Raw genomic sequence first — 56,170 nt, 5'->3', positions numbered from 1 at the left:
TAACCTTCACGGTGGCGGCGGGCGAGACCCTCGCCATCGTCGGCGAATCGGGTTCCGGCAAGTCGGTCACCGGCATGACCATCATGCGGCTCGTCGAACGCGGCGGCGCCCGCATCGCCGGCGGGCACGTGCGCCTGGCCCGCGCCGGCGCGGAGCCGATCGACCTCACCGCCCTGCCCGAACGCGCCATGAACCGCGTGCGCGGCGGCGACGTCGCCATGGTGTTCCAGGACCCGATGTCCAGCCTGAACCCGGTGTTCCCGATCGGCGACCAGATCGGCGAGTCGCTGCGCATCCATCGCGGGTTGTCGCGCGGCGCGGCGCGCCAGGCGGCCATCGAACTGCTCGCGCAGATGGGCATCGCCGATCCGGCCAAGCGGGTCGACGCCTATCCGCACCAGCTGTCCGGCGGCATGCGGCAACGCGTGATGATGGCCATCGCGCTGGCCTGCGACCCCGTGCTGCTGATCGCCGACGAACCGACCACAGCCCTCGACGTGACCGTGCAGGCGCAGATCGTGCAGTTGCTGCGCGATCTGCAGCGGGCCCGGGACATGGCGATGATCTTCATCACGCACGACCTGCACCTGGTCGGCGACATCGCCGATCGCGTGGCCGTCATGTACGCGGGCCAGGTCGTCGAGGAAGGCCCGGTTGCCGAAGTGCTGCAGCGGCCTGCGCATCCCTACACGCGCGCGCTGCTGTCCTGCATTCCGCGCGGCGGCAGCGGCCGCGCCACGCGCATGCAGCCCATTCCCGGCAGCATGCCGAGCGCATTGCATCCGCCGGTGGGCTGCCGCTTCCAGAGCCGGTGTCCCTATGCGCAGGAGCGCTGTAGCGAGGCACCGATCGCGCTCGATCCGGTCGACGTCGGGCGCGCGGCCCGTTGCGTCCGCTGGCGGGAGATCCTGCAATGAGCGCACGTCCCCTGCCGGTGGAGGCAGTGACGCCCGACATCACGCGACCGCTCGTGCGTGCCACCGGCATGCGCAAGCACTTCGAGGGCGGCGGCCACGTCGTGCGCGCGGTGCAGGACGTATCCTTCGAACTCGCGCCGGGCGAAGTGCTGGGCTTGGTCGGCGAGTCGGGCTCGGGCAAGTCGACGCTGGGCCGCCTTGTGCTGCGCCTGCTCGAAGCGACCGCGGGTCGCACCGAGGTCGACGGCACCGACATCCACGCGCTGCGCGCGGCGGAACTGCGGCGCTTTCGCCGCAAGATGCAGATGGTGTTCCAGGATCCGTTCGCGAGCCTGAACCCGCGCATGACGGTGGGCGCCGCGCTGGCGGAGTCGCTGCTGCTGCACGGCGTGTGCGCGCGTGGCGAGGTGCGCGAGCGCTCCGCCGCGCTGCTCGCCAGGGTGGGCTTGCCGCGCGACATGCTGGATCGCTATCCTAAGGCCTTCTCCGGCGGCCAGCGGCAGCGCATCGCGATCGCGCGCGCGCTGGCGCCCGAGCCCCGCTTCATCGTCGCCGACGAGCCCGTCTCGGCGCTGGACGTCTCCGTGCAGGCGGAGATCGTCAACCTGCTGCAGGACCTGCAGCGCGACCTCGGCTTGGCCATGCTGTTCATCAGCCACGACCTGTCGGTGGTGGAGTCGGTGGCCGACCGCGTCATGGTGCTCTACCTAGGGCGCACGATGGAAATGGCGCCCACCGAGTCGCTCTATCGCCGCCCCGCGCACCCGTACACGGCGGCCTTGCTGCAGGCCGCACCGGGCGGGCGGCGCCAGCGCACGCTGGTGCTGCGCGGCGAGATCCCGAGTCCGGCAGCCCCGCCCTCCGGTTGCGTGTTCCGCACCCGCTGTCCCTTCGCCGTCGATGCGTGCGCGCGCGAAGTCCCCGAACTGCGGCCCGTGGGCCCCGGTCATTTCAAGGCGTGCATCCGCGATGACCTGCCCCTCTGAGAACGCGGGCGGCAAGCCGGTGCTGCAGCCGGGCGACCGCGTGGTGGTGGCGGGCGGCCGCGGCTTCGTCGGCTCGCACATCGTGCGTGCGCTGGTGGCTTTCGGCTGCGAGGTCGACGTGCTCGGCCCAAAGATGGACTCGGACCTGCTGGCCGATGTGGCCGGCCAGGTGGGCAGCATCGACGTCGGCATCGACGATGCCGCTGCCGTGCGCGCAGCGCTGGCGCGTGTCGCGCCGCATGCGGTGGTCTCGTGCGCGGCGTACGCCGGCAGCGGCGAAGGCTTGATGCGCGCCGGCGAAAGCGATGCAGATCGCGCCTTCGGCATCAACGTCGATGGCCTGCGTCACCTGCTGGCGGCATCCCGTGAAGCCGGCGTGCGCCAGGTCGTGTGGACCAGTTCGACGGTCGTCTACGGCGATGCCGGCTCCTATGCGCAAGAGCGGGTCGACGAGAGCGCGGCCAAGTGCCCCCTGACCGTCTATGGCCTCACCAAGCACCTGGCGGAGGAAGTCGCGGAGTTCGCGGTGCGCCGCGACGGGGTGGCGGTCACCGCGCTGCGGCTGCCGCTGATCCTCGGCCCGGGCCTCTGGTACCGCGGCGCCGCGGCGCAATTGATGGACCTGATCCGCGCGGCGCGTCCCGGCGCGCGCCACGGCTTCGGCTTCCACAACGAAGCTGTGGACCTGATGCACGTGCGGGACGTGGCTGCCGCCGTCCTGTGCACGCTGCGCCACCCGCGCCGGCTGGCCGCCACCTACAACATCAACGGCTTCACCGCCCACCCGCAGGAGATCGCCGAGCGCCTGCAGCAAATGGTGCCGGGCTTCGCGGTGGACTTCCGCGCTCAGCCGCCCGCGCTGCTCTTCCCGCTGGTGGACGACCGCCGATTCCGCCGGGACACCGGTTTCTCTCCCTCCCTGGACCTGTCGCGCCTCCTCGCTGAAATGCTGGAAGGCGGCGGTCCCCACACCCCATGATCCAACAACGACTCGCCCAGCTCGGGCTCACGCTGCCCGAGCCCGCCAAGCCTTCCTTCAACTACGTGCCGGTCACCACGCATGACGGCGTGGCCTACGTCAGCGGCCAGCTGCCCAAGGTCGACAGGGAGGTGCGCGTATTCGGCAAGGTCGGGGCGCAGGTGTCGCTCGAACAGGCCCGTGGAGAAGCGCGCATCTGCGTGCTGCAGGCCCTGGCCTGCCTCGGGGCCGAACTGGGCGACCTGGGTCGCATCACGCGCGTGCTCAAGGTCAACGGCTTCGTGGCTTCGGCGCCCGGCTTCAACGAGCAGCCGAAGGTGATCGATGCCGCCTCCGATTTGCTGGTGGAGATCCTCGGCCCCGCGGGCCGACATGCGCGGTCCGCAGTCGGGGTGGCCGAACTGCCCCGCGATGCGGCGGTGGAGATCGAATTCGTGGTGGCTTTTGCCGCATGAACCAGGGCGGCTCGGACCGCCCGCTAACAAGGAGACTGAAATGAAGTTGGAACTGCGTCGCCCCACTGCGTGGCGGCAGATCACCGGCGCGCTGTGCGCCAGCGTGGCCGTGACTTGCGCTTCCCTCGCCCATGCGGCGCCCGCCCTGTACGGGCCGACGGCAGCTGGCGCGGTCAAGGGCGGCATCCTTTCCTTCGGTTCGCTGGTCGAGCCGCCGGGACTCGACCCATTCCACCAGGCCGCCGATGCCCGCATCAAATTTACCGTGCTGGTGTACCAAGGCCTGTTCTATGAAGGCCCGGACGGCACGGCGGAGCCCCTGCTGGCGGACAGCTACCAGGTGTCCAATGGCGGCCTCGTGTACACGATCAAGCTGAAGCGCGGCATCAAGTTCCACAACGGCGCGACGATGACCGCCAAGGACGTCGCCTACAGCTATAACTACCTGCGCGATCCGAAGAACGGCTCCCCGGGCGCCGGCGACCTCTCGCCAGTCACCAATGTAGAAGCGGTCGACGACAACACTGTGCGCTTCACGCTCTCGCGCGTGAGCGCCGCGCTGCCGATGACGCTGGGCAACAAGTACGGCGGCGTCGTCCCGGCTGGCTACTTTGACAGGCCTGGCGCGGCGCAGGCCCTGAACAGCACGAGTGTCGGCACCGGCCCCTTCAAGGTGGCCGACTTCCGCCCGAACAGCAATCTGGTGCTGGTGCGCAACCCGGACTACTGGGAAAAGGACACTCCTTACCTGGATCGCATCAACGTACTGTTCGTGCCGAACGCGGCCAGCCTGATCGTGGCGCTGAAAAACAAGCGCATCGACATGGCGACGCTGAACCGCCCGACCGACATCGAGCAGGTCGAGAAGACGCCGGGGCTGACCGTGGAGCGCTGGCCTTCGTTGGCCAAGACGATGCTGGACCTCGGCAACGAAACCAAGCCTCTGGACGACCCGCGCGTGCGGCAGGCCATCGCGCTGGCCGTGGACCGCCAGGAGATCATGCAGGCGGCCATCGGCAAGTACGGCCGGGTGATCTACACGATGGTCGGCGCAATGCAGCAGCGCTGGGGAGCCGATCCCGCGACGCTGCCGAACACGAAGCCCGACATCGAGAAGGCCAAGAAGCTGCTGCAAGAAGCCGGCTACGGTAACGGCTTCAGCCTCACGCTCAAGACCATCAACAAGTACGACTGGATGGATCCGGCGGCCGTCACGCTGAAACAGCAGCTCGCCCGCATCGGCGTGAACCTCACGATCCAGCGGCAGGACCTCGGCGTGTGGATCAACGAGTTCCGCTCGAAGACCATGGGCTTCACTTTCAATGACGACGCGACGCAGCCCGATCCGGACCTGATGTTCTACCGTCACTACCACAAGGCCCCTGAGGGCGCCGACTTCCGCAACTGGAAGGACGACGAGGCCAGCGCGGCCCTAGACAAGGCGCGCGCGGAGCTCGACCCCGCCAAGCGCAAGGCGGACTACATGGAGTTCCAGAAGCGTTTCGCGCAGAGCGTGCCGACGATCTTCTTGTTCAGCCCCGACATCGTGACGGTGCGCAACGCGTCGGTGCAGAACTACCAGCAGCATCCGACCGGCTGGTACTTCGGCCTCGCGCGCACCTACCTGAAGAAGTAAGGACGCCATGAGCCGGTACCTGCTGCGACGGGCGGGCGCATCGCTGCTGACGGCGGTGCTCGCCTCGATGCTGGTCTTCCTGATCGTGCGCGCCGTGCCGGGCGACGTCGTGGCCCAGATGCTGGGCCAGAGCGGCGATCCGGCCGCGGCCCAGTCGCTGCGCGCCTTCTTCGGGCTGGACCAGCCCCTGTGGCAGCAGTACCTGGCCTGGATCGGCCATGCCGTGACCGGCGACCTGGGCGCGAGCTGGGTGCGCGGGCAACCAGTCGCTGGCATGGTGGGTAGCGCATTCCTGGTGACTGCGGAGATCGGGGTGCTGACGCTGTTGCTGGCCACGGCGATCGGCATTCCGCTGGGCATCGTGGCCGGCATCCACGAAGGCGGGGTCGTCGACGTGATCGTGCAAGGCCTCAACCTCCTCGGTCTCGCGGCGCCGGTGTTCTGGGTCGGGCTGATGCTGCTCGTGGCCGTGTCCTCGGCGACCGGCTGGTCGCCGCCCATGATTTATGCGACGCCGGGCGAGTCGCTCGGCGACAACCTGCAGATGCTGGCGCTGCCGGTAGTGGCGCTCGTCGTGTTGCAGGCGGCGGCCTGCAGCCAGTTCGTGCGGCAGAACGTGGTGTCCGCCTTCCGCCAAGACTATGTGCGCACGGCGCTGGCCAAGGGCCTGCCGGTGCGGCTGGTCTTCTTCAAGCACATCCTGCGCAACATCCTGATTCCGCTAGTCACCTTCATGGGACTGATCTTCATCCAGATCCTGGGCGGCGTGGTGATCGTGGAATCGCTGTTCGCGATCCCCGGCATCGGCCGCCTGCTGCTGACGGCCATCGAGACGCGCGACTATCCCGTGCTGCAGGGCGCGCTGCTGGTCGTAATGATGTGCGCGCTGCTGGTGAACCTGGCCATCGACCTGCTGTACCGCGTGATTGACCCTCGCGTGCGGTTGTCCTGAGGAAATGGAATTGAACACGCAAGCCTCCCTGCCCCGCGTCGCAGCCTCGCGCGGATGGGCCCACTCGGCGCTGCGGCTGGTGCACCGCGAGCCAGGACTCGCGTGCGGCGCCCTCGTGATGTTCGTGCTGCTGGCCATCGCGCTGCTGCCGACGCTGTTCACGAGCCAGTCGCCCTTCGCGATCGACATGAACCACGCGCTGCAGGCGCCCTCCGCCGCCCACCTGTTCGGCACCGACGACACCGGCCGCGACGTGTATGCGCGCGTGATCCACGGCACCCGGATCACACTTTCGATCTGCGCGGGCTCGCTGCTGCTGGCGGGCATCGTCGGCGGCCTCGCGGGCGCGCTCTCGGGCTTTGCGGGCGGCTGGCTGGATCAAGTGCTTGGCCGGCTGGTGGACGTGATCCTTAGCTTCCCACCCATTATCCTGGGCATGATCGTGGCCGGCGTGCTCGGCCCCGCCACGCGCAACCTGGTGCTGGCGCTCAGCGTCGTGTACCTGCCGGTATTCTTCCGCATCGCGCGCTCCGGCGTGCTCGGTGAGAACAGCAAGACATACGTGGAGGCGGCGCGTTCCGTCGGCCTCACCGAGGCCGCGATCCTGTGGCGCCACGTGCTGCGCAACATCCTGCCGCTGCTCTTCGTGCAGTACGTGATCCTGTTCCCGCTGGTGCTGCAGATCCAGGCCGCGCTCGGCTTCCTCGGGCTCGGCGTGCAGCCGCCTTCCCCGGACTGGGGCGCGATCTTGCAGCAGGGGAAGGACAGCATCATGCTGGCGCCCTGGCTCTCGCTTTATCCCGGGCTGGCGATTCTGCTGGCCGCATTTTCCCTGCTGCTGGTCGGCCGCGGCCTGCAGCGATTGATGGACCGCCGCTAGGGCGAGTGAACGACCCACTCGCCTCGTGGTAAGCAGGCAAGGAATGAAGTAAATGATTCGAGAAACGGGCTCCCCGGCCCGCACCACCGCTCCCTGGGCAACGCTCACGCCCGACCAGCACGAGTACCAGTACAACCCGCAGAAGGCCTTTCCCGGCTTTGCCCGCTACGGCAAGGAGCGGGCAGGCCAGAACGAGCAGGTGCGGCGCGACCTGAAGCCAGTCGAAGTGCGGTATGGGGAGCATGCCCTGCGCACGCTGGACGTGTATCGGGCGCCCGGCACAGCCAACCCCGTGCACATCTTCCTGCATGGCGGCTACTGGCGCACGCAAGACAAGCAGAACTTCGCATTCATTGCTGGCGCGCTGGTGCCCGTGGGCATCACCACGGTCATCGTCAACTACGAACTCTGCCCGCAATCCACACTCGACGGCGTGGTGGACTCGGCGCTGTCCGCTTTCGAATGGACCTGCCGAAACATCGCCAACCATGGCGGCGATCCGCGCCGCATCAGCTTGTCCGGCCACTCGGCCGGCGCGCACTTGGCGGCCGAGATCCTGGCGACCGACTGGTCGGCGCGCGGCGTGGACGCCTCGGCCATCACGGGTACCACGCTCATCAGCGGCATCTTCGATCCCACACCGGCCATGAAGACCACGGTGAACGAGCAGTTGCGCCTGACGCCGGAGCTGGCCAGCCGGCACGACGTCGAGCGGCGGCCGCTGAAGGTGCAGTGCCCCGTTGCCATCATCGCGGGCAGCCTCGAACCCGAACAGTGGGTGGACCAGTCGCTGCGGTACTACCACCACCTGCGCCGCCACGGGATGTGCCCGGAGCTGCACGTGCTGGAAGGCCACGACCATTTCGGTATCCTCACCGACTACCTGGAAGCGCACAGCCCGACGCTGCGCGCGATCACCAGCCACACGCTGCAGCCGCAAGACTGAACGCAAGGAGTCGCGCCATGGAATGGCTCATCCCCTACAAGCTCGACGAGGAGACACCGTCCGCCGCGGCAAAGGTAGCGCCCTCAACTTTCGCCGGCTGCACGAGGTTCGCGCGCGAGGTGTTCCAGCACTCGCGGATCTTCTCGTCGCCAATTGGATGGCGGGTGGGCAACGCGCTGCGAGAATCGATGGTCGTCAACCACATAATGGACTGGGTGGCGCAGAGATTGGGCGGGGCGGTCACCGGGGTGTAAGGAACCGCCGTTCGGGACGGGCCCGCCGCCGCGGTCACCACACGGCGAGATGAAGTGCGTCTGCAGCAGGCCGTTGGTGCTCAGGCCGCAGATGAAGAAGGTGCCCGACAGCACCCAGAAGGTGCGGTTGCGCACCGCCTCGGCGAGCACCTTGAACGGGTCCATGAAGCCGAGGGCCGGCGCAGCGGCCAGCGAAAGCTCGTCGGCCACGAACGGGTCGTCGGTGGCGATTGTCGCTGGAAAGAAGCGCTGGCCCACGAAGCCGTGGGCGTCGCTCGTGAGCGGCACAAGCGACGCTGAAAGAAGGGCGCAGCCGGACGCAATGCCCGCGAGACGGCGCGTGCCGACTGGTTCTGCCATTGGGGGAACCTTGTTGTTGGGGTGTCCGGTTGCGGGCTCACCGCATTTTCGCAGACCATGGGGGAACGTTCGAATGATGCAGGGCGCCGTCACTCCCCGATGCTCGAGGCGCCACGAGAACGGCCGACGACGACCTGTAATCTCGCGCCCCGCTCGCTGCCTCATCCAGCCGCGCTCTGGGGCTCATCAGGACGTACAGCGCACGTCACGGGCGGCTCCGCAAGCAGGGAAGTAAACCGGCTGTGTGACCTCTCGCGAAGCACGCATCAGTGGGTCCGCTGCGCGCATGACAAGGGCGGGTCACCGGGGCGGGGTCGCGAGCACCTGCCGGTACTCGAAACGCATACCCAGCCCGTTGTCACGAGGCCGCAGTGCTGCCCGGCCACCCAGCCGTTTGGCAATCGCCGCCACGATCGCGAGCCCCAGACCGCTACCGGCCTCGCTCGTTCCGGGAATGCGGTAGAAGGCCTCGAACACATGAGCGGCGAGTGATGCGGGGATCCCCGGGCCGCCATCATCGACCGTCACAACGGCCTGGTTTCCCTCGCGGTACACGGAGACGGTGACCATGCACTCGGGTGGGCTGTACTTCACGGCATTCTCGACGGCGTTGCGAATCAAGGTGTGCAACAGCAGATGCGTGCCGGACACCCACGCTTGCCCGTCGTCGCGGTCCATTCCCAGGTCGATGCCCTTGGCCCCGGCTGACAGCACGAGCTCGGCGATGACCTCGTGCGCCACCTGCCCCAGGGACACCGACGAGAGCCCTTCGTTGTCTGCTTCCGATCGCGCCATCGCCAACAGCTGCTCCAGCAAGCGACGCATGCGATCGATCCCGCTTCGCAACTGCTCCAGGCGTTCCCGCCCCTCTTCCGATACCACCGGATCGAGATTGATGGCCTGCAAGTGAAGCGCCGCCATGGGTGAGCGCAGCTCGTGGGCGGCATTGGCAACGAAGCGCCGCTGCTGCTCCAGACTCTCCGTCAGCTCGTTCAGCAGCCGCTGGATGGAGTCGAGGAACGGCGCGATTTCGACCGGCACGTCGGCTTGCGGCAACCTGGCAGCGGCCACCATGGGGTTGCTGTCTACATGGCGAGCCAGGGCAGCCACAGGATGGAGGGTCCTGCGCACGACCTCGCGCACCAGCAGCACCAGCACGGGGATCAGCAGGAGCAGCGGGGTGAGGGTTCGGATGGCACTGTGCTGGGCGATTTCATCGCGCTCCTGGGTCCGCTGGGCGATGGCGATGCGCTGGGATCCTGCCGAAGTGACCAGCACTCGCCAACCTTGCCCTTGCCACGATAGTGTGTGCAGGCCCGGCGGCAAACCGGCGGCGGCCGTCGCCATGCCCGTGGGCGGTGCGACACCGGGGGCGCCCAGGGGCAGCACCAGGACATCGTTCTCCGGTTCGGACCCGGCCAATTGCGCCGGCTCGCGGGGAATGGCCATCTGGCCCGTGGCGATCATGTCCGCCGTGTCCTGCAGGCTGCCGTCGAGGATTTCGTTGGCGTCGTGCAGTGCCCAGACAAAGGACAAAGCAGCAGCCACGGCGCCCGTCAGCAAGATGGCCGTGACGAGGCCCACGATCAGGCGCCATTGAAGCGAGCGTTGGGCGCGAGCGTGCGTCACGCGCGCGTGTCCACCATGTAGCCCACGCCTCGCACGGTGCGGATCACGCCGGAGCCAAGCTTGCGCCTGAGGCCATACACGAGGACCTCCACCGTGTTGCTGTCAGCCTCCTGGCCCCAGCCATAGATCTTCTGCTCCAGATCGCCCTTCGGCACGATGGCTCCTGGCCGCCGGACCAGGGCCTCCAGCAAGGCAAACTCGCGGCCCGACAAGCGGACGCACGTGCCCTGGTAGTCCGCCTCGTGCGTCGCCGGATCCAGGGAGAGCGCCCCGCATACCAGCAGCGGCGCACCCGATCCGCTCTTTCGCCTCACGACTGCACGCATGCGGGCGAGCAGCTCCTTGGGATCAAAGGGCTTGACGAGGTAGTCGTCCGCGCCCAGATCCAGCAGGTCCACGCGCGAGTCGATCGTGTCCTGGGCGGTCAGCACGACCACAGGAAGGGCCGCGTCCTTGCGCCGCAACTGGCGCAGGACCTCGTCTCCGTCCAGGCCGCCGAGTCCCAGATCCAGCAGCAGCACGTCGTAGGAGTTGTCGCGAAGGGCGGACAAGCCCTCTTCGCCGGTCGTCACCCAATCGACCGCATGCGCAGCGTCGACCAGGGCCTGGGTAGTCGCCCGGCCGATCATCGGATCGTCTTCGACGAGGAGGACACGCATTGCAACTCTCGCTATGAAGCGGTCTACGGTACCGCAGTCGGCTGAGGCGAACATGAGGAAGGTCCGGGCCAGGAGATCTCCTTCGCATCGGCCGACATTTTCCGTCGCCGGCCGCCCCGGTCCAGCCCTGGCCAAGCCTGCATCCGCGGTCCGCGACAGGGCCGTGATGTCCGCCCCCCACAGCCGCGGCACGTCCTCAGTTTCATCTCAGGATGCCCGCGCAAGATGCGGACAACACGACGCCACCGGGCGCCGCGCCATCACAGGAGTATCTGATGAACAAAGCCGTCCTGGCCCTTGCGGCCCTGTCTTCCCTCGCCCTCACCCAGGCATTCGCCGGCGAGCCGTCCGAGGCCGCGCTGATAAGCCACGCAAAGGTCAGCAAGGCTGCCGCTACCCAGACGGCGCTCTCCAGGGTGCCAGGTGCCCAGGTCAAGAGCGCTGAAATCGAGCGTGAGCACGGCCGTCTCGTCTGGTCCTTCGACCTCGCGCACACCGGCAAGGCCGGGATCACGGAGATCCAGGTCAGCGCGATCACCGGCAAGATCGTCTCGGAGCAGCACGAGAGCGGCGCGCACGAAGCCGCCGAGGCCGCTGCCGAAGCACGGGGCAAGTGAGCTGCTGCCCAAGGCCTGATCGACCGTGTTCGCGTGGAACATCGAGCTCTTCGAGCGCATCAACGCCAGTGCCACCACGCCGCACTGGATGGTCCTCGTTGCGATCGCGATCGCCCAATGGGTGATCTGGCTCGCGCCCGCTTGGCTCGCGCTGTCCTGGTTTCGCTCGGATGCGCTGGGGCGGCGCGACCTGCTGGAGGTGCTTGCGGTCATCCTGCTGGCACTGGCATTCGGCCAGCTGATCGTGATGGCGTGGCCGCAGCCGCGGCCGTTCATGGTGCACCTCGGGTCCCAGTTCCTGGCCCACGTGGCCGACCCGGGATTCCCGAGCGACCACGTCACTGTATTTTGGTCCGCCGCTTGCGCAGCCCTGGCCACGCGCCGGTTCGCGCGCATGGCAGCACTTTGGTTCGCGCTCGGACTGTTGGTGGGATGGAGCCGGGTCTTTCTCGGTGTCCATTTTCCGCTCGATGTACTGGGCGCGCTCCCGGTAGCAGCTCTGGCAGCGCTGTGCGTGCGCGGTCTGCGCCGGCCCATGCAGCCGATCTACACAGGTCTGGTGAGCCTGTGGGCCCGAATTGCCGGAGCCTGGCAGAAGACATGACGCAGCCGGAGCTGCATCAAACCCCTGCGATTGCCTTGCCCCGCACTGTTCCCCCGGTGCATTCGCAGACCACTGATGCCCGGGCACCTGCCGTATCACACCGTCGTGACCCGACCCGTACCGTCTTTGAGGGAGTAATACACCGATGAATTACCAAACAGCGCACCCGTCGCACAGCCGCTCGGATCTACAGGACGCCGTGAGCAAGGTGCCCGCGGTCACCCTGGGCTTCTGGATCGTCAAGATCGCGGCGACCACCTTGGGCGAGACCGGCGGGGACTGGGTCACCATGTCGCTGAAACTCGGCTACCTGATCGGATGCGCGATCTTCGCGGTGATCTTCCTCGTGCTCGTGGCTGCCCAGGTCAGAGCCAAGCACTTTCATCCCGTACTGTACTGGGCGACCATTGTCGGAACCACCACGCTGGGCACCACCATCGCCGACTTTGCGGACCGCACGATGGGCCTCGGGTATCCAGGAGGGGTCGCGCTGATTGCGACGCTGCTCGCCGTGAGCCTCGGTACCTGGTATTGGTCAGAGCGCACCGTTTCGGTCGAGAGCATCACGACGCCCAAGGTCGAATGGTTCTACTGGGTCACGATCCTGTTTTCACAGACGCTCGGAACGGCGCTGGGCGACTGGTCGGCCGACAAGGACCTCGGCGGACTTGGGCTCGGGTTCGAGTACGCGGCCCTGATCTTCGGCGCGGGGCTGGCGATCGTGGCCGCGCTCTACTTCTGGACCCGGATTTCGCGCACGGCGCTGTTCTGGGCAGCGTTCGTGCTGACCCGACCGCTGGGTGCGACGCTGGGAGACCTGCTGGACAAGCCCGCTTCTCAAGGCGGCCTGCACCTCAGCCGCCTTTATGCGTCGGCCGTGCTGCTGATCTTCATGGCCATATGCGTGCGGATGATCCCGCAGCGGCCCGCCGCCAAGGGCGCGCCGGCGTGAGTTCGCCCAACTCGGTCCGCAACGCCTGGCGGCCTCGCACTGGCATTCGGAAGGGAAGGGATTGACCCCACACGGGCGCAGCCGCGCGCCCCCTGGCGACCGCGCTTGCGCGCAAGCTCGCCGCCGATCAAGCCGACATATGCCCGTACAGAATCCGCGATCCACGTGCCGCGCTGCACTGAGCTCTGGCAAGAGCATCCTCCTGACTCTTCTGACGTGCTGTTGCGCGATCGCCCATGCGGGGCCGCCGTTCGTGACCGATGACCCGGTACCGGTGGATCGCCACCACACCGAGGTGAACCTGGCATTGCAGGGCACGCGGGCCGATGCCGGCCGCACAGGAACACTGTCGGCCGATGTGAACTACGGCTGTGCCCGGGAACTGCAATGCCACATCGCCCTCCCGCTTGCCTTCGCCAGCTCGCCTGGGGCGGGTTGGCAGGCAGGTGTTGGCGACATCGAGCTCGGTGCGAAGTACCGGTTCTTCAACCGGCAGGAAGATGGTTGGATGGCGGCCATCTACCCCACGGTGTTCTTGCCCAGCGGGGCTGCCTCCCGCGGTCTGGGGAATGGACATGCGCAAGTCCTGCTGCCGCTGTGGGTGCAAAAGGCATCCGGGCCGTGGACCTGGGATGCCGGTGCCGGCTACCTCGTCAATCGCGCCGCCGACGCCCGCAACAGCTGGTACCTGGGCGTGCTCGCGCAGCGCTCCTTCGGCGAAGGTCTCAGCCTGGGTGCGGAACTCTTTCATCGCACGCCGCTGGCACAGGACGCGCCATCCACCAGCGGGTTCAATCTCGGCGCCACCGTCAAACTGTCCGACACCCGAAACCTGCTCGTGTCGGTCGGCCGTGGGTTTCAGGACGTCGCGGCCAACCGGTTCTCTTTCTACGCTGCCTACCAACTGGAGCTGTAGCCGAATCGGCATGCACTCCTCTCGCACGAATGTACTTCCTGATCAAACGCGTTCTCCCGGTCGTCCTCCTTGCCAACTCCGTGCTGGCGCACGCGGCGGCACCATCCCTCGACTCCGTCGCGCTGCCTGGCCCGGTGCGATGGGACTATGTTTCCGTCGACCCGCAAGGCCAGCGTGTGTACGTCGCACACAGTGACCGAGTCGAGGTCATCGATGCGCGCACCAGGAAGCCAGTGCTCCAGCTCGCGCCCACCCCGGGAGTGCACGGATCAGTCCCTGCGCCCGAAGTCGGTCGCATTTTCACGAGCAACGGTGCCACCGACGAGGTGGGGGTGTTCGACATGCAGACGGGCCGGCTCATTCGCACCGTCAAGGTCGGCCAGCATCCGGATGCCATCGTCTACGACGCGGCGACCCGGCGGGTGTTCGCGTTCAATGGCCGCTCCAACGACGTCACCGCCATTGACGCAAACACCCTGCAAGTTCTCGCCGCGTCCATTCCTGCGGGCGGCAGCCCCGAATATGCAGTGAGCAACGGCAAGGGGGTCGTCTACTTCAACATCGAGGACAAGAGCGAACTGGCCGTCCTGGACGCACGCTCGCTGACGGTCCGGCGCCGTTTCAGCCTGGCGCCTTGCGAGGAGCCCAGCGGGCTGGCGATGGACCCGAGCGAGCGCCTGTACTCCGTCTGCAGAAACAAGCTGATGGTCGTCAGCGATCCCTCGACTGGGCGGGTGCTCGGGCAAGCGCCCATCGGAGCTGGTGCCGACGGGGTGGCCTGGATGGACGGCAAGGCGTTCAGTGCCAACGGACGCGACGGCACCATCAGCGTGGTGGCCGAGTCCAGCCCAGGTGAGTTCAGAACCGTGCAGACCCTGCAGACCGAGCGAGGTGCTCGGACCGTGGCCGCCGATCCGCTCTTGCACGAACTCTTTTCGGCAACGGCGGATTACCGGCCCGAGAACCCCCAGTCCGGCCAGGCGCCGCATCGGCCGGAGGCGATTCCCGGGACGTTCCGAGTGCTGGTCGTGCGGCCAGCGAACACACGCTGAAACCGGCCGCGCCGCGCCGCTCAGCCCCTCAGCGCGTGGCCACTAGCGCCAGCCAGACGCGACGCTGCACTCGCCGCCGGACGCCCCCTCAACGAGGGGCTAGGTCGCTGCGCTAGGGGGTACGGCCCCGATCGAAATTCATGCTCCCGGTACTGGCAGGCACTCCATGACCTGCACGGCTTCACCGGGGAGGATGGAGAAATGGGGGTGGTTTTCGAACAGCTTGGCAGCGGCCTCATGCGATTCGGCGGTCACCACGACATAGCCACAAATGTCGTTTTGTGCACTCGTTGTCCCGTCACCTGAAACGCGCTTTGTTTTGCCGATCGGACCGCCCGCAACCACGATCTGCTTTTTGTGGGACTCCATCCAGGCATGCCACGCCTTCACGCCGGCTTGCGATCGCTCGTTTCGAGCGGATTCGCTCAGCGCATTCCAGCCCGATTTCTCGGTCGCTTGCGCGTTGCCTGTGAAAACAGCAAGAAAGTTCTTCATGAGGTGTTCCTGATCTTGGATGCAGGCCTTGCACTCGACATCGAGATGCCCGCCCACCTTCAGACGAACGAAGCTGTTCGAATTCGACGGCGTTATTTCATGAGGCGTAACGTGGTGTATCGGTCGAGTCTGCCGAACACGCTTGGCATCGGCGGAGCGCTCGCCGCGCTGCTTGCGTCGGTTCAGGCAGCTGGCCGGTTCTCCGCCTTCAGGTAGGGACGTCCGAACAGGCGCGCCATGCCCAGCGAGTGCCAGGTCTGGATCGCGGCGGCCTCCGGCTCCCTCGCCGCCCAGGTGTTGGCCAGCGCCAGGTACAGCGTCGGCGCATCGAAGGCTTCGTTCAGGAGGTACAGCAGCGGCACGTACTCCTCATAGCAGAAGATCACCGCGGCCCGCTCACCGGCGCCGAGGTCCAGCACGTTGGCCGCGCGCCAGTCGGCCACGAAGGTGTCGCTATCACGCCAGGGTTTCCACAGCGACAGCGGTGCGGGCTGGCGGGCAACGGCAATGGCCCGGCGGCCATCCGGGTAGAAGGCGACGGCGGCATTGAGCAGGCGGTTGCCCGCCATCGGCAGGTCCATGCCGATCACCAGCGTGCGGCCGGCATCTCGCGCCGGCCGCAGCAGCTCGATCTCCAGCACGGGCGCCAGGGCCGGCTCGTAGCGTCCGAGGATGCTCTCGGGCCAGACCAGCACGCGGGCCGGCGATGCGCTGCTGATGCGGCCGATGCGCTGCAGGCGTTGCAGGACGTCATCGGTGCCGGCCAGCGCTCCCCACGCCGTGCCTTGGGTTGCTATCGATCCGAAGCGGAATGGATGCCCTTGTGCATGCAGCAGCAGGCCGGTCCCCACCAGGGTGACAAGGACCATGGCGAGCAAGACCCGGCGCAGCGCCTGCGGCGCAGCAGCGACCGATGCGAGAGCCAGCGCGGGCACCAGGGACGCCAAGGCGACGCCGGGCCAGCCGGATCCGGGCACTGCGAAGCCGGCGGCGATGATGGGATGGCCCGGGACCACCGGACCGGCCAGCAGCGCCAGCCACCAGGCCAGCGTGATCGCCGCCATCCGGTCGCGCAGCCGCGCCGCGCCGCTCCAGCCGCAGGCCCAGACGGCGCCGGTGGCCAGCACGCAGACGCCGACGGCGGCGATGCCGACGCGATCCAGCGGTGCTCGAACCAGGCGGCGATGAAGCCGCCGGCGTGGCGCAGCAAGGCCGCTGCATAGCCGGCGGCGCCGCAGAAGGCCTGCGCCCGGGACGAGGCACAGCTGACCAGCAGGGGCAGCAGCAGTGCCGGCAGCGGCGCCCTCCCCTCGCCCCAGGCCGCCAGCCCGAGCGCCGCGCCCAGCGCAAACCAGTGCGCGGTCCGCCAGCGCGCCAGCCGCAGGGCGGCCCGGCGCGCTGTCGGGAGACGGGAAGGCCACCGCGCTGGTCCGCTGAACATGCTGGCCTCCTGCGCGCCGCGCTGCTGCCGTGGAGGCTCCCAAGGCTTGGCGTGTTGCAGGCGGCCGCCGTTCCCGGTAGAACAGGGAACGAGGAAAAAAGATGTACCCCCGTTTTTCGCCTGCCCTCTTGCTGAAGATCCTGTTGGCGGCGCTGGCCGCGCTGCTGCTATGGCTGTGGCTGACCTCGCTGTGGCCCCAGCTGCGCTCGCGCTGGCTGCTGGCCGCCGGCGTGGCCCTCGGCGCGACCCTGCTCGCTGGGGCCGGCATCGTGCGTCGCTCGCACGGGCGCGATCAGGAGCTGGACCTGTCGGCGTCCGAACTCACGACCCTCACCTTTCCGCCGGAGGGGCGCCTGCAGCGTTCGCAGCGGCGCTGAATGCTGCGTTGGCAGCGCCTGAGCGCGGCCGGCGCCGAGGCCTCTGGCACCCTGATGCCGAAGCGAAATGAAGGGACGCGCTGCGCGGGCACCGGCCTGATCGCCATACGCTCGCGCATGTGGAGCAGCATCCATTCCTTCCTGCAAGAGGCTGGCATTGCCGTATTTGATCCTGGCGAAGCAGGACTGAGTCGGGAACGGCGCCTAAGCGTCTGATCTGAACGGTCTGGCCTCGGCGTTTGTCCTTGTGTGCTGCTGGCAGCCACGACCTTTTGGACGACTCCTGGACAGCGCTGCGGAACGCACCGGAAGCGCAGCTGGGGCGCCTGGACCAGTGCGGGCCAGGGCAGCCGCGTCGCACACGGATGTGCAGGCGACCAGTGCCGCAGCGGCGCGTTGGTTGCCCAAGACGCGGCCCAGACGGCCGACCGCGGAGGAAGGAAACCCGGCCGATTCCAGATCCTGGCGATCGCGGTCCCTCGGACACGATCCCACTGCACGGACTGGACTTCCATGCGGACAGCTCAGCGCGCAGCAGCTGTCTCGCATTTGCAGCCTCAGCCTGATCGACTTGCACGGCGAGCAGAAGCGAACCGTGCGCGGGCGCAGGAGGCCACAAGCCGATATATGCGAACGAATGTTTGAAGCAAATGGAACGGCTTGAAAGTGTTACTTCACTGTCGCGCGTGGATCTGACGAGGGGCTGACCGGATAAGGGGTCTCCCGAATGAAGGTACCCATCGACGCGCGTACGTTCGGAACGGCCTGCGCAACGACAGGCTTTGTTTCATCCCCAGGAGAAATGCATGCTAAAGAAAACAGGGTGGATATCTATCTTGGCCGCGGCGCTGCTGGCCGGCTGCGGCGGCGGCGGCGACGGCAACGGCAACGGCAATGGCGGCGCGCTGGCGCCCCAACTTCTCCCCGTGAAAAACGCAAGCGCCACTACGAACCTGAATTTCGACATTTCGGCGGTGCTGGGCAACCGCTACTACTTCACCGATCGCACCAACGCCTCGGTCGACGTGTTCGACACCAAGACCGGTGCGCAAGTTGCGCAGATCAAGGGAACCGGTGCGTTGGCGTTTGCAGGCCAGGGCTCGAGCAATGCCACGTCCGGCCCGGACGGGCTCAACGCGGTCGGTAACCTGCTCTATGCGGGTGACGTCAACTCTGTAAAGGTCATTGATCCATCAACGAACACGATCATCAAGAACATCGTGGTGGGAACCGAGAACGTGCGCGCCGATGAAGCGTGCGTCGATGCTCCCCACAGCCTCTACTTCATCGCCACGCCCGAGGCAGCCACGCCTTACATCACCGTTATCAACACTGTCACACAGGCGGTTGTAGGGACGATCACGTTCACGGACCCGGCGGGAGCGCCCTCAGCAGGCCTGGAGCAGTGCCAGTACGACACCGCGTCCGACACGTTCTACGTGAACAATGACGGCACCACGGCGAACCCGCATGGAGAGTTGATCAAGATTCCCGGCGCTTCGATTCGTGGCATCGCTGCCGGCGGCACTGCCAACTACACGGCGTTGGCGGGCGCTGTCGGGTATCCGCTGGGCAACTGTGATCCGACCGGGCTCGCGCTCGGCCCGGGCACCGACATCGCCGTCAACTGTCGCGAGTCCACTCCCGATGCGCTGCTGGAGCTGCTGATCCTCAACCGCACCAACGGCACTGTGCTGGCGAACCTCAACGCGGGCGGCGGCGACCAGCTCTGGTACGCACCGGAGCGCAATCGCTACTACAACGCGGCGTCGCGCTGGACGGCCAGCGGCAAGTCTTCCGGCCCCAGCTGCACGAGCGCGTCGCCGTGTCTGCCGCGCCTGATCTCGATCGATGCGGGGACGCGCAGGTTCGCCGGCATGGCCGACACCGGCAACAACGCGCACTCGGTCGCGTCCGACCCGGTCACGTCGAACATCTTCCTTCCGATCTCGTCGGACAAGGCTCCAGGGGGTTGCCCCACCTGCTCGCGGGGCTCGGCTGGACTGCTGATGTTCACGCCGCCGCTGGACGCGCTGTGACCATGACCCAGGGTTGATGCATTTGGTGGGCGGCCCGCCGAGGACCGCCTGCCGCATCCTGCGCCGCGCTCGAACGCATTCAAGGCCTTGATGCCGTGATTCGCGCAGTCAAGCTGCTGCCGAAGATCTTTGCATCGAGCTCATTCGGCGATAGCTGCCGCATGCAACACTCAACGCAACGAGAAGCTCTCAGGAATGGGGCGCTGGCCGGATCGAGATCACCGATTTTGTCGCCATTCAGCGCCGGCCAGCGCCGAGGGTGTCCCTTCCATCCGCAGTCGAGCAGCTCCGATGCAGCGGGCGCTCCACGGCGTAGTCGCTGCCATTTTGCGCTCCCCCTGGCTGCTCGCCGCCGGCGCGGCGCTCGGCGCGACCCTGCTTGCTGCGTCGGCGCGCTGCTTCGCTCCCTCGGGCGCGATCGGGACGTGGACCTGTGGGCGTCCGAACTCACGACCCTCACCTCTCCGCCGCAGGGGCGCCTGCAGCGTTCACAGCGGCGCTGAGGGGCGGCGTCGCAAGGCCGTAAGCGGGCTGCGCCTCAGGCCCCACAGGCCGGTTGCAAGACATCGGACGCAGCTTGCGCATGGCGTCGACGATTTCCGAAGAGCTGCGCAGCACCGTCCAGGAATCGTCGAGCGCGTCGTGCAGCCAGCGGGTCTGGGAAAAGTACTGCGCACGGCTTAGCAGGATCGAGTCGAGGGGCGTGTCGTCCGGGCGGATCCGCACGACCAGGATCCAGTCGAAGTGCTCCTTGTAGACCCTCCTGATCTCCCATTGCTGCAGGTCGTCGCGCGATCGCTGCCAGATCACCTGCAGGCGCAGCACCGTGTCTCCGTTGATCAGGAGGGTCTGCCCCCGGCGGTCGGGGCGCGTGTGCTGCTGGCAGTCCACGCCAGCCTGTCGCAGGAAGGCATGGGCTGCGTTGCAGATGCGCGCTCCCACCGAGGCACTGCGCTGGGCAGCGGCCTGGTCGATGCCTTCCGCGCCGCAGGGGTAGACAGCACCGGCCGCGGCCCAGGCGGCACGTATCGAGCCGAAGTTCTTGAGGTAGGTGGAGCGGCATGGGCAGCCATGCACCTCGAGCTGAAGCGCCCGTAGCTTCGGGGCCTCGACGAGGGCGGCACGCAGCCGGTCCACGAGCGCCTCGCGCGAGAAGATCACGTGCCGTCGACGGTTCAACTTCGCCTGCACGGCGTCAAAGAGCTCGCGCGGCACCAGCGGCTCCATGATCCCGGGCATCCGCGTGAACCGCGGATCGCCCTCGGCGCGGCGCTTCTTGTTCTTCGCGCGGCCCCAGAGAAAGTTGCCGAGCACGGATTCCGATCGCAGGAACGAATAGAGCATCCACTCGGTGATGCAGCGCCCATCCGCCGTGCGGATGCCCTCGCGTTCGATGCGCCGGGCCAGTGCCACGACGGACGGCTCGGTGGTGGCGTACAGCTGGAAGATGCGCCGGACCGCGGCGCGCTCCGGCTGCGGTCCCAGCACCCACTTCACGTGCTCGCGCGGGCCGGACTTGTGCTCGTCGCTGCGCAGCCGACGCTGCGACCCGTCCATCTTCGAGACGGCGACCCGCGCGAACCCGACGCAAGGCATGGTCCCGAGCTGGAAGCCGCGCTGCATCGCGGCGGCGTGCCCGGCCGTGGTCTTGACGGCCAGTTCCCGGCTGAACTCCGCAGCCATGGCCCGTTTCATGCCCTTGAAGAGGGTCGCCAGCGGCGAGTCGGGGCTGCCGAAGGGCTCCTGCACGTAGTGGACCTGGCAGCCATGCAACCTGCAGTGGTACTCGTAATACGCGCTGGCGTCGGTGTCCTGGAACCGGCCCCACCGCGAGACGTCGTAGACCAGGACCATGGAGAAGGTCCGATCGGGCTTGGTCACGTCCAGCAGCAAGCGCCTCATGGCGGGGCGCTTCTCCAGGGTCAGGCCACTCTTGCCGGCATCGAGATAGGTCTGGACGACGGCGATTCCGTGTTGGCCCGCGTATGCGGCGATGGCGCCCTGCTGCATCTCCGGGGAAAGGTCCTGGCTGTCGGTGGACATGCGGATGTACTGGACGGCGCGTGGGGGGCCGGAGGTGTTCATGAAGGCTCCAGGCGGTGCGCCCCATCGTGGACCTGCGCAGAGCGCGGAGCAACCGGTGCCCTTGGACGCGTCGGCCGCATTCTCCCGCTGAGGTTGCACGTCTGCGCACGGCAGCTCAAAGCTGCGGAATACTCGCGCGCTGGGGGCGGAGCTGAAACCGCAAGCTGCACAAGCTTTCGCGGACGGCGGAAGCAACGCGGCTTCCCGATCAACGTGCGCATGGACGAGACCTGTTCCTGAGCCACGGCTGGCTGATGCAATAGCGACTTCTCAGCGGGCAGCTACGAGATCGGCCGAGAGCACAGCAGGCCCGGGTTCCGAAGCGGCCGCCGGCACGATCGGGCTGCGTCCGCGTGACCCGGCGCGGCGACTGACTCGCCTCGACTTCGGCTGAGGCCGACAGCGACTAAGCGCGGGCCAGCGCCGCTCGCAGCTTCAGCAGAGTTCCGTGCAGCACGGCGTGCTCCTGGGGCTCGAGGAGGTCCAGCACACGGGCTTGAGCTCTACGCGGCTTGTGCCAGAGTGAGCTCCGCCGCAGTTCGGCGCAGTGTTGCCACCTTGACAAGCACCCCCCGCCGTCACCGTGAGCCTTCTTGTGAGAGGGCTGCACTGCAGCTCCATGCGCTGCCGAGCTCAGTGCTGTGGCGGCAGCGTATACGGTCTCCACCGCGTGCGCCAAGGTGGTCGCGAGCTCCTCCCGGCGCTCTAGGCGGACACAAACCGCCGTGCCTGTGGCTTCGGCGATCTTCTGGAACCAGCCGATGACCTGCCGCTTGCGCAGCAACCTGAGCTGCTTGTCTGGCGGCGCCCGCAACGACTGCAGACGTAACCGCATAGACGTTCGCGGAGATGATCAGACGTTGACCATTGCTGAACGCACTCAGCCGACGTGCCAGACCACCGCAGCGGCGACTAGGCAATAGATGCCGAACAGGTACCAGCGCCCTTGGTCCAGCCAGCGCGAAAGCCAGCGAAGAGCCAGCAGGCCGGCCAGGAAACTCAGGACCATCCCGGCAAGGCCGGGAGCCAGCAATTCTGCGACGCCGTGCTGCGCGATCACGGCATGGCTCTTGAAAAGACGCCAGCCCTCACGCAGCACCACCGCGGGCGTGAGAGCCACGGCCAGCGCGAAACTGAATTCCTCGGCGCGTAGGCGGGCCACGCCAAGCATCATGCCCGCGGAGATCGTGGCGCCCGAGCGCGAAAAGCCCCGGAACGGCAGGCACAAGCCCTGCACGGCACCGATCCAGCCGGCTGCCCCCAGCCCGATGTCGCGCACGGGCCGGTCGGGCGCGCGCGAGGACAGCAGGATCAACAGCCCCGCGGCCACCAGGCCTGCGGTCATCACACGCGCATCGCCGAACAGCTGCTCGATCTCGTAGTCGGGCCGGCCCCCGGCCACCATGTGCTTGATCAACTGCAGCAGGACCAGCCCCACCACGCCAGTCACACCCGTGGCGAAGACGACCCGGACGAGGCTCTCGCGCAGCTGCCGGGCCGAGGTGAAGAACGCGCGCCGCCACGCATTCCAGAAATAGACGATGACCGCGAACATGGTCCCGGTGTGGAGCATCACCAGCAGGAAGGTCATCTCGGGCGACGTGGCGTCCAGGCCCATCAGCTTTTCGGCGACGATCACATGCGCGGAGCTGGAGACGGGCAGAAGTTCGGCCGCGCCCTGCACCACTGCGAGGACGAGGATCTGGAGGATATGCATGGCGCGATGGGGAAGGAAGGCTTGGAAGCCTCGGATTATCGGCGTCGCACTCTGCACCGGCCGCGGGCTTGCGGTCAGGATGGACCGAGCACTCCCGCCCTGCCCCGCGCGCACCGGGTGCCCGTTGAAAGCTGGATGAAACCGAAGGAACGGATGATGTGGAGAATGTGTATAGGTCAATGCGGCCTCCAAGGGCCCGCGCCATGTTGTTCACTATTCGTACCTGCGTGTTGGCAATGAGCGCTTGTGTGGCCTTCGTCATGTGGGCCTCTGACTTCGTGACCATGCAGGGTGAAAGAACGGTCTACACGGTGCAGTGCCAGGACGGGACCTGGATCGGGCAGTCGTGCTCGGGCCGGCTGGCAGCTGGCGCGCGATACCGTTTCCGCGCCCTGCGTGCACATGGGGAAGTCCTGTTCTGGACCGTCGGCGAGCGGGAGCGTTCCGGTCGGTTCACCGGCTGCGAGATCGCGGACGGACGCAACTGGCACTGCGCTGCATCCACCGATGCCTCGGGAACCATCGCCAGCGAAATGCGACACGGCACGGCAGTGCCCGGCGGAAACCGCGCAACGAAGCCGTTCCACGCGGTCGCGAAATGGCGCTGGTTTCTGCTGCGCTGGGGAGTGCCGGCCGGGCACTCTGCGAATAACTGAACGCTGCTTGCGACCCCGCAAATCGGATGGTGCAAATCCACGCGGAACGGCTGGCCACTGGGTGATTCCGGAAAATTCGGGGCGACCTCCGACTCGAGCAACGTTCGGTGCACATTCAGCCAGTCATGGATGGTCGTGACCCAGGGGGTTGCCGGCGATAGGAGCCGACCCTGCGAGTGAGTTCGGCACGCGGCGTACTCAAGGAGCCTCCCCGGGAAGTTCCCGAAGGACGCCGCGATTTACGTAACTCGCGCCGCCGAAGCGCGAGTGAATGTCATGTCGATCGTCTCCTACAGCATTCGGGGGCGGCCGTTGTAAGGTGCGAGCGTCCATGAACACAGAACGGGCGAGAGTGAGTCAACACGATAGATTCGCAACCGACCGGAACACAAGGCCGGGTGGCGAAGAGTTCCGCGTCGAGAGCAGCAAACCGGCCTGGGGCCCGACTTGGCCACAGCCCGGGACCAAACAAGCCACGTTCGCCGATCGTTCTCTGGCTGTCGCTGTCGCGGCCAAGGCAAGAACAAAGGGGGCCATCCAGGTGGTTCACGTCAAGTCTGGCGAAGTCGTGTTCCGCAAGGACAATTGCGGTGAGCGGCCGGGTTCTTGATCGTGAGGACGCCGCGAACAGACAGCACCGCTCGCGTCCCGTTTCATAAACACAATCCGCCGGTGACCTGCGCGAGCGCGCGATGGCGCCAGGGGGAAACTCCTGCGCGGACTGCCCCGAAGGCACCTGCCTCCTTCGGGTTTCACGCATTGCCGCGCCAAAGGGGACTCGGCACCATCCGCGTACCTGGAAAGGGGCTCGCATGCTGGGATTTGATCGTCGCGCCGCGCGCTATGCGTGGACAGTTGCCTTGGTGGCGGCCGCCGTGCTCGTGGTCTACGAGATTCGCAAGACGCTCTTCGTCTTCCTGTTGGCGGTCTTTTTCGCGTACATGGTGTATCCGGCCGTGCAACGCTTGGCGCGCCTAACGCCCAGGCGGTTCTCTTACAGCGCATCCACAGGAGCCATCTTTGCGCTCATCCTGGCGCTGGTCGTGATCGGAATCGCACTGATCGGCCCACCGATCGCGGAGCAAGCCGCGACCCTTGCCAACAAGCTTCCAGCCTTGCTGGGAGATCCGCACCTGCTCAATCGAGTTCCGCTGCCCGAGTGGTTGGTGCCGTTTCGCGAGCGCCTGTCCGCCCTGATCCAGGAGCAGTTCAAATCGGGCGCCTCGGCTGCCTTGCCGATTGCCAAGAAGGTCGGTGAGGTCGCCCTCGGAGTCGCCGGAAACTCGATCTTCCTCGTCTTGATTCCTATCCTCGCATTCCTCTTCGTCAAGGATGCGAGGGCGATGCGCACCGCGTTCCTGGCCTGGGTCCAACAGTACGGTCATGGGCGCATGTGGAGCGGAATCGTCGACGGACTGGACGTCGTGCTGGGCGGCTATATCCGATCTCTCCTGATCCTGTCGGCGGCGACGCTTGTGGCCTACTCCGTGGCCTTCTCGATTGCCGGTGTGCCGTACGCGATGTTGCTCGCGGCCCTGGCAGCCGGTCTCGAATTCATACCGGCGATCGGCCCGCTGACGGCCGCGGCGGTTTGCCTGATCGTCGCGGGCCTGTCGGGCTACGAGCACCTGCTGCTCCTGCTCGCCCTCATTGCCGGCTACCGCGTTTTCCAGGACTACGTGCTCAATCCATATTTGATGAGTGGTGGGGTCGAACTCGCGCCGTTGCTGGTGCTGTTTGGATTGCTGGCGGGCGAGGAAATCGGCGGGGTCGCCGGCATCTTTCTGTCGGCGCCGACGCTGGCGGCAGCCAAGATCATCGCGACTCAGATTGCGATAGAGGCGGGTCGCCCGGATCGGGACCCGGCTAGCGGTTGACTGCGCATCGGGCAGCGCCGCGCCGGCTGCCGGCGAGCTTTGGGCGGCCCCTTGAGGGAGCCGGCGCGATCCGCGCCCTCATCCGCGCGTTCAACTGATCGCCTACGCCCGTGCGTGCGCAGGCGAGTTGGCGGCAGTCGCTCAAGACCACCTGAGCCTGCTGTTTGCGCAGCAGCCCACGTTCGTCGGCCGGGGCACGGAGTTCGTCTTCCTTTACAACGACGGCTACATCGCGATGCCTGCAGAGCAAGCACCTGCGCGCGGGCCGTGCTACCCCAGGTCAGAACTACTTCAGCGCCCTTTACGGTCCGGATGGGGAGAGAAACCGAAGCTGCAGGAACGCTGGGAACGCAGTATCTCCCGCCTCACGGAGCCAGGAGCCAGGAGCCAGGAGCCAGGAGCCAGGAGCCAGGAGCCAGGAGCCAGGAGCCAGGAGCCAGGAGACAGGAGCCCACTACCTTTTCAGCCCGAACCCGAAGTAACACGTCCGTCGACTTGGATTCCGGGTGACGGCGCAACTGGAACTGGATGAAAGGGGTGGCTGGCCCCTTTCTAAGGGGCTCACCCCTTGTGGAACCAGTGGTGGTGAGATTGCGTCCGAGTCTGCGCGACTTGGTCGGTGTTTGCCTGTTCCGCGCGCGCCTCCTGGTGCTTGGAGCGGTAGTGACCGATCGCACAACCGGCAGCAGCACCGGCCACTCCGTGCCGGTGCATAAAGTGACCTGCTACGCCGCCCGCAGCCGCGCCCCCGAGGCAGCCCGCGTTGGCGCCTCCCGAGATGGCGCCGATCGCGATGGCGACACATGCCCCAAGCAATTGAGATTTCTTCATCGGATGCTCCCCGTTGGTAATGGAAGCAGTCACTGTGTGTCATCGCAAATGTGAAACAGGTAAGACCGAGCATGGAGTCTGCGTAGGCCGGCCCCCAGGCGAAGCGCCCGCCAAGAGTCAGCGTGCCCCGAACCAGCAATGCCTCTGCACCCCTGCCGGCACGGCGTCGAAGTCGCCTCGGCGGAGGGCGTGTACCGCCTGCGCGGTCCCGACAGGTTGATGCGCATACGACCGCATAGGTCACCGCGGGGCCGCGAATACCCATATGAGTCCCCGCCGATTCTCAGCTGCGCGAAGCACGTCGGGCGCAGGCGCGCACCAGTGCGGCAACGGGGATCCGCAAGCGGGACCTCACCGGCGCAGTGCGATATGGACACAACGGCCTCACCGTCCTGGCAGTCGTTTCGTCCTGGGCATTCCCACAGATGGCATTCATTACGGGAGCAACTTCGCGTTCCCGTGTCTCGGCTTTCGAACTCTCTGAAGAACCTGTTGACACTTCACACCTAGACGGGGCTGCTTTGCCGGTCTGGATCACTTCCACAGGGCCTCGGCGGTGAATGCGCGGCTGCGCGCTGCTGATTCGCGAGATCCCTGCGGCCTCAGCACCATTGTTGGTGTTTGCCGGCCACCGATCCACGAAAGGTCAAGCGCTTCATCCTGGCGACCGTGCACGCGACTCTGGGCCTTGCACCGGTGCCGATGCGCGGCTCGACACCGCCGCGCGACCGGGCGCGCGAAGGTCAATGGCGCCGCCAACCAGGCCGCAGGTGAAGCCAAGAAGCAGGTGGGCAAGCTGACCGGCGACACCAGCCGCGAAATCGGTGGCGCCGCCCAGCAGATCAAGGGCAAGGTGCAGGAAAAGATGGGCGATGCGAAAGAGTCCGCGCGCGAGGCGGACAAGCAGGCGCAACGCGAAGAAGGCAAGCGCTGACCCTGGCGCGATGCAGTGCGCGCGGCCGGCCCATTGGCAGCCGACGCAGGAACATGCGCCAAGCGCGTGCGGGGGCCCGCACACGGCGGGCTTCTGAAGTTCAGTGTTGCCAGGGCAGGAGACGCTCTGCTGCCTCGGCGCTGTTGATTGAACGAGCGACGAGCCAGCCTCAGGGACGGCTCAGCACATCCTGGGGGGAAGACTCCCGGCGCGATGCATTCTGGGGTCCTTTCCGCCGCGGTGAGCTTGCCGAATCGGCGCCATGCGCACCCTGGAATGCTGGCCTTCAGGTGTTCCAGTCGTCGCTGCCATTTTCCACGCCGAAGTCCCCTCCCCCCGCATCTTCCCAGCCGCCGTGGTCCGCAATGCCGAAGTCCCGCCCGCCCATGTCGGGGTTCGGATCCGCGCCACCTCGTAGGGCATCGATCCCCGCGTCTCGTGCCAGCGGGGAGTTTTCGCCCCAAGCGCCCGGGGCTGCCGCCGGTGCATGAAGGGCGCCCCCTTGGTGATCGAAGATGCGGTGGCCGATCTCCTCCGCCGCCACTACACCGGCACCGACGGCCAGGCCCGTCGCCAGCCCGTGGCCCAGCGTCGACCCAAGAGATGGCGCTGGCGTTGCCGAATACGCGCCAGGCGGATAAGCACCTGGCTGGTAAGCCCCTGAGGGGTAGCCTGCGTGCGGTGCGTCGTAACGGCCGAATGCTTCGTCCGGGCGCTGGGGCGGATAGACAGAGGCGGTGGGCGCGGCAGCCGCGCTCAAGCGGGAGCGAACGAACGTCATTGCCACGATGAAGATCAGGACCAGCGCGACAAAGCCGCCGACAGGAAAGCCGCTTCGTCCCGCGTGTGCGGGCTGCCGGAGCGCATCGTCAGGCACCGGCGTGACGGCATGCCGTGACGGACGACCGAGCTGCGCGCGCAGTGCGCTGACCGCATCGGGCCTGGCGAACGGCAAGCCGGGAGCGAGCGTTTCCGCGGCTTGCAGCTCGCCGCGCGCGAGCGCGGCTTCATGCTGCCGCGCGGCGACCTCCGCCTTGACGTAGTGCGCCTTCGCGCTGTTTGGATGCTTTGCCAGGACCTGGTCGACCATGCTGCGCGCTCCGACCAGGTCGCCGTGTTCGGCAGCTTGGTAAATCTCGTCGACGGTGGGTTCGTGGGCCGGCTGCGCATGCACGGCGAAAGCGACAAGGGCCAGCAGCAGGCTGAGGAACAATTCAAGGACTCGGGGGGTTCGCATCTGAAACGGCTCCGGGTTCGCTGTGCGGTGCATGTGACGTCGAAAAGTCGGAGTTCAAGGCCGGCTCAGGCGAGGTGGAGCGCCTTGGGCGCGACACCCGGGAACACTTTCTCCAGCGTGGCCGGGCCCATCCCGAATTGCGTGGCGAAGATGCCCGAGAGCACCGCCCGGTAGTCGTTGAGGACGCGCCAATCGCGATTCTGGAACAGCGTGGACGAGGACAGCTCCACCTGGTCTCCGGCGATCACGGGCTTGGTGGCACCGCCCAGCACCCACATCACGCCCCCGTGCCCGTGGTCCGTGCCCCGGTTCCCGTTCTCCCGGAACGTGCGGCCGAACTCACTCACCACGACGACCGTCGTCTGCGCCCATGCGGTGCCCATCTCCTGTGCGAAGGCCGCGAGTCCGCGCCCGAGTTCCTCGAAGCGGCTCGCCAGGTAGCCTGTCGCGGCCCCCTGGCCGACGTGCGTGTCCCAGCCGCCTACATCCACGAAGCCGAGCGTATACCTCTCGCGCATGAGATGCGCGATGCGGCGCGCTTCCAGCTCGAAGCCCTTCGCGCTGATGGCGTTGCGGCTGGCCGCCTCCATTTCCGCAACAAGCTCCCGCGCCACGTCGTCGCGCACTGCAAACCCTTCGGCGACCTGGTGGGCCCAGGGAGTGCCGCGATACATGGACTCGATGACGGCGCTCTGGCGCGCATCGAGGCCGGGCTTGCCGACGGAGCGCAGGGAAACGTTCGGAACCGGGGTCGATCCTTGGAACGCGAGCGGGAGCTGGTCGGTGAATGCGATCGGTGCGCTGCCGGCCAGCGCCTGCGCGAGCCGTCCCATGAAGCCGGACCGATAGTCGCGGCGCGCGGAGAGGGGTTGCCCCAGCTCGATGGAGTCTTGCGTCTGGAAATGACTGCGCGAGAGGTCCTCGGTACCCGCGAACGGCACGAATGCGAGCTCGCGCCTGGCGAGCATCGGTCCCAGGCTGTCGCGCAGCGCGGGGTGGAGGCCCCAGGCTCCATCGAGGCCGATCGCACTCGCGGCTTCCGCCGAGGGTCTGCCGATGGCGATGTTCGGGCGCACCTCGTAGTAGAAGCTGCTTGCGTGCGGCACGAGCAGGCTCGCCGCGTCGTAGCCACCCCGCAGGAAGACCAGGAGAAAGCGCGACTGCGCCGCCGGTGCGGCGAACAAGCGGCCGGACAGCGACGCCAGGGGGGCAGCGGCCGCGATGACGGCGAAGGCGCGTCTTTTCATTGCATCAACCCTGCATGAATTCCGGTGAGGCGAGCAGGAAGGTGTTCCACTCCTGCGGCGATGCGGCCTGCCCCAGGGCCGTGCGCGTGGCCGCACCGAGGGTCTTCTCGCGCCATTCGTAGTACAGCGGCGTGGCGAGCTGCGGAAACGCGGGCACGTCCCGCGCTCCGGGTTCGTCTGGACGGAACAGCCCCGCGCTGGCCGAACCGATCGCGCGCGAGATCTCGAAGCGCGTCGCCATCTGGCCCGCGCTGCTCCAGGCCCGCGAGTCGAGCGGGTAGCCATCCGGAGTCTGGCGCCCATACAGAGGCTCGCCCAGGCGAGCGAGCCAGCCGAGGACAGGTTGCGTGTTCAGGATCGCGCGCCGGTCGTACGCCGCGCGGATCGCCGAAGTGACGTAGCGCATCGGGTCCTTGAACTTGTGCGCGCGCCAGAAGCCTTCGGCGTTGAACAGCACTTCCAGCACCCGTGCGATCTGCCCGTCGCTCTCACGGAAGGTTCGCACCATCGCCGCGACCACCGCGGGCGGCGGGTCATCGGACATCCAGTAGCCCGCGAGCTTGCGGCAGATGAACGTGGCAGCGACCGGATGACGGCAGAGGCGGTCGAGCGCTTCGTCCAGTTCGGCGAGCCCTTGCGCAGCGATCGGCTGGCCAAGCAGGCGCTTGGGCCCGAAGTCATGCCGGTTCGGGTTGAACTCGAAGAGTCCGTCACGGACGTAAAACGCTTGCAGCTCGCGCCGGACCTTGGGCGCCGAGCCGGACAGGTTCACGCCCACACCGGTCAGCACACGCGCGAGTTCCTGCACATCCGCCTGCGTGTAGCCCGCATCGACACCCAGGGTGTGAAGCTCCATCAATTCGCGCGCATGGTTCTCGTTGATGTGGCCGACTGCGTTCTGCTCGTTGTCCAGGTAGCGCAGCATCGCCGGATGATGGACGACCGCGCCCACCAGGTCCCTGAACCGGCCGAGCGCGCGGCTGCGGATCGTGTCGTCGTAATCGGCGACCATCGCGCGCAGGTTGCTCTTGTACTGGTGCACGCTGAAGTGATTCAGCCAGAACCATGTCATGCGCTCGAGCACCTGGTGCGGAGAGTAGAGTGCCCGCAGCAGGTGGCGTGACGCCGCCTCGTGCGCCAACTGGTTCATCTGCTGCTGGTAAGCCTGCTGCGCTGCCTTCTTCGCGTCGTCGCCGACCACCGCATCGGCTGCCTTGCGCTGCTCCTCCATCCGCAGCACGAGCGCTTGCAAGGTGGTGCCGCTGATTGTCATGCGCTCAATGCGATCCTGAAGATCACCCGCCAGCGGAGGACCGATCGACGCATTCAGCTGGCCGTCAAGGTAAGGGACGAAGCCGACACGGCGTGCTGCGCTCACCTCCGCCTCGTTCACGCCCCAGGTGATGCGATCGAGTCGCGTCGCGATTGCGCTCGCTTCGTCCGGCGCCTGCGCGCTATCCGTCGAGCCACGGCGAACGCCTGTCGCGCACCCGGCGAGCAGGGCTGCCCCAGCGCCAGCGGTCAGGAGTTGTCGCCGGCTGAACCCGATTGCATCCATGCGAAGATCCATGCGAAGGAAACGCCGTGCATCCGCATTGCGATGACAGCTGATGACTTAGGGCAACGACCCTGTTCTGAGACTGACCGCCAATCGGCGAGCAGCCCGGCAACCTCCCGCGAACCTGCAACTTTTCACGCCCTCGCCTGCTGTCATGCATCTGCGCCCGGCGGCCTCTTGAATGGGAACAGATGCGCAACAGCTACCGGCCTTGTCTTTCCTGCACCGGAGGTTTCGCGTGAGTCGTCTGCTCGTTCTGTTCTGGCGCATCAGCCGCGAGGATTTGCGCATCCTGTGGTGGGCGCTTCGCGCACAGCAACGCCCGGCCTGGCTGTTGCCTGCGTCCTTGCTGCTGCTCGTCTTCGCCTTGTCGCCGCTGAATTTCGCGATCCCGATGCTCGGACTCGTGGACGACCTCATGTTGGTGCCGCTTGCAGTCCACTGGCTGGTGCGCATGCTGCCGCCGCACCTGCGCGACGGGCATGCGCGGAACACGACCCAAATCCAGACGAGCACGCCAGCGACCATGCAGCATGGTTGCCTGGACTCCGCCGCGCAACAAAGAGGGGCCGCCGCCGGCCCTCGGTGTCCCACTTGAGCACATGCAGCTCGCGTGGTGGCGATCGCGGTCGATGTGCCACTCCGACGGCGTCCCATCCGCCGCTTTCATCGATGCCGAAGTGGCCGTGCCGCGCCGACGCCGCTTTATGTCTTGCTGCTGAAAGGGGCACGCCACGGGGCGGATGAACCACGAGCTGTGGTGTCCACCGCACCGAGCCGGCGGCGCGCGTGCCGGCTTTCTCTACCTAGGGCCAGGTGATGGTGGCGCAGTTGCCGCCGGTGACACCGAACGCAGCGGCGGCGATCACAAGCCCGGCGTGACGACGCGCTCATGGCTGGCCGCGTCCATCAGTCCCGAGCGGCTGTGCGCGGGATCCGCGGATCCCTGCGTCATTCCGGATCCTTTACGAACGGCGATCGGTCCGACGGTGCAGCGGGGGGACAGACGATCCCCCGATGGCCGGTAGCGTTACCGGCGGCGTACGCGGGAACGCAAAACCTTCGCCTTACTGCAACACGTCTCCACGCAAACAGTGACGCAGCGCATTTCGCGCGCATCAACTTTGCAGGGTCTCGGCGGCTTCCTGATCGCGCACTGACTCGCCGCTGACGCGAAGCCTGCGGCGCTGCCCGGGCTTTCCCTCGAACGCGGTGTGTTTGTGCAAATCTTGACCGCGATCAAGCGGGGCGACTCGTTCGCAAAAGTACACCCGCTGCGGGTCGCGCCCTCGGCGCGCCCGAAGTTTCTCAACACCAACCTCGCAATGGAGACAAACGTGAAACTCACGGCAGTCAGCATGGCATGCGCCCTCCTGCTCGGAACGGGCATGGCGGCACGACCCGCACACGCGCAAACGACGGAGGACATGCGCCGGCAGATCGACGCGATGCAGCAGCAGATCGAGGCGCTCAAGGCGCAGATGGACCAGATGTCCAAGCAGCAGGCAAGCGCCGCTCCCGCACCGGCGGCTCCGGCAGCCGCCGGCGGCGGCGAGTTCCTGCAGCGAAAGGCAGGCAAAGGCATGACCTTCCTTACGCGTGGAGGCGAGATCACTGCGTACGGAAATCTCGATCTGTCCCTCGATTCGGCGACCAAGGGCATCAACGGGAAGGTTGCGTCGGACGGCAGCACGCCCGCCGGCAATGGCGGCTGGATGTGGGACATCTCCAGCAACATCTCGTACGTGGGACTGCGGGGCTTCCAGTCGCTGGGTGACTACCCGGCCCATTTCGTGTGGCAGCTGGAGACGCAGATCGACGTGTCCGCCACGTCGGGCACCGGCGCCAGCAACAGCAACACGAGCAGCGCAGTCAAGGGCGGCCTGACCTCGCGCAACAGCTTCATCGGCCTCGCGTCGGCGCCGTGGGGCGCCGTCAAGATCGGCAAGACCGATGCGCCGTACAAGACGTCGACCAACATCATGAACCCGTTCTCCGGGATGTGGGGCGACTACTCGGTCATCATGGGCAACACGGGCGGCGACAACCGCGTGGAATTCGGAACCCGCTTCGACCATGCGCTCTGGTACGAGTCGCCGTCCTGGGGCGGCTTCAGCTTCAACGCGCTCGTCTCGCCCGGGCAGAACCGTGCCTACGACAACAGCAACCTGGCGGCGGGTGAAGGCGACTGCGCGGGCGGCAACGTTCCCGGCAGCGGCGGAGGGCCCGTGGCCTGCAACGACGGCGCCTTCGGCACGGCCTACAGCCTGAGCGCGGGGTATCACTTCGGACCGCTGTACCTCACTGCCGCGTACGAGCACCACAGCAAGGTGAATCGCACGGGTGACCTCGCCGCCTTTGACCCGAACGACGTGGCTGACGAACGCGCGGCCAAGGTGGGCGCCCAGTACCACTTCGGCAGCACCACGATCAGCGGCATCTACGAGAACATGAAGCGCAACGTGCCGGACTACCTCGCCTTCCAGAACGAGCGCTCGCGCAGTGGCACGTGGCTGGCCGTGAGCCAGGCCCTGAATGCGAAGGACAGCCTGCACTTCGGCTGGGCGCACGCGAACAAGACGCCCGGCGATCCGGGGACGCACAACACCGACGGCGGCGCCAATCCGGACAACTCCGCCAACATGTTCACGCTCGCCTGGAAGCACAAGGTGGACGAGAACTTCAGCTGGTACGTGGACTACGCCACCACCATCAACCATCCCGACGCGCACTACGACCTGGGTGCAGGCGGCCGGTCCGTGACCACGGATTGCCATGATGCGAGCAACCCCGACAGCTCCGGGTTCGATCCGAACGGCGGCGCGCCCAAGTGCTGGGCGGGCGGCCACCTGCAGGGGGTGAGCGTGGGGATGAAGTACCAGTTCTGATGGCAGCTGCGGCCCGGCGGCTGCGCCGGGCTGCAGGCGCGCGCGGGCAAGCGAGGACGGGTCATCGCCCTTGTGGGGACGTGCGGCAGCTTGATGGCGGCGCTGGGCGAAATCATCCCGATGGTCAGGTGCGACGCACCGTGTCCACCGGAGAAGCGATAGGCCATGGCACCTACTCGATCGGCCCGGGTGATCGATCACTGCCCGATCCAGGCTTTGACCTGCCGGCCACTCGCCTGCTCGATGCACCACCCGGAACTTGCCGATGCTTCGAGGTAACATTCCTCGTCTTTCTCCCGGAACCTCTGGTGATCCAGCCAGCCTTCGCGCCCGCTCCCGAAGGGCAAGTTACACGCTCCTCGGACCCCGCTCACCTCGTGCTGTTGCACGGTCTCGCCAGCTCCCCGAAGGAATTTGGTTTGCTGGCGCGCCCCCTTCAGCGCGAGGGCATTGTGCTGCACACACCGACGATCAACGGGTACAGCCACGCCTCGCCGCCGCACGCGGCGCGCTGGCAGGATTGGCTGGACGCGTCGTGCGACGTGGTGGACCGGATCGCCCAAAGACATGGGCCCGTGGTGCTCGGCGGCCTGTGCACGGGTGCGGTGCTCGCGTTGGGCGTCGCCGCGCGTGAAGCGGCGGGCCCCATCTGCGGCCTGGCGTTGCTGTCGCCGCTGCTTGCCTATGACGGGTGGGCCCTGCCCTGGTGGTACGGCTTGCGCAGGCTTGCGTATCTGCTGCGTTTGGAGGACCATTTCTTCATGAGGGAGCGGCCCCCGTATGGCCTGAAGAACGAGCGGCTTCGCCAGTGGGTGCGTCAGCAGATGGATGGGGGCGAAGCCACGCTTGCCGGTCCGGCGCAGATATCGCTGCACGCGGTACGGGAAAGCGAGCGTATCTCGCGCGAGGCGAACACCTGGTTCAAGGACCTGAGTGTTCCCACGCTCGTTCTTCATGCCCGCGAGGACGAGATTTGCAGCCTTGCGAGCGTCCAGAAGGTCGTTTCGCGGTTTCCCACCAGACTTCTGGAATTGGTCGTGCTGGAAGACAGCTATCACATGATCACGGCCGACAATGACCGGCAGCAGGTCGCCGACCGCCTGGCGCGCCACGCCCGCGCGTGCCTCGCGGCGGGCGTTCGCACCCAATCGGCGGTCGGCTAATGCCCAGCCTGCCGCACACGCAAGCACCCATGGACACCATCGAAGCTCTCAAGCAACTCATTCATTCGCAGTTCGACATAGAGCCCGCGGGCATCGATCCCGACGCTCCGTTCGCGCAGTACAACCTCGACTCCCTCACCGTGGCGGAGCTCATGTTCGCGGTCGAGGACCAGTTCCACGTGCAGGTTCCGGACACGGCCATGTCCACGATCACGAGCCTGCGCGGGCTTGCATCCATGCTGGACGAGCTCCGCGCCGCGAAGGCCGCCTGAGCGATGCGGCAGGAAAGCGATCGTGTGGGTGTCGTCGGCATGGGGTTGGTGAGCCCCCTGGGAAACGACGTCGAGGCGGCGTGGCGGGTGCTCCTGGAGGGGGGCGGCGCGGTCCGCCGCATCGACAACGCAGGCCTGCCTCCACTGCCTGTGGCGTCGGCCAGCTTCGACGTATCTACCGTCCTGAACAAGCTGCAGCAGGTCGGGACGGAACGAGTGAGCCACATGGCGCTCATGGCAGCGAGAGCCGCGCTTGCCGATGCGGGGGGCGGCAGCTGGAATGACCCGGACCGGGTAGGCGTCTATGTGGGCACGGGAATGGGTGGCGCAAGCACGATGGATCACGGCTATGCCGCGCTTCACTCCGGCGGAAGAATTCCGCCACTCACCGTCCCTGCGGGGATGGCCAACGGCGCTGCGGCTGTGATCGCAATGCACATGGACATCCGCGGCCCGGTGCTCACGTATGCGGTGGCCTGCGCCTCGAGTGCGGTGGCCATCGCGGAAGCCGCACACGCGTTGCGACGCGGCGAGGTGGACATGGCGATCGCGGGCGGTGCCGAGGCGCTCCTGGTACCCGGAGCCCTGGCGGCATGGCATGCACTCAGGGCGTTGGCGCCGCCACAGGAAGACGACGTCAAGCACAGCTGCCGACCCTTTTCGCGTGACCGCAGCGGCTTGGTGCTCGGTGAAGGTTCCGCATTCCTCGTGCTCGAACGCGAAAGAGACATGGAGCGGAGCGCGCGCGCGCCGTACGCGTGGCTCGCGGGAAGCGCGGTTCGCTGCGATGCCGTCCACCTCACCAACCCGGCAGTTCGCGGGCAGGTGGCGGCCCTGCGCGCTGCACTGGCTGCGAGCGAGCTCACGCCAGCGGACGTGGGGTATTGCAATGCCCACGGGACAGCCACGGTGGCGGGCGATCCGGTGGAATGCGAGGCGCTGCGCGCGGTCTGGAAGGAAGCCGCGCCCAAGCTCGCGCTGAGCTCCACCAAGGCGGCGCACGGACACCTGCTCGGTGCCGCCGGCGCCCTGGAGGCCGTGTGGACGATCCAGGCCCTGCGCACGGGCGACCTGCCTCCGACCCAGGGCGTCGTAGACATCGACGCGGCCTGCGCTGGCCTGGACCACGTCCTGCATTCAGGGGTCCACAGGCCGGGCCTGCGCCACGCCATCAGCAACTCCTTTGCCTTCGGCGGCACGAACGCAACGCTGGTCTTCAGCAAGGCATGATGGCGCCGTGCCATGCCGACCACCGGCTGGTCTTCGAGGCCGGGCCCGCGCGCAGCGGCCGCAGCGGTGCGCTTGGGCTACGGAAGGCTGCAACTATCAAGATGCGGATGACTTGAGGATGAAAGCGCGACGATGCGCTCTCAACTGCCAGGTGCGCATCCTCGGTCGGCGTCGATGCTGGTGTCCGCGAGCGTGAAACGAAAGACCGCGCCTTCTCCTTCGCGCGCCTCCGCCCAGATGCGACCGCCGTGGCGGTTCACGATGCGTTGCGCGTTGGACAGGCCGATGCCCGTCCCGGGAAATTCGTCCGCTGCATGGAGCCTCTGGAAGTCGCCGAACAACCGGCCCGCGAACTCCATGTTGAAGCCGGCCCCGTTATCCTGCACGGAAAACACCCTGATGCCTGCCGGGTCGACCCAGGAGGAGATCCGGATCCAGGCAGCTTCGCGTCGCCGCGTGAACTTCCAGGCGTTGCCGATCAGGTTCTCCAGAAGGACGCGCAGCAGCCTGCGGTCGCCACGCACCTCCATGCCCTCTTCGATCGTTACGCTCATGTTGCGGTCGTGCTCCGCCGCTCGCAGTTCGTCCACTACGTCGGCACAGATCGCAGTGAGGTCCACGTTCGCCACCACCAAGGGGGCCTGGGCCATTTCGGCGAGGGACAGCAGCGCTTCGACATAGTCGTTCATGCGCTGGCCGCCTGCCCGGATGCGGCTGGCAAAGTGTGCTGCGCGCGCAGAGTCTTCGCGCGCCAAAGCCTCTTCCATCGCTGCGCTGAACCCCTGGATGGCAGCGAGGGGAGCCTTCAGGTCGTGCGCGAGAACGTGCGCAAATCCCCGGAGATCCGCGTTCACCAGTTCGAGTTCGCGCGTACGTTCCTGCACGCGGGTGCCGAGTTCGCGATTGAGCAGGGAGAGTTGTTCTGTGAGCGCAGACAGCCGCTCCTGCGAAGCCTTGCTATCGGAGATGTCCTGCAACGCTCCATCGATGCGATCCACCGTCCCTCCTGCGCTGCAGACGGGTTCGCCGACCAGGCGCATCCAGACTTGCTTTCCGTCGTCAGCCATCGGATGAAGTTCGACATCGAAGGGCTGCCTGTCTAGCGAACTCTTCCAAAACGCGGACACGACCATCCTCCTGGCGCCTTTCGAGAGAAGCTTGAGCAAGCGACTTCTGCCCGGCTCGTAGTTTCTTCCCTTGGAGAGCAAGTCTCCAAGGCCCCGCGACCATTCCATGCGTCGCGATGCAAGGTCGAAGCTCCAGCCGACCACCTTCCCCAACCGCGCGCCAAGCACTGCCAGAACTTGCGCCCGCTCGTAGGCCTGCTGCGCACGCTTCAGGGCGGTAATGTTCATCGCCGTGCCGCGATAGCCGACAAACCGGCCCTGCTCGAACACTGGCACGCCCGTCGTCGAGATGTAGCGCACGTTCACCCCGCGTCCGACCTGAAATTCGAACTCCCGGAAGGGCAAGTGGGCCTCGAGGCAGCGGCGGTGATCTTCCCAGGTGCCGTGCAAGGGAAAGCAATCCGGTGCCTCCCACCGACGGATACCGATGATTGATGGCTCCTGCGGCACGTGGCCCGCGCCTCGAATGTCGACGGTAAATCGGAATTCGCTGTCCTGCTCCCAGTACCAGACGGTCGCCGTGTCCTTGATCGCTCTCAGATGCGCAAGCTCCTGAGCATCCAGCTCGTCGTGCGCGTCGCCCTTGAGCTGGATGCGACTGCGCCGGCTCGACTGCGCGGCACTTGCTGACGTGATGCCGGAGGGCTTCTGCGGGTTCCTTGCCATGTTCCTTCCGAAGCTGCTTCAGTTGGGTCAGATGCCTGCGTGCGTGGCGGCGCAAACCTAGGCGCCAACTGGTGCACGACGAACATGCTCGACCGATCATATCGACTGCTGCCCTCAGCCCAGAGGTCTATGTGCCGATGCTCAAAGCGGCACGCCACGGTGGGGGTGAACCGGCGAGCTGTGGTGTCCCCCGCAGTGAGCCGGCGGCGCGCGTGCCGACTTTCTCTACCTGGGGCCAGGTGATGGTGACGCCGTCGCCGCCGGTGTCACCCAATGCGGCAAACTGCTGCAGGGACTCACGATGCGCTTCACGCAACGGCCGCTCACGACCCCAGGCGGAGTGACTGCCCGTGTTCGGCCGGACGCGGCGCGACGGCCGGGATGAGAAGAACCCGGGCACCCACGAACTCAGGCCAGCGTCCCTCCATCAAGCACCAGCGTATGCCCGGTGATGTTGCGGGCGGCGTCACTGCACAGGTAGAGCACCGCTGCGGCGACCTCCTCGGGTGTCACGATTGCCCCTGTGGGGACGCCCGCGCGTGCCTCGGACGCCTCGATGCCCAGTTCGCTGAAGCGCTGCCGCGCCATGGCTGTGTCCACCCATCCCGGGCAGATTGCGTTGGAGGTGATCCGACGCGACGCAAGCGCCAGTGCGAACGCCTTGGCGAGCCCCACGACCCCGTGCTTGGACGCGGTGTAGGCGATTTGGTCCGGCACCGCGCGCAGCCCCAGCACACTCGCAAGAAACACGAGGCGGCCCCCTTCCGCGGGAAACAGTGCCTGGGCGGCCTGGGCGCACCGGTAGGCGCCCGTCAGGTTGGTACCTATCACGGCGTCCCAGGCCGGATCGCGCGGGTCCCCGAGTCTGTCGGCGCCAGCGATGCCGGCGTTGTTGACCAGCACGTCGAGTCGTCCGTGCAATTCGCGCAACCGTGCGAACACCCCCAGCACGTCATCCGGCTGCGACACGTCGCACCGTAGATAAGCGACGCCGGCGGGCAATTCGCCTGCGGGTGCGCGGCGGGCCGTCGCGATCACGTCGTGGCCGTTGGCGGCCAGCATGCTGCAAATGGCAAGCCCGACACCACGGGTCCCGCCGGTCACCAGGGCCACCTTCTTCATGCGGCGGTCACTCCGCCGTCCACCGGAATCACGGCGCCGGTGATGAACGAAGCCGCTGCGGACGCGAGGAACACCGCGGCGACCGCGATTTCGGCCGGCCGTGCCAGCCGACCCCGGACGGCGGTGGAAACAGGCTCTCGAAGCTCCGGCTGCTCTCCATGACTTCGCGCAGCATCGCCGTGTCCGTGCTGCCCGGGGCGATGCAGTTCACGCGCACGTTGTGCCGGCCGAAATCGATGGCTGCGCTGCGCGTGAGCTGGGCCAGCGCGCCCTTGCTCGCCCCGTAGGCGGCGCTCAGCGGCTTCCCGATCAGCGCCTGGTCCGAGGCCACGTTCACGATGGCGCCGCCTCCTGCCCTCACCATGTCGGGCAGGACGGACTTCATCAGCAGGAAGGGCGCCGTGAAGTTCACCGCCATGACGCGCTGCAAGTCGGCGAGCGAGGTGTCCGGGATGCTTCCCAGCAGGGTGGTACCCGCGCAATTCACCAGCACCTGCGGAGCGCCGTGCTCCCGTGCCAGCTGCGCGGCGCGCGACTCGAGCGCGCCGAGATCGGCCAGGTCGACGTCGGGCAGGTCGAGCCCCGCGACCTGGCAGCCGCTCGCTTCGAGTAGGCGCGCGACTTCGGAGCCGATGCCGCCGCGGTGGCCGGTGACCCAGGCAAGCCGCCCGGAAAGCCCCGGGAAGCTGGGAGGCGGGAAGTGGCATGCGGAGCAATCCGCCGAAGGAGAGGTGGACATGCGATTTCCTGGGGGTCGGTTCTGCGTGGCGACGATTCGGCCGGGCTGGAGCTTACCAATCCGGCTGCGTTGGGCCGCACGCAGGGGCGATTCTGCGGATGTCCGATTCCAACCCGTAGCAGCAGCCGCCCAACGCACGCCACGCGGACTGCCGGCAGCTTGAACGGCTCGACATCTTCGTTCGTTCCGAAAGTGCCGTCGGCGCCGTTACACGCGTAGCGGGCCGCCCGTGGGAAAACGACCGGGTGGGAGTTCGACGATGGATAGGCTGGTTTGGCGCGCCTCGAACGGCGCGTACAGCAAGTCATGAGCACAGCCACCAGGGCGATAGCACCCCGCTTGCCGAAGCGCTCAGGCCACTCTTGCATCCGCGCCAGTCTTTAGAACGATTCCGGCGGGTCCGACGGTAGATCCTTTCGGCCTACCGGCGGTCGCGTCTGCCGACTCCCTGCTTTCCATGTCGGCTTTCCCGCAACAGGCAGTCGAACGACAACCAGGTTCGACGGTGTCTGTCCTTGTAGCAGCCACCTGCCCCATGGTGGAATTGCCTGCGGCCTTGGTGCCTCACCTCGCTACACGGATGCCTCAGATGAAAAGAAGATCTTTGCTGATTTCGGCAGGCGCGGCAGCCATGCCCATTGCCGCGCGCGCGTTCGGCGACGATTGGGGTGCGGAGGCGGGATACCCGACTGGCTGGGGCGAGCCACGTCGCATCTTCTCGCACACCCAAACGCGCGTGGGCAACTACTCGGGCGGCTTCGAATCGATGTTCCCGGTTCACACCATTAGCGCCGGCACCAAAGTGTCGCCCCTCACCCCTCGGCCGCGAGATGACATCTCGTACGGCTTCACGCAGCGGACCCCTCAGGACTACCTGAAGGCTTGGCCCATCACGGGGCTGCTGATCGCGCGCAAAGGCGAGGTCTGGTTCGAAGGTTACGGATTCCGGCGATCCGCCCAAATGCGAATGAGCGGCTGGTCGATGTCCAAGAGCGTCACATCGCTGTTGCTGGGAATTTGCGTCGACCGCGGCCTCATCAAGTCGATCGACGATCGTAGTGACACCTACGCGAAGTCGCTGGCCGGGACCTTGCACGGCGAGACGACGATTCGCAACCTGATGAACATGTCCACAGGACTGGCCCTGACGGGCGATCAACTGCAGGACAACGCTCAGTTTTACGAGCGGGCGCTGCTCGGCTCCGACCCGGACGTCGTCGCCGCGCTGCGGGATCTCAACACGCGGCGCGAACCGCAGGGAATCCATTTCATCTACAACGACATGGCTGCCTCCGCGATCGGGGTGGTCATTCGCGAGGTGACGCGCAAGAGTCTTTCCGAATTCGCGCAGGACGCCCTGTGGGGACCGCTAGGTGCAGAGGGCAATGCCACGTGGTGGACCGACTCGAAGGCGGCCGAGTTCAACTGCATTGGCTTCGCGGCGACCCTTCGCGACTGGGCGCGTCTCGGCCAGCTTGTGGCGCAGCGCGGGCGCATGAACGGCGCCCAGGTCGTGAGCGAAGCCTGGATCCAGGAATGCTGCTCCTGGGGCGACAAGGACTCGCAGGTGCGAGTCAACTATGCCCGTCCGAGCACGAACGGCCAGATTGGCGGCTATAAGGGAATGTTCTGGCACCTGAAGTCCGACGGCAGCCGCCCCATCTTCAGTGGATTCCACGGTCAACGCATCTACGTCGACATGCCGACAGAGACAGTCGTGGTGCAGACTTGTGTCGACCACAACGTGCAGTGGCGCTTCGACAGCTTTGCGCTTTTCGATGCCGCAGTGGCGCTGAAGTCCTGACGCGCGGTACGCGGGCCCAAGGGTCAGTTGCCTTGGCGGGTTCGAAGCCCGGCCGCAGGGCTGCTCGATCGCGAGATCGCGCCAGCTACCGCGGACGCCGCACCGGTGATCAGGCGCACCTGGTGGCTTACCGTCGCTCCTGCGTCTCCAACGGCCATCCGCGCGGTGGACACGATCCCGTCGTTGGCGCCCATGACTCCGGCCCGGACTGCGGCTCGGTGCCCAGGGCCACCTGGACGATATGGCCACCAGCCTCTGCTCGTGTTGCGTGAGGCCCTTGCGCGAGTGGTCGTCCCCAAAGGCAAAGGAGACGACGTAGTCGGTGGCTACCGGCCCCACCTGCGCCACGCGGGGTATTGGCACTGTGCAGGAGAGCGGGCGATCGTGCACCTGAACGCGCTACGGAAGGAGAAACCGGCACGGCAGCCCGGTCCGCTTGATCAGGCGCTCTGGCCGCACACGGACTTACTTCGACCCGCAACGCACTGCGCGCCGCCGGGGTCCAGTTCCAAGAAGCGCCGTTCAAGGGCACACACCTGCGCCAGGTGTTCGTGGAGGATCCGATGGGGCTGAAGTTCGAACTGAACTTCGACCTAGAGGCGGAGGGGATGACGGATGAAGGCTGAATCGGAGGCGCCGCAGTCTTGCTGTGTCAGAACGGCCGCACTTGGGCGGGAGCTGCGGGTTAATCCGTAAGTGCCCCGCTAAACCGAACGACCTTGCCCTCGCCCACCGCTGTCTTGAGGCGGCGGCCAAGAACACGAGAGGAGTCCCCTTTCGACCGGTAGCAGGCGTGAAGCTTGTGAGCCCTGTGGGGGCAGCCCTGCAATCGTTCGTCAGGCCGGCCGCGCTCTGCTCCCTCGGAGCGCGAGCGCCCTCAACGCGCCCAGCAGAGAGGTAGTTGTGGCAGTTGAAGTCTATCGCCCAGAGCGTGTACGCGATGATGCCAGCCAAGAAGAGCGCTCCGAGCATCTTGTGCGGAGGACGATCGAATCGCATTGCTACGATTTCGAAAGCAGAGTACGCTGCAACCCCAGGGCTTATGACGTTCTTGACGAACCCGATACCGAATCCGTCATTTCGCAGCCATGTGCCAAGCAAATGCATTGATGGCGAACTGGAGAGCCAGGGTTATGGGGAACAGCCACTGTTCGGCGGACTACATACCAGCGTTCATGCCGCGTTAGAACAGTTGCTGTTCGCGCTTCTTAGAAGAACCTCGGACCGACCTCGCGATTTGATCTTGTCGGCGCTCACGGCCCATTATTCGGCGTACAGCTCGCTCAACTCTGAACGAGCTGCGAGTCTTGACGCATCAGCCCCGACTCCGCAAGCCGTTGATGAAGAGCCCCAGTGGCGTGGCGAGCGCCACTTCCTTCAACACGGTGAATAATCTTGCAAGGGCGATAAGGCCGACGGGGATTTCCGGCTTTGCCTCAGGCAGGGCCCCGCTCACAGTTTGTGGGAAATTCGACATTCCAAACTCTCCTGTTGATGAGCACGTTAGGGAATCGCCGTAACGTCAGGCAACTATAGAGATGTTTTGATACACCGTGCAACGACCGGTCGGCAGCCGTGGAGCACCGCTCGTTATGAACGGACGAAACCGCTTCGCGTGATTCCGAGGAAGTCGCGCTACACGTGAAGAATTGCTCGACATCCGTCGCGGACCGACAGACCCTCCTTCGGGCCCGGCTGCAATACAGTCCCGCCTGAGCAGTCGTTCCCATTCAAATCCTTGCGGCCGAATGTCCGCTCCGCTCCGCTGCGTACGCGTGCGCGATTACGTGCGCGCGAGCCTTGGCTCCTCATGCCAGGAAAGTCATGGTGGTTGCGAGCACAAACCCCTGCGGATGTCGAAGTTGTACTTGTAACCCTGACGATTAAGACTGCGTCCGGAGCACACACATGACCCTCGAATCGTTCCAGCACATCCTGCAAGCCCAGCTCGCGGCCTATGCGGCACTGGTCAACGCTTTGAGGGAAACGGACTCCATCGACGTCGAAGCGCTTTCGGAGCGGCTGGGCGGGTATGCCGACCTGTTGCAGCCTCTTCGCCCGTCAGCCGCACACATGCTGAGCGCTTACTCGGCCGCGGTCTCCGGCGAAGCGCCCGACCTTGCAGCACTCCTGGAAACCTTGAACTGATCGCGAAATGTGCGCGCTATGGGCCTCCGACGTATGTGATGTCACGCCAGACAAGGCTCCTCTCCTCGGGCTGGCCTAGGTCGTTCACGTGTCCCGAAGCGCCTCAATCATCTGCTCCGTGATGGCTTGGACGCGCGAGTGCTGAGCAACGACGAGCTCTCGCAATGCAGGCAGGTCGTCGCAGTTTTCGACAGTGGCCCGCAGCAAATCTTCGTTCATCGCATGCAAAGTCTTCTGCGCTGACGAGAGTTCGTCGAGCAGCTTTAGGGCTGCGGCAACGGGGGGTGTTTTCGAGGCGATGTTGTGTTCCCGATGCACTTGCGCAGGCATGACCGCGGCCGAGCAGTGGGATTGGCTGCTTTGTTCGCACCCTGCCACCATCGCGAGCTCGCACCTAAGCACGCCAAAGGTCACTCCCGCTCAGCTCAGCCATCGCGCGCCGCGGTCCCGCCGCCGTTGATCAGCGCGCCGACGTGAACGCGCACCGGCGCACGCCTATCGGCCAAGTGACATCGTGCATTCGATCCGGCGACCGCGACATGGTCGTCCACGACACGGATGAGCCTCCGTCACCCGCATTTGGTTCGAGGCGGGAAGGATGGGACTCAGGATGCAATTCCCCGTCCAGGAGCTGACGCACCTCCAGCACGGAAAGGGCGGGTTCGCGCGCAGCCGCGTCATGCCTTCGTCAGTTGAGATGCCGCAGGAAGATCTCGGCCCCCAGCACCGGGATCGCTTCGCCGCCCAGCATGAAGCAGGCGAGCGCCTGCTCTCTCCACCGCTGGGGCGCATCGCAAGCCTGGGTGTCGCTGACGGTCACGAACTGCGGCAGTTGGTCCAGCGCCAGCGCGCCATGCTCCACCTGCACATCGGGGGCCTGCTCGAAGGCGATCACCAGCGCATAACGCGCAGGTGTGCTCTTGCAGGGGACACCGAGCGAGCCGTCGGGATCGATCAGGGGAATGCGGCGCTCGCGCCAGGCCAGCAGACCCAGCACATGCGGGGCACTCCCTGGGACGCGGATTGCCTCAGGGCGCTCGATGACCTCAAGCGTGACGCCCGCCGAAAGCGCGAACTTCGCTCCTCCTCGCGTCGTCAAGATCCGCGCAGGCAACGCCGCCGCGCCGTCACGCGCGTCGAGTTCGACGTCGAGCATCCGGGCCATCGTCAGGCTCCTTCGGCCAGGCTGTAGCGGCACACGTCGGCAGCCGACGTCACGAAGGCCGGTTCACCATCGAGCTCGACGTAGCCGCGCACGGGCATCGAAGGCCCTGCCAGCACGGCGGGCAATGGCACGAGGTCGAGCCGGACCCCGATAAGCACGCGCAGGTGATCCCAGCACCATGCGATGTCGGGCCGCGCTTGGGAGAGCGGGGCAAGAATGAAGCGCTCCGGCGGACACTCTGGCAGCAGTTCCATGGCATCGGACAGCGCTGCGCAAACACCGCCGGCGTCCTGCAGCAGGCCGGCCGTCTGGGTAGGCAACGGGGGGCTGTCCAGGTAGCGCGCGGCGCCAACCTCGTGCAGTGGCAGCAGGAGCCGCAGCGCGCCGGCCCGCAGCAGCACGAAATCGCCGTCCATGGTGGCGTGCGTCATCCGGCTATCACCTCGCGCATGGCTTGCAGCAGCTCGGCGTCGTTGTATGGCTTGGTGAGGTACAGGTCGACGCCGGCTTCGCGCGCCATGCGGCGGTGCTTGTCCTGCGAGCGCGAGGTGATCATGATGATGGGCACCTCCTTCATGTCGCCGCGGCCGCGCAGATGCGCAGTGAGTTCCACGCCGTTCATGTTCGGCATCTCCAGGTCCGTGAGGACAAGCCGTGGCTTGAAGACCTGCAGGCACTTGATGGCTTCGATACCGTCGCGGGCCGCCTCGACGTGGTAGCCGGCGTCCTGCACCAGTTGGCGAAGCGCGGTGCGCACTGTCAACGCATCGTCGACGATCAGCACTCCCGGCAGTTCCTGCCGGGCAACGGCCTGAGCCGTCGCAGCCCGTGGGACCTCGCGTGCCGTGCCCGTGCCCAGCAGCTGCGGCAGGTCCAAGTCGACCGCGACGCTGCCATCGCCCAGAATGGACAGGCCCGCGACTCCGCGTGCGTGCCGCGCGTAGCGCCCAGGGCTCTTCACCAGCAGTTCGCGTGCATCCAGCAGGGCCTCGACGGCCAGCGCATGCGTCTTGTCGTCGAGGCGCACCAGGACCGCGTCGTGCACGTCGAGTCCGCGGTCCCGCGCACGCGGCAGGCCGGTGGCATCGGCCAGGTGGTGCGCGGGATAGACGCGCCCCCCGTGGTGGTACACGAGCCGCCCGCCCACCAGGTCGAAGCGGCCGACGCCCCGCGGTACGGCCTGCTCCACGTGCACCGAGGGCAGGGCAAAGCGCTGACCGTCGATCTCGACCACCAGCGATTGCACGGTGGACAGCGACGCCGCGAACTGCAGCTCGAAGGTCGATCCGCGGCCCGGCTGCGTCGTGATGCGGATCGCGCCATTCATGCCGCGTACCCACTCGTGCACCACGTCCATGCCAACCCCGCGGCCCGACACTTCGCTCACGCTGTCGCGGGTCGAGAAGCCAGGCAGCAGCACCAGACGTGCCACCTCCTCGTCGGGCATCATGCGGTCTTCCGGCACCAGGCCGCGCTCGATCGCGCGACGCCGGATCGCGGGAAGGTCCAGCCCGCGTCCGTCATCGCGGCACCGCAGCACGACCTGCTGGCCCTGCCGCGAGAACTGCAGCAGGATGCGGCCCTGCGCGGGCTTGCCCAATGCCGTGCGCAGTTCGGGCGTTTCAAGGCCATGGTCGACCGCGTTGCGCAGCAGGTGCAGCAGCGGCTCCGCCAGGCGGCCCAGCACGTCGCCGTCGATGAGCGTCTCGCCGCCTTCAAGCACCAAGGCCGCGTCCTTGCCCGTCGCTTGGCAGGTCGAGCGCACGTTACGCTGCAGCCGGGACTCGAGCACGCTGACCTCGGTCATGCGGGTGCCAATCACTAGGTGCTGCAGGTCCTTGGTCAGCCGCTGCTGCTGCGCCTGCACCGCGCCCATCTGGGCGATCTCTTCCTCCAGGCGCATCGAGAGGGCCCGCGCATCCGCGGCTTCCTCCACCAGCGCATGCGAGGTGCTGTGCAGCTCGCTGTACTGCTCGAGCTCCAGCGCATCGAAGCCGGGGCCCGTCCTGCGCGAACCGCGCGAGCGCAGGGTGGACAGCGTGCGCACGTCCACCAGCGTCTCGAGTTCGAACAGGCGCTTTTGCACGCGCAGGTTCTGCGCGAGCAGCTGGCGCGAGGCGTCCACCACGGTTTTCAGGCGCGCTTCCATCGCGGCGCTCTGCACCGAGACTTCGCCCGAGATCCGGAACAGCTCGTCGATGCGCTGCACGCTCACGCGCATGCCGGCCGCCGGGGTAGCGACCGCTCCGGCGGCGCGGGCTGCAGGCTCCTCGGCCGCCACAGGCCCAGCGACGCGCTGCAGCGGCTCCTCCAGCGATTCGCCGCGGTCGATGCGGTTGGCAATGTCCAGCACGGTCTGCAGCACGGACCGGGCCTGCTGCGGATACTCGTCCGCCCCGAGCGCGTGGCCCACCATCTGCTCGAGGCAGAACGCGGCGTCCAGCAGTGCTTCCGCCGCCGGACGCGCAACTTGCGACCCGGCGCTTTCAAAGTGGTCGAGGATGTCCTCGAGGTGATGGCCCAGCGAGGCGATGCCGCGCAAGCCGATGATGGCGCCCGAGCCCTTGAGCGTGTGCGCGGTGCGCTTGGCGGCGACCACGTCCGAGCTGTCGGCCTGGCCGCTTGCCATGTTCCGAGCCAGTTGCACCAGGTACCGGGCCTGCTCCGGCGCTTCGTGCTGGAAGCCTTCGACCAGCCGCGCGTCGATGTCGTCGGGCCAGACGACGGCGACGTCCTCCGCGGTCGCGAGCACCTGGCGGGGCGCCGCGTCGTTGTCACCCCCGAGCCCATCCACCTGCAGCGGCATCGCGCCCAGCATGTGCATGATCTTGAGCGATTCATCCTCGGCCAGCGGGTCCGGCGCGGTGACCAGGTGGTCGATCAAGCCCACCGCCGCGGAGGGGTCACTCAGGTTGTGCAGGTAGTGAACGATCAGTGGTGGCCAGCCGCGCAGGAACTGCAGTAGAGGTTCGCGTTCGTCGAGCGGCGTGGCCGTGAGCAGCAGACAATTCTGCGCGACATGCGTGCACACCGCCTGCAGGCCGGGAAAGCCCACCAGCTCGGCGGCCTCGCCCAAGCGCTGCGCGTGGCCGCTGTACTGGTCCCACGCGTCCAGGAAGAGCGGGTCGTCCGCGTCCAGCGTCGCCAGCGGCACGAGGCTGTCCTCGAGCTGCCCACGGGCGCGCTCGATTTCGCCGGCCAGCGCCTCGATCAGATCCTTGAGTTTCACGAGTCGCTTCCGGCGCGGCTCAGGCCTGGGCCAGCTTGAACACGTTCACAGAAGCCACCAGCCGGCGTGCCGAATCCATTAGCGACTCGGTTTCCTGGTTCTGCGTCTCGATCTGCTGCGCCGTGCGCTCGGTGCTGTGGCCGATGGCCTCGACCGACTTGAGCAGTTCCTCGGCCGCCGACTTCTGCGCCTGCGAAGAGGACGCGATGCGCTGCACCTGGGCCACCAGCTCGCCGGTGATCTGCTGCGTGACACGCATCTGCTCGCCCGCCTTCTGGGCCTGCTCGGAGCCGGCGACCACCTGGCCGATGGTCTTGTTCACCGTCGTGATGGTCTCGTTGGTCTCCAGCTGAATGTTGCCCACCAGCGCGCCGATCTGCTGCGTCGCGCTGCGCGAGCTCTCCGCCAAGCGCTGCACTTCTTCGGCCACGACCGCGAAACCACGACCCGCCTCGCCGGCCACCGCCGCCTGCATCGATGCGTTCAGCGCCAGCACGTGTGTGCGCTCGGAGATGGTGTTGATCAGGTTCACGATGCCCGTGATCTCCTGCGAGCGCTCGCCCAGGCGCTTGATGCGCTTCTCGGTCTCGGAGATCGTCTCGCGGATGGATTCCATGCCCTGCACCGTGCCGTTCACCGTCTGCAGCGCGTTTTGTGTCGCCTCGGTGGCGCGTTCGGCGGAGCGGTTGCTCTGCTCGGCCAACGACGCCACATGTGTCATGGCTTCGGTCGCCTGAGCGAGCGTTGCGATCACGTCGCCCACGCTGCGGCGCTCGTCTTCGGCGGTGCGCGACACCAGGTCGGCCTGGCCCTTCACCTTGCCGGAAGCATGCGCCACGTTGGACGCGATGCGCGACACCTCGCCGAGCACCTTGGCGGTTTCATCGGCCAGCGCGTTCACCGAGTCCGACACGGTACCGATAATGTCCTGGGTCACGGGGGCGCGTGCCGTCAGGTCACGCTGCGACAGCTGGTTCACGGCCTGGAGGATCGAGATCACCGAGTTGTTCAGCATCTCGTTTGCGGCCTCGGCCTTGCGCGCCTGCGCTTCCGACTCGTTCTGCGCAGCGATGCGCTCCTGCAGGAGCTGGTTCACAGTGCGGCCGAGGTCGCCGACCTCGTCGCGCGATTCGATGGACTGCAGGGCAGAGAAGTCGCCGCCGCGCACCCGCTCCACCGAGTGCTGCAGGCCTGACACCGTGGAAGTGATGTTGCGCACGATCAGGACTGCGACCAGTGTGCCGATGGTCAGCATCGCGAGCACGACCGCCAGGGTCTTCAGGCGTCCGGAGCTGGCCTCGGCCACGCGGCGTCGCATTTCGTCAGACAACACCTGCTGCTGCGTCGCAGCCTTCTGCACCAGTTCCCGCGGGGCCGACACCTCCTTCAGGTACGTGCCGGGGTCCATCTGGGGCATCTCCCTGTCCAGGATCTCGTGTTGGACCAGCTCGATCGCTCGGCTGGTTGCGCGCTGGATCTCGGCGATTTGTGCGCCCGAACCCGACGACTCCAGCGAGGGCAAAGCCTGCAGTGCCAGTCGCTGGTCGGCAACGTAGTGGTCCAGGGCGTTCTGCACATCACGAAGTGACTCGCGGATGCGGGCGCGGTCGGACGGCCGGAAAGCGTTGCGCAACGCAGCCTCGAGCTTCTGCGCGTCGGCCGCGTCGGGTCCGTTGCGCGCCGCCGCGATTTCCTGCAGGCGCGAGACGACTGGACTACGGAGCTGGCCCAGCGCTTCAGACAGGGCAGGCAGTCGGATCAGCGTCGAACGCGCGATGTAGAAAGTGGCCGGGTCCGAATCCAGATCGATCTGGTAGGCGGCCGAGAGATCCTCGACCAGCCGCAGTACGGTGGCGATGGCCTGGATGTGTTGCTCGGTGACCTGGCGCTGGTCGATCTTGCGGCCTGCGACGTCTTCCTTGGTCGCGGTCCACATCTTCTCGAAGGCTGCGACGCGCGCGGTCAAGTTGTGCTGGCCCAGCGGCGCGGTGATCGCCTGGAGCTTGGTCAGCGCGCTGTCCACCGCCGCGGCATCCTTGGGCTGCGCGGCGCCGCGCTTCTCGTCGCCGAGCACGAAGTAGCTCGCGGACGCACGGTGGTCCTGCATCGTGCGCACCAGTTCCAGGGCTGCCGTGATCGCGCCCAGTCCGGACTGTTCCGTGCGCACCTGGGCGATCGAGCGTTCGATGCCCTGGAACAACCGGTACATCGGGAATGCGGCCAAGGCGACGGCGATCATGCCAAGGAGGGCGAACTTCTGCCAGAGACGCAGCTGCAGCAGGAAGTTGAGCGTCAGGCCAGCTGTGCGGCGGGTCAGTATGGTTTTCATGTCAGTGTCCAGTCGTAGTGAGCCCGGCGAGGGAGGCTTCGAAGGCGTCGAGCAGGGCGGTGCGATCGATGTCGAACCACAGCACGCCCTCGATGAGGGCGGCGCCACGCACATGGGGAGCGAGGCGCGCCGGTGCCGTGGACGCGTCCGCTTGCTGGTCCGGCGTCCAGCGCAGGCGCTGGGGCAGTCCATCGATGGCGACGCCTGCAGCGTCCGCGCCGTGCGAGAGCACGAGGAGCATGCGGCTGCCCTCGAGGGCAGTGTTCAGGCCGACCCAGCCGCCCAGGTCAAACACCGGCACTAGCAGGCCGTGCAGGTTGGCCATGCCCAGGCACCATGCCGGCGTGTTGGGCAGGTGCACGAGACGGGGCATGGCGGTGAGCTCGCTGCCGTCCTCGTAGCGAACCATCAGTGCGAGGTCGCCCACGCGAAAGCCCTGCCGCGCCTGGTAGCCGCCGTCTGCCCGCGGCTCAGAGTGACGCGCCGCCCCCTGCGTGACGGGGGGCAGCGCAAGCGCGACGCTTGGCAGCAGCAGCGGAGCGGCGGTGGGTCCGGCGTTGTTCATGACCGTCCGCTCAGGCGGCCAGCGCCGCGAGGATGTCGCCGGCCGCGTACGGTTTGCCGATGTAGCCGCGGGCGCCGAGCATGCGGCCCCAGGCGAGGTCGGCCTTCTGGTTCTTGCCGGTGACAAATACCACGGGGATGTCGCGGGTGTCCGGGTCCGCCTTCAACCGGCGGGTGGCGGCGAAGCCGTCCAGGTCGGGCATGTTGACGTCCATTAGGATCAGGTCCGGGCGGTCTTTGCGTGCCCGCGCCACGCCCTGCTCGCCCGATTCGGCGATGAGGACGCGGTGGCCGGCGCCGGTGAGGATGCCCTCGAGGTGCTGGCGGTCCACCAGCGCGTCGTCGACGACCAGAACGGTGAGCGGCATGGCGCGGCCGGTCATCAGAGCGCGCGGACCTGCGACAGGATCTGCTCGTCCGTGTAGGGCTTGGTGATGTACCCCTTGGCGCCGAGCATCTGGCCCCAAGCCTTGTCGGCCTTCTGGTCCTTGGCGGTAACCAGCACCACCGGGATGTCCTTGGTCTCGGCATCGCCGCGCAGAGCGCGCGTGGCCGCGAAGCCGTCCATGCCGGGCATGTTCACGTCCATCAGGATCGCGTCGGGACGCGCGCGCTTGACGGCGGCGAGCGCTTGTTCGCCGTTCTCGGCCAAACTGACCTGGAAGCCGCTGGCGGCCAGCACCTTCTCTAGCCGGCTGCGGTCGATCTGGCTGTCTTCAACGATGAGGATGTGACGTGTCATGGTGAGTTAGCTCCAGACGTTTGCGTTGTGGAAAGCGGGTGAAAAGGCGGGCGTGGCCGCTGCAGGGTGCACGGCCCGTGCTGGGTGCACGGCCGGTGCGGGCGCGAGATAACGGCCGACCACGTCGCGCAGCTGCGCGGCGTCGACCGGCTTGGTGATGTAGTTGTCGCAGCCGGCGATCTTTCCGCGCACGCGGTCGAACGGCGAGGACTTGCTGGTGAGCATCACGACCGGCATCTGCGGGCTGTGCGCCTTTATGCGGCGGCAAGCTTCGATGCCGTCGACGCCGGGCATCAGCACGTCGAGGAAGGCGCAGGCGAACCCGCCCCGGGCGGCTGCAGCGATGCCGTCCTCGGCATTCGCAGTCTCGGTGATCACAAGACCCATCGGCTCCAGCAGCGAACGCAGTGCGGTGCGGGCGGCCAGGCTGTCGTCCACCACCAGCACGCGGCGGCCGGCGGTGGGCGCGTGTCCGACCTGCGGCGGCGCGCCGGCGGTGCCGTTCGCCAGCTCGATTGCGCGATACAGCAGCACCGGGAGGATCGGCCACTTCACGTGCCGATCCACGGCTAGGTGGTTCGGTTGCGCGGCGTTCCCACCGGCCCAGATCGTCGGCTTGAACGGCAGCCAGGGCTGCACGCCGGCCCACGCGGCCGCCAACGGGTCGAGCGCATCGATCAGGACCACGTCCGCCTCCGGGGCGTGGGCGTCCGCCACCAGCTCGATGCGCGGCGCGCGGCGCTGGGACAGCATCACGGCGCTCTCAAGGAGGCGCCGCTCCCTCTCACTGAAACCCTTGACCAGCAGCTTGAGCGTGGTCTGTGGCGCGGCGGCCGCGGCGGGCGAAACGGGCGACATCGGTAAGGGCTGCATAGTGCTGTTGAAGCTAGGAGCGCGCAGGGGCTCGAATGCGCTGGGACGGGTGGACGTGTTCATGTGGGCGAATCGTTCGGCGGGCTCATCCTTACGTACTACGTTGTGAATCCAAGTCTGGGCGGCCCGCTCATCTGTTGCAAGTATTTACACCTTACGCGCGGATACACGGTGTAATCGCGCCGATGAGAGGCGGGTTGTCGCGTTTCAAAACGTTGCACGTCACCGACGCCGGTGTTTATCGGCGAGCGGCACACGTCCGAGGTCGTGCCGAGCCTGGTTGCCGCGATGCCAGACGCTCAGGTGTTCGGGTGCTAAGGCCAAGCCAGACGAATTACCGCGCCGCGCGGTTGCAAGCGACCGTTCATGGACCTTCGCCCGCGTCCCGGCTGTCTTTATGCGCAAGTCCCACCGCGTGTCCGCCGTAGGTGCCCGGCTCTCCAGCTCCACGCCAGCTTCCGGTTGCGTTGCAATCAGTTACCGCTCAACACTATCGCATTACTACTGGCAACTTCATGAGCCATACCCTCCCGCAATCCCTGCCGCAGGAATCCGCTCGCATCGGCATCTCGGCTTGGCTGTTCTATGGCGCAGCCGTGGTGGGGTTCCTGGCCGCGATGCTGTATTTCTCCGGCACGGCCTTCGTCGTGGAGCAGGGCCGCATCCTGTCCAGCGAAGCAACCCTGTTCACCACGGGCGCCGACAACGCCCACTGACACACAGCGGGTTCCTTTTTGTACTGCGCAATCGTCCTTCTCGCTCCGAGTCACGATCAACGTCAGCATGCACCGCGATTGCGGCGCAAGAACATGGCGCCTCGGGATCAAGTCACTCGCGCGGCCGGACGCGGATCCCCTCGTCGCGAAGGTAAATAGGCGACGGACGAATGCGGCCTCTGTGCAACGCTGCCTGGCCCCTGCTGAATCTCGTCCGCGGACCTACCCACACCCCGCCGACGTGCGCCGCGCGGCAAAGCCAGCAAGACGGTGGGCCGCGCAGCGGCTGCGAAGGGCCGCTTGCGTCGGCCACATAGGCGCTCCGGATCAACACGTTAAGTGAACGCCAAGCGAAAACGCGAGGTCTGCTCTTGGCGGCGGATTCAGCCGGTCGATGCAACACACTAGCGGCCTCAGAGGCAGCAGGAGTGTTGCTCATGACCCGCAGCTCCCCGATCTACTAGTCGGGTACTCAAAAGGCGCTGTTGTGGGAGCGGTGGAAGGCAGGAGACACGCTCCATCAGATCGCCCGCCTGTTCGATCTCACTCGTCGGTCAACAGGATCTTGGCAGAGAGAGGGGGCGTTCGCCCGCCGGCGCGACGACGATCCAGATTGGCACTGACCTTGGCCGAGCGAGAGGAGATCTCGCGGCACCTCGTGGAAGGTATGTCGATTCGATCCATCGCTGATCGACTCCGGAGAGCGCCGTCGACCGTGAGCCGAGAGATCAGTCGCAATGGTGGCTTGGCCTGCTATCGCGCAACCCAGGCGGATACAGAGGCAGTGGCGGCGAGCGCACCGACCAAAGCCTGCAAGCTCGTTGAGCGCCCAGCCTCGGCTCGGATCGTGACGGCCAAGCTCGAGATGCAGTGGTCACGAGAGCAGATCGCGACGTGGCTAAAGCATACTTACCCGACCAGAGCCTTTACGTGTCACACGAGACGATCTACCGCAGCCTGTACATCCAAGCACGCGGTGCCCTGAAACGCGAGCTGCTGCAGCACTTACGGCGGACCCGAGGCATGCGGCGCTCTACGCATCACACGCAGAAGACAGCGGAGCACGGCAAGATCAGCGACACGGTCTCGATCAGCGTAAGCGTCCGGCCATCCCATCTTGAGCGGTACCCCTGGAGTGGGGAGCATCGTGTCCACGAGAGAAGTTTCATGGACACAATCGAAACGAAGAAGCGCACGCGCGTGCGCGCGTATCCCGCGGAGTTCAAGGCGCAGCTGGTTGCCGAGTGCGAGCAGCCCGGCGCGTCGGTCGCCAAGGTGGCGCTCGCGCATGGCCTGAACGCCAACATGCTGCACACTTGGCGGCGTGATGCGCGCGGAGCTCCCGCCGTCAGCAGATCAGGCGCGCAGCCCGAGTTCGTCTCGCTTCCGCTGCCGGCGCCGACACCCACCACGACGTCGCCAATTCGCATCGAGCTGCGCCACGGCGCCACCAGCGTGGCGGTGTCTTGGCCCACGGACGCGGCCGACGCCTGCGCGGCCTGGTTGCGCGAGCTGTTTCGGTGATTCGCATCGAGGCGATCTGGCTCGCCGTGGAGCCGCTGGACATGCGCGCCGGCACCGAAGCGGCGCTTGCGCGAGTCGTGCGCGTATTCGGTGCCGCGCGCCCGCACCACGCGTACCTGTTCGCCAACCGGCGAGCCAACCGCCTGAAGGTCCTGGTGCAGGACGGCATCGGCGTCTGGCTGGCGGCCCGGCGCCTGAACCAGGGGCGCTTCGTGTGGACGAGTGACGGTGCTCCGAGTGTCGGCCTCACGCGCGAGCAGTTCGACGCGCTGGTGCTGGGCCTGCCGTGGCAGCGCATCGGCGAAGCCGGCGTGATCTCGCTGCTGTAGCGCAATACAGGCATCTGCCGATGCCGTGGTGCAGCGCGCATGGCAGCATGTCCCTCCGTGATCACCGCGGACAACATCGAAGGCCTCGACGCGCATCAGCTGCGCGAACTGGTGGCGCGTCTGCGGGCCGACGTGCTGCACAAGCAGACGCTGATCGACAAGCTCACGCACGAGAACGCGGTCCTGAAGCGCCTGAAGTTCGCCGCGCAGTCCGAGCGCTTCAACGCGGAGCAGCGCAGCCTGCTGGACGAC

52 protein-coding genes and 4 pseudogenes (2 of these 56 cut by a window edge) are annotated in these 56,170 nt (G+C 66.8%); 30 read left to right on the top strand and 26 right to left on the bottom strand.

Annotation, left to right across the window (positions count from 1 at the left end; translation table 11 throughout):
- The 8 genes in view from JJB11_RS21820 to JJB11_RS21785 are tightly spaced (at most 52 nt apart) and all read left to right on the top strand, a layout consistent with a single transcriptional unit that may run on beyond the window.
- Positions 1-917, top strand: partial view of an ABC transporter ATP-binding protein gene (locus tag JJB11_RS21820; RefSeq protein ID WP_201965022.1) — the 3' portion only. 91 nt of this gene lie to the left of the window's left edge; 917 of the gene's 1,008 nt are visible here — the last part of the coding sequence; its start codon lies beyond the left edge, outside the window; the stop codon is at positions 915-917.
- Positions 914-1,903, top strand: coding sequence for an ABC transporter ATP-binding protein (locus JJB11_RS21815; RefSeq protein ID WP_201176560.1), 990 nt, complete (start codon positions 914-916; stop codon positions 1,901-1,903). Before JJB11_RS21820 ends, JJB11_RS21815 begins: the two co-directional genes overlap by 4 nt.
- On the top strand, positions 1,887-2,882 hold the full coding sequence (locus tag JJB11_RS21810) for an NAD-dependent epimerase/dehydratase family protein (RefSeq protein WP_201176552.1): 996 nt from the start codon (positions 1,887-1,889) through the stop codon (positions 2,880-2,882). The genes JJB11_RS21815 and JJB11_RS21810 overlap by 17 nt, the downstream gene beginning before the upstream one ends.
- A complete protein-coding gene (locus JJB11_RS21805; RefSeq protein WP_201176550.1) occupies positions 2,879-3,337 on the top strand; it encodes a RidA family protein in 459 nt (152 codons plus the stop codon). The genes JJB11_RS21810 and JJB11_RS21805 overlap by 4 nt, the downstream gene beginning before the upstream one ends.
- Positions 3,338-3,377: 40 nt before the next feature.
- Complete coding sequence (locus tag JJB11_RS21800; RefSeq protein ID WP_201176548.1) at positions 3,378-4,973, top strand: ABC transporter substrate-binding protein; 1,596 nt, start codon at positions 3,378-3,380, stop codon at positions 4,971-4,973.
- Between the two features lie 7 nt (positions 4,974-4,980).
- Entirely contained in the window at positions 4,981-5,925 is a 945-nt protein-coding gene (locus JJB11_RS21795; protein ID WP_201176546.1) for an ABC transporter permease, read from the top strand.
- 10 nt (positions 5,926-5,935) lie between these two features.
- Positions 5,936-6,805, top strand: a complete 870-nt coding sequence (locus JJB11_RS21790; protein WP_201176544.1) for an ABC transporter permease — start codon at positions 5,936-5,938, stop codon at positions 6,803-6,805.
- A gap of 52 nt (positions 6,806-6,857) precedes the next feature.
- A complete protein-coding gene (locus JJB11_RS21785) occupies positions 6,858-7,751 on the top strand; it encodes an alpha/beta hydrolase (protein ID WP_201176542.1) in 894 nt (297 codons plus the stop codon).
- 266 nt (positions 7,752-8,017) lie between these two features.
- Here JJB11_RS21785 and JJB11_RS21780 read toward each other — a convergent pair.
- The 3 genes and pseudogenes from JJB11_RS21780 to JJB11_RS21770 form a co-directional block, all read right to left on the bottom strand.
- Positions 8,018-8,173: pseudogene (locus JJB11_RS21780) on the bottom strand (MFS transporter); the annotation flags it as partial.
- A 492-nt stretch (positions 8,174-8,665) separates the two neighbouring features.
- Positions 8,666-9,994 (bottom strand): ATP-binding protein, encoded by a 1,329-nt coding sequence (locus JJB11_RS26625; RefSeq protein WP_201176540.1) that lies wholly within the window; start codon positions 9,992-9,994, stop codon positions 8,666-8,668.
- The gene (locus JJB11_RS21770) at positions 9,991-10,653 is read right to left on the bottom strand and encodes a response regulator (RefSeq protein ID WP_201176538.1); all 663 of its coding nucleotides are present in this window, start codon (positions 10,651-10,653) and stop codon (positions 9,991-9,993) included. Before JJB11_RS21770 ends, JJB11_RS26625 begins: the two co-directional genes overlap by 4 nt.
- A gap of 275 nt (positions 10,654-10,928) precedes the next feature.
- Between JJB11_RS21770 and JJB11_RS21765 the strand changes: the two genes are divergently transcribed.
- The 5 genes from JJB11_RS21765 to JJB11_RS21745 all read left to right on the top strand — a co-directional run bounded on the left by JJB11_RS21765 (position 10,929) and on the right by JJB11_RS21745 (position 14,794).
- Positions 10,929-11,270 (top strand): PepSY domain-containing protein, encoded by a 342-nt coding sequence (locus JJB11_RS21765; RefSeq protein WP_201176536.1) that lies wholly within the window; start codon positions 10,929-10,931, stop codon positions 11,268-11,270.
- Positions 11,271-11,295: 25 nt separating this feature from the next.
- Positions 11,296-11,874: a phosphatase PAP2 family protein gene (locus tag JJB11_RS26200; RefSeq protein WP_201176534.1), complete on the top strand. Its 579-nt coding sequence runs from the start codon at positions 11,296-11,298 to the stop codon at positions 11,872-11,874.
- A gap of 145 nt (positions 11,875-12,019) precedes the next feature.
- Entirely contained in the window at positions 12,020-12,826 is an 807-nt protein-coding gene (locus JJB11_RS21755) for a COG4705 family protein (protein WP_201176532.1), read from the top strand.
- 253 nt (positions 12,827-13,079) lie between these two features.
- A complete protein-coding gene (locus tag JJB11_RS21750) occupies positions 13,080-13,742 on the top strand; it encodes a transporter (protein WP_201176524.1) in 663 nt (220 codons plus the stop codon).
- A 29-nt stretch (positions 13,743-13,771) separates the two neighbouring features.
- Positions 13,772-14,794, top strand: coding sequence for a YncE family protein (locus tag JJB11_RS21745; RefSeq protein WP_201176522.1), 1,023 nt, complete (start codon positions 13,772-13,774; stop codon positions 14,792-14,794).
- A 138-nt stretch (positions 14,795-14,932) separates the two neighbouring features.
- Here JJB11_RS21745 and JJB11_RS21740 read toward each other — a convergent pair whose 3' ends face one another.
- Together JJB11_RS21740 and JJB11_RS21735 are read right to left on the bottom strand one after the other, a co-directional pair.
- Entirely contained in the window at positions 14,933-15,289 is a 357-nt protein-coding gene (locus tag JJB11_RS21740; RefSeq protein WP_201176520.1) for a YciI family protein, read from the bottom strand.
- Between the two features lie 182 nt (positions 15,290-15,471).
- On the bottom strand, positions 15,472-16,416 hold the full coding sequence (locus JJB11_RS21735; RefSeq protein ID WP_201176519.1) for a carbon-nitrogen hydrolase family protein: 945 nt from the start codon (positions 16,414-16,416) through the stop codon (positions 15,472-15,474).
- A 415-nt stretch (positions 16,417-16,831) separates the two neighbouring features.
- Here JJB11_RS21735 and JJB11_RS21730 point away from each other — a divergent pair, with 415 nt between their 5' ends.
- Together JJB11_RS21730 and JJB11_RS21725 are read left to right on the top strand one after the other, a co-directional pair.
- Complete coding sequence (locus JJB11_RS21730; protein WP_201176517.1) at positions 16,832-17,107, top strand: hypothetical protein; 276 nt, start codon at positions 16,832-16,834, stop codon at positions 17,105-17,107.
- A gap of 836 nt (positions 17,108-17,943) precedes the next feature.
- Positions 17,944-19,146: a YncE family protein gene (locus tag JJB11_RS21725; RefSeq protein WP_201965019.1), complete on the top strand. Its 1,203-nt coding sequence runs from the start codon at positions 17,944-17,946 to the stop codon at positions 19,144-19,146.
- A gap of 456 nt (positions 19,147-19,602) precedes the next feature.
- On the opposite strand, the gene JJB11_RS21720 is transcribed toward JJB11_RS21725, so the two are convergent.
- On the bottom strand, positions 19,603-21,231 hold the full coding sequence (locus JJB11_RS21720; protein WP_201176513.1) for a recombinase family protein: 1,629 nt from the start codon (positions 21,229-21,231) through the stop codon (positions 19,603-19,605).
- A gap of 880 nt (positions 21,232-22,111) precedes the next feature.
- Complete coding sequence (locus JJB11_RS21715; RefSeq protein ID WP_201176511.1) at positions 22,112-22,948, bottom strand: undecaprenyl-diphosphate phosphatase; 837 nt, start codon at positions 22,946-22,948, stop codon at positions 22,112-22,114.
- A 248-nt stretch (positions 22,949-23,196) separates the two neighbouring features.
- Between JJB11_RS21715 and JJB11_RS21710 the strand changes: the two genes are divergently transcribed.
- Together JJB11_RS21710 and JJB11_RS21705 are read left to right on the top strand one after the other, a co-directional pair.
- Positions 23,197-23,604 carry a hypothetical protein gene (locus JJB11_RS21710; protein WP_201176509.1) on the top strand — a complete coding sequence of 136 codons (408 nt, stop codon included), beginning with the start codon at positions 23,197-23,199 and terminating at the stop codon, positions 23,602-23,604.
- An 812-nt stretch (positions 23,605-24,416) separates the two neighbouring features.
- Positions 24,417-25,481, top strand: coding sequence for an AI-2E family transporter (locus tag JJB11_RS21705; RefSeq protein WP_201176507.1), 1,065 nt, complete (start codon positions 24,417-24,419; stop codon positions 25,479-25,481).
- A 561-nt stretch (positions 25,482-26,042) separates the two neighbouring features.
- On the opposite strand, the gene JJB11_RS21700 is transcribed toward JJB11_RS21705, so the two are convergent.
- On the bottom strand, positions 26,043-26,312 hold the full coding sequence (locus JJB11_RS21700; RefSeq protein ID WP_201176505.1) for a hypothetical protein: 270 nt from the start codon (positions 26,310-26,312) through the stop codon (positions 26,043-26,045).
- Positions 26,313-26,868: 556 nt separating this feature from the next.
- Here JJB11_RS21700 and JJB11_RS21695 point away from each other — a divergent pair.
- Positions 26,869-27,246 carry a CsbD family protein gene (locus tag JJB11_RS21695; protein ID WP_340643175.1) on the top strand — a complete coding sequence of 126 codons (378 nt, stop codon included), beginning with the start codon at positions 26,869-26,871 and terminating at the stop codon, positions 27,244-27,246.
- A 286-nt stretch (positions 27,247-27,532) separates the two neighbouring features.
- Here the strand turns inward: JJB11_RS21695 and JJB11_RS21690 are convergent, their stop codons facing one another.
- The 3 genes from JJB11_RS21690 to JJB11_RS21680 all read right to left on the bottom strand — a co-directional run bounded on the left by JJB11_RS21690 (position 27,533) and on the right by JJB11_RS21680 (position 31,288).
- Positions 27,533-28,459: a tetratricopeptide repeat protein gene (locus JJB11_RS21690; protein ID WP_201176503.1), complete on the bottom strand. Its 927-nt coding sequence runs from the start codon at positions 28,457-28,459 to the stop codon at positions 27,533-27,535.
- An 89-nt stretch (positions 28,460-28,548) separates the two neighbouring features.
- A complete protein-coding gene (locus JJB11_RS21685) occupies positions 28,549-29,730 on the bottom strand; it encodes a DUF1501 domain-containing protein (RefSeq protein WP_201176501.1) in 1,182 nt (393 codons plus the stop codon).
- Positions 29,731-29,734: 4 nt separating this feature from the next.
- Entirely contained in the window at positions 29,735-31,288 is a 1,554-nt protein-coding gene (locus JJB11_RS21680) for a DUF1800 domain-containing protein (RefSeq protein ID WP_201176499.1), read from the bottom strand.
- A 238-nt stretch (positions 31,289-31,526) separates the two neighbouring features.
- On the opposite strand from JJB11_RS21680, the gene JJB11_RS21675 reads away from it, so the two are divergent.
- The 5 genes from JJB11_RS21675 (at position 31,527) to JJB11_RS21655 (ending at position 36,841) form a co-directional block, all read left to right on the top strand.
- Positions 31,527-31,886, top strand: coding sequence for a hypothetical protein (locus JJB11_RS21675; RefSeq protein WP_201965017.1), 360 nt, complete (start codon positions 31,527-31,529; stop codon positions 31,884-31,886).
- 739 nt (positions 31,887-32,625) lie between these two features.
- A complete protein-coding gene (locus tag JJB11_RS21670; protein ID WP_201965016.1) occupies positions 32,626-34,176 on the top strand; it encodes a porin in 1,551 nt (516 codons plus the stop codon).
- A 140-nt stretch (positions 34,177-34,316) separates the two neighbouring features.
- On the top strand, positions 34,317-35,339 hold the full coding sequence (locus tag JJB11_RS21665; RefSeq protein ID WP_201176495.1) for an alpha/beta fold hydrolase: 1,023 nt from the start codon (positions 34,317-34,319) through the stop codon (positions 35,337-35,339).
- Between the two features lie 29 nt (positions 35,340-35,368).
- Entirely contained in the window at positions 35,369-35,611 is a 243-nt protein-coding gene (locus JJB11_RS21660) for an acyl carrier protein (RefSeq protein WP_201176493.1), read from the top strand.
- Positions 35,612-35,635: 24 nt separating this feature from the next.
- Complete coding sequence (locus JJB11_RS21655; RefSeq protein WP_201965015.1) at positions 35,636-36,841, top strand: beta-ketoacyl synthase N-terminal-like domain-containing protein; 1,206 nt, start codon at positions 35,636-35,638, stop codon at positions 36,839-36,841.
- A 140-nt stretch (positions 36,842-36,981) separates the two neighbouring features.
- On the opposite strand, the gene JJB11_RS21650 is transcribed toward JJB11_RS21655, so the two are convergent.
- The 4 genes and pseudogenes from JJB11_RS21650 to JJB11_RS21640 all read right to left on the bottom strand — a co-directional run.
- Positions 36,982-38,634: a sensor histidine kinase gene (locus JJB11_RS21650; protein ID WP_201176490.1), complete on the bottom strand. Its 1,653-nt coding sequence runs from the start codon at positions 38,632-38,634 to the stop codon at positions 36,982-36,984.
- A gap of 408 nt (positions 38,635-39,042) precedes the next feature.
- Positions 39,043-39,756, bottom strand: coding sequence for an SDR family NAD(P)-dependent oxidoreductase (locus tag JJB11_RS21645; RefSeq protein ID WP_201176488.1), 714 nt, complete (start codon positions 39,754-39,756; stop codon positions 39,043-39,045).
- Positions 39,753-39,845 (bottom strand): SDR family oxidoreductase, encoded by a 93-nt coding sequence (locus tag JJB11_RS26695; RefSeq protein ID WP_377371749.1) that lies wholly within the window; start codon positions 39,843-39,845, stop codon positions 39,753-39,755. The genes JJB11_RS21645 and JJB11_RS26695 overlap by 4 nt, the downstream gene beginning before the upstream one ends.
- 71 nt (positions 39,846-39,916) lie before the next feature.
- Positions 39,917-40,495 (bottom strand): annotated as a pseudogene (locus JJB11_RS21640) (SDR family NAD(P)-dependent oxidoreductase); the annotation flags it as partial.
- A gap of 589 nt (positions 40,496-41,084) precedes the next feature.
- On the opposite strand from JJB11_RS21640, the gene JJB11_RS21635 reads away from it, so the two are divergent.
- On the top strand, positions 41,085-42,299 hold the full coding sequence (locus JJB11_RS21635; RefSeq protein WP_201176484.1) for a serine hydrolase domain-containing protein: 1,215 nt from the start codon (positions 41,085-41,087) through the stop codon (positions 42,297-42,299).
- A gap of 23 nt (positions 42,300-42,322) precedes the next feature.
- Here the strand turns inward: JJB11_RS21635 and JJB11_RS21630 are convergent, their stop codons facing one another.
- Together JJB11_RS21630 and JJB11_RS21625 are read right to left on the bottom strand one after the other, a co-directional pair.
- On the bottom strand, positions 42,323-42,457 hold the full coding sequence (locus tag JJB11_RS21630) for a hypothetical protein (protein ID WP_242529071.1): 135 nt from the start codon (positions 42,455-42,457) through the stop codon (positions 42,323-42,325).
- A 1,157-nt stretch (positions 42,458-43,614) separates the two neighbouring features.
- Positions 43,615-43,776: a hypothetical protein gene (locus JJB11_RS21625; protein WP_201176472.1), complete on the bottom strand. Its 162-nt coding sequence runs from the start codon at positions 43,774-43,776 to the stop codon at positions 43,615-43,617.
- A gap of 431 nt (positions 43,777-44,207) precedes the next feature.
- Between JJB11_RS21625 and JJB11_RS21620 the strand changes: the two genes are divergently transcribed.
- The gene (locus JJB11_RS21620; protein ID WP_201176470.1) at positions 44,208-44,447 is read left to right on the top strand and encodes a hypothetical protein; all 240 of its coding nucleotides are present in this window, start codon (positions 44,208-44,210) and stop codon (positions 44,445-44,447) included.
- 84 nt (positions 44,448-44,531) lie between these two features.
- Here JJB11_RS21620 and JJB11_RS21615 read toward each other — a convergent pair whose 3' ends face one another.
- The 9 genes from JJB11_RS21615 to JJB11_RS21575 form a co-directional block, all read right to left on the bottom strand.
- Positions 44,532-44,777: a hypothetical protein gene (locus JJB11_RS21615; protein ID WP_201176468.1), complete on the bottom strand. Its 246-nt coding sequence runs from the start codon at positions 44,775-44,777 to the stop codon at positions 44,532-44,534.
- Between the two features lie 358 nt (positions 44,778-45,135).
- Positions 45,136-45,612, bottom strand: a complete 477-nt coding sequence (locus JJB11_RS21610; RefSeq protein ID WP_201176466.1) for a chemotaxis protein CheW — start codon at positions 45,610-45,612, stop codon at positions 45,136-45,138.
- 2 nt (positions 45,613-45,614) lie between these two features.
- The gene (locus JJB11_RS21605; protein WP_201176464.1) at positions 45,615-46,043 is read right to left on the bottom strand and encodes a hypothetical protein; all 429 of its coding nucleotides are present in this window, start codon (positions 46,041-46,043) and stop codon (positions 45,615-45,617) included.
- A complete protein-coding gene (locus JJB11_RS21600) occupies positions 46,040-48,841 on the bottom strand; it encodes a response regulator (protein ID WP_201176462.1) in 2,802 nt (933 codons plus the stop codon). Before JJB11_RS21600 ends, JJB11_RS21605 begins: the two co-directional genes overlap by 4 nt.
- 19 nt (positions 48,842-48,860) lie before the next feature.
- Positions 48,861-51,170, bottom strand: coding sequence for a methyl-accepting chemotaxis protein (locus JJB11_RS21595; protein ID WP_201176460.1), 2,310 nt, complete (start codon positions 51,168-51,170; stop codon positions 48,861-48,863).
- Position 51,171: 1 nt separating this feature from the next.
- Positions 51,172-51,735 carry a chemotaxis protein CheW gene (locus JJB11_RS21590; RefSeq protein WP_201176458.1) on the bottom strand — a complete coding sequence of 188 codons (564 nt, stop codon included), beginning with the start codon at positions 51,733-51,735 and terminating at the stop codon, positions 51,172-51,174.
- A gap of 10 nt (positions 51,736-51,745) precedes the next feature.
- Entirely contained in the window at positions 51,746-52,102 is a 357-nt protein-coding gene (locus JJB11_RS21585; protein ID WP_201176457.1) for a response regulator, read from the bottom strand.
- Between the two features lie 14 nt (positions 52,103-52,116).
- Positions 52,117-52,476 (bottom strand): response regulator, encoded by a 360-nt coding sequence (locus JJB11_RS21580; protein ID WP_201176455.1) that lies wholly within the window; start codon positions 52,474-52,476, stop codon positions 52,117-52,119.
- Positions 52,477-52,482: 6 nt separating this feature from the next.
- Positions 52,483-53,412 (bottom strand): response regulator, encoded by a 930-nt coding sequence (locus tag JJB11_RS21575; RefSeq protein ID WP_201176452.1) that lies wholly within the window; start codon positions 53,410-53,412, stop codon positions 52,483-52,485.
- A gap of 452 nt (positions 53,413-53,864) precedes the next feature.
- Between JJB11_RS21575 and JJB11_RS21570 the strand changes: the two genes are divergently transcribed.
- The 5 genes and pseudogenes from JJB11_RS21570 to tnpC all read left to right on the top strand — a co-directional run.
- Positions 53,865-54,065, top strand: a complete 201-nt coding sequence (locus JJB11_RS21570) for a hypothetical protein (protein ID WP_201176451.1) — start codon at positions 53,865-53,867, stop codon at positions 54,063-54,065.
- 482 nt (positions 54,066-54,547) lie between these two features.
- Positions 54,548-55,187, top strand: a pseudogene (locus JJB11_RS26195) (transposase); the annotation flags it as partial.
- A 45-nt stretch (positions 55,188-55,232) separates the two neighbouring features.
- A complete protein-coding gene (tnpA, locus tag JJB11_RS26690) occupies positions 55,233-55,589 on the top strand; it encodes an IS66-like element accessory protein TnpA (protein ID WP_201965014.1) in 357 nt (118 codons plus the stop codon).
- Positions 55,586-55,918 (top strand): IS66 family insertion sequence element accessory protein TnpB, encoded by a 333-nt coding sequence (gene tnpB, locus JJB11_RS21555; protein ID WP_201176441.1) that lies wholly within the window; start codon positions 55,586-55,588, stop codon positions 55,916-55,918. The genes tnpA and tnpB overlap by 4 nt, the downstream gene beginning before the upstream one ends.
- A 39-nt stretch (positions 55,919-55,957) precedes the next feature.
- Positions 55,958-56,170: pseudogene (gene tnpC / locus JJB11_RS21550) on the top strand (IS66 family transposase) (its annotated part continues 1,112 nt past the right edge of the window); the annotation flags it as partial.

Origin of the sequence: Ramlibacter ginsenosidimutans (assembly GCF_016654015.1) — a bacterium.
GTDB classification, from domain to species: domain Bacteria; phylum Pseudomonadota; class Gammaproteobacteria; order Burkholderiales; family Burkholderiaceae_C; genus Ramlibacter; species Ramlibacter ginsenosidimutans.
This window is presented reverse-complemented; position numbering and strand designations above follow the sequence as displayed.

Bases quoted from the DNA above. Each gene is read 5' to 3' on its own strand.
- JJB11_RS21715 (WP_201176511.1), bottom strand. From the start codon at position 22,948: ATGCATATCCTCCAGATCCTCGTCCTCGCAGTGGTGCAGGGCGCGGCC.
- JJB11_RS21740 (WP_201176520.1), bottom strand. From the start codon at position 15,289: ATGAAGAACTTTCTTGCTGTTTTCACAGGCAACGCGCAAGCGACCGAG.
- JJB11_RS21625 (WP_201176472.1), bottom strand. From the start codon at position 43,776: ATGTCGAATTTCCCACAAACTGTGAGCGGGGCCCTGCCTGAGGCAAAG.
- tnpA (WP_201965014.1), top strand. From the start codon at position 55,233: ATGGACACAATCGAAACGAAGAAGCGCACGCGCGTGCGCGCGTATCCC.
- JJB11_RS21590 (WP_201176458.1), bottom strand. From the start codon at position 51,735: ATGAACAACGCCGGACCCACCGCCGCTCCGCTGCTGCTGCCAAGCGTC.
- JJB11_RS21570 (WP_201176451.1), top strand. From the start codon at position 53,865: ATGAGCCATACCCTCCCGCAATCCCTGCCGCAGGAATCCGCTCGCATC.
- JJB11_RS21815 (WP_201176560.1), top strand. From the start codon at position 914: ATGAGCGCACGTCCCCTGCCGGTGGAGGCAGTGACGCCCGACATCACG.
- JJB11_RS21680 (WP_201176499.1), bottom strand. From the start codon at position 31,288: ATGGATGCAATCGGGTTCAGCCGGCGACAACTCCTGACCGCTGGCGCT.
- JJB11_RS21605 (WP_201176464.1), bottom strand. From the start codon at position 46,043: ATGACGCACGCCACCATGGACGGCGATTTCGTGCTGCTGCGGGCCGGC.
- JJB11_RS21645 (WP_201176488.1), bottom strand. From the start codon at position 39,756: ATGAAGAAGGTGGCCCTGGTGACCGGCGGGACCCGTGGTGTCGGGCTT.
- JJB11_RS21705 (WP_201176507.1), top strand. From the start codon at position 24,417: ATGCTGGGATTTGATCGTCGCGCCGCGCGCTATGCGTGGACAGTTGCC.
- JJB11_RS21795 (WP_201176546.1), top strand. From the start codon at position 4,981: ATGAGCCGGTACCTGCTGCGACGGGCGGGCGCATCGCTGCTGACGGCG.
- JJB11_RS21810 (WP_201176552.1), top strand. From the start codon at position 1,887: ATGACCTGCCCCTCTGAGAACGCGGGCGGCAAGCCGGTGCTGCAGCCG.
- JJB11_RS21745 (WP_201176522.1), top strand. From the start codon at position 13,772: ATGTACTTCCTGATCAAACGCGTTCTCCCGGTCGTCCTCCTTGCCAAC.
- JJB11_RS21685 (WP_201176501.1), bottom strand. From the start codon at position 29,730: ATGAAAAGACGCGCCTTCGCCGTCATCGCGGCCGCTGCCCCCCTGGCG.
- JJB11_RS21610 (WP_201176466.1), bottom strand. From the start codon at position 45,612: ATGGCCCGGATGCTCGACGTCGAACTCGACGCGCGTGACGGCGCGGCG.
- JJB11_RS21635 (WP_201176484.1), top strand. From the start codon at position 41,085: ATGAAAAGAAGATCTTTGCTGATTTCGGCAGGCGCGGCAGCCATGCCC.
- JJB11_RS21755 (WP_201176532.1), top strand. From the start codon at position 12,020: ATGAATTACCAAACAGCGCACCCGTCGCACAGCCGCTCGGATCTACAG.
- JJB11_RS21630 (WP_242529071.1), bottom strand. From the start codon at position 42,457: ATGGCCGTTGGAGACGCAGGAGCGACGGTAAGCCACCAGGTGCGCCTG.
- JJB11_RS21595 (WP_201176460.1), bottom strand. From the start codon at position 51,170: ATGAAAACCATACTGACCCGCCGCACAGCTGGCCTGACGCTCAACTTC.
- JJB11_RS21660 (WP_201176493.1), top strand. From the start codon at position 35,369: ATGGACACCATCGAAGCTCTCAAGCAACTCATTCATTCGCAGTTCGAC.
- JJB11_RS21700 (WP_201176505.1), bottom strand. From the start codon at position 26,312: ATGAAGAAATCTCAATTGCTTGGGGCATGTGTCGCCATCGCGATCGGC.
- JJB11_RS21615 (WP_201176468.1), bottom strand. From the start codon at position 44,777: ATGCCTGCGCAAGTGCATCGGGAACACAACATCGCCTCGAAAACACCC.
- JJB11_RS21785 (WP_201176542.1), top strand. From the start codon at position 6,858: ATGATTCGAGAAACGGGCTCCCCGGCCCGCACCACCGCTCCCTGGGCA.
- JJB11_RS21800 (WP_201176548.1), top strand. From the start codon at position 3,378: ATGAAGTTGGAACTGCGTCGCCCCACTGCGTGGCGGCAGATCACCGGC.
- JJB11_RS21580 (WP_201176455.1), bottom strand. From the start codon at position 52,476: ATGACACGTCACATCCTCATCGTTGAAGACAGCCAGATCGACCGCAGC.
- JJB11_RS21765 (WP_201176536.1), top strand. From the start codon at position 10,929: ATGAACAAAGCCGTCCTGGCCCTTGCGGCCCTGTCTTCCCTCGCCCTC.
- JJB11_RS21620 (WP_201176470.1), top strand. From the start codon at position 44,208: ATGACCCTCGAATCGTTCCAGCACATCCTGCAAGCCCAGCTCGCGGCC.
- JJB11_RS21730 (WP_201176517.1), top strand. From the start codon at position 16,832: ATGTACCCCCGTTTTTCGCCTGCCCTCTTGCTGAAGATCCTGTTGGCG.
- JJB11_RS21585 (WP_201176457.1), bottom strand. From the start codon at position 52,102: ATGCCGCTCACCGTTCTGGTCGTCGACGACGCGCTGGTGGACCGCCAG.
- JJB11_RS21650 (WP_201176490.1), bottom strand. From the start codon at position 38,634: ATGGCAAGGAACCCGCAGAAGCCCTCCGGCATCACGTCAGCAAGTGCC.
- JJB11_RS21575 (WP_201176452.1), bottom strand. From the start codon at position 53,412: ATGAACACGTCCACCCGTCCCAGCGCATTCGAGCCCCTGCGCGCTCCT.
- JJB11_RS21805 (WP_201176550.1), top strand. From the start codon at position 2,879: ATGATCCAACAACGACTCGCCCAGCTCGGGCTCACGCTGCCCGAGCCC.
- JJB11_RS21720 (WP_201176513.1), bottom strand. From the start codon at position 21,231: ATGAACACCTCCGGCCCCCCACGCGCCGTCCAGTACATCCGCATGTCC.
- JJB11_RS21770 (WP_201176538.1), bottom strand. From the start codon at position 10,653: ATGCGTGTCCTCCTCGTCGAAGACGATCCGATGATCGGCCGGGCGACT.